General features: G+C 38.9%; 54 protein-coding genes, 3 tRNA genes and 1 pseudogene (1 of these 58 only partly in view). 18 read left to right on the plus strand and 40 right to left on the minus strand.

The annotated features are described in order from the left end of the window. The 5 genes and pseudogenes from CTER_RS11290 to CTER_RS11310 all read left to right on the plus strand — a co-directional run. Positions 1 to 1,661 carry the 3' portion of a cache domain-containing sensor histidine kinase gene (locus CTER_RS11290; protein WP_004625566.1) on the plus strand. Its footprint begins 109 nt before the window's first position, so 1,661 of the gene's 1,770 nt are visible here — the last part of the coding sequence; its start codon lies off the left edge, out of view; its stop codon occupies positions 1,659 to 1,661. Next, positions 1,654 to 3,258 (plus strand): response regulator, encoded by a 1,605-nt coding sequence (locus CTER_RS11295; RefSeq protein WP_004625486.1) that lies wholly within the window; start codon positions 1,654 to 1,656, stop codon positions 3,256 to 3,258. The genes CTER_RS11290 and CTER_RS11295 overlap by 8 nt, the downstream gene beginning before the upstream one ends. 172 nt (positions 3,259 to 3,430) lie before the next feature. Next, positions 3,431 to 3,727 carry a hypothetical protein gene (locus CTER_RS11300; protein WP_004625524.1) on the plus strand — a complete coding sequence of 99 codons (297 nt, stop codon included), beginning with the start codon at positions 3,431 to 3,433 and terminating at the stop codon, positions 3,725 to 3,727. A gap of 82 nt (positions 3,728 to 3,809) precedes the next feature. Next, on the plus strand, positions 3,810 to 5,333 hold the full coding sequence (locus CTER_RS26975) for a sensor histidine kinase (protein WP_004625661.1): 1,524 nt from the start codon (positions 3,810 to 3,812) through the stop codon (positions 5,331 to 5,333). Positions 5,334 to 5,438: 105 nt separating this feature from the next. After that, positions 5,439 to 5,633 (plus strand): annotated as a pseudogene (locus tag CTER_RS11310) (TetR/AcrR family transcriptional regulator); the annotation flags it as partial. A 108-nt stretch (positions 5,634 to 5,741) separates the two neighbouring features. Here CTER_RS11310 and CTER_RS11315 read toward each other — a convergent pair. The 6 genes from CTER_RS11315 to CTER_RS11340 form a co-directional block, all read right to left on the minus strand. Continuing rightward, the gene (locus CTER_RS11315; protein ID WP_004625563.1) at positions 5,742 to 6,047 is read right to left on the minus strand and encodes a type II toxin-antitoxin system RelE/ParE family toxin; all 306 of its coding nucleotides are present in this window, start codon (positions 6,045 to 6,047) and stop codon (positions 5,742 to 5,744) included. Next, entirely contained in the window at positions 6,037 to 6,303 is a 267-nt protein-coding gene (locus CTER_RS11320; protein WP_004625610.1) for a type II toxin-antitoxin system Phd/YefM family antitoxin, read from the minus strand. Before CTER_RS11320 ends, CTER_RS11315 begins: the two co-directional genes overlap by 11 nt. Positions 6,304 to 6,585: 282 nt before the next feature. After that, positions 6,586 to 7,131, minus strand: coding sequence for a putative immunity protein (locus CTER_RS11325; RefSeq protein WP_004625544.1), 546 nt, complete (start codon positions 7,129 to 7,131; stop codon positions 6,586 to 6,588). 95 nt (positions 7,132 to 7,226) lie between these two features. Further along, positions 7,227 to 7,886, minus strand: coding sequence for an ABC-2 transporter permease (locus tag CTER_RS11330; RefSeq protein ID WP_004625483.1), 660 nt, complete (start codon positions 7,884 to 7,886; stop codon positions 7,227 to 7,229). After that, a complete protein-coding gene (locus CTER_RS11335; protein ID WP_004625607.1) occupies positions 7,883 to 8,743 on the minus strand; it encodes an ABC transporter ATP-binding protein in 861 nt (286 codons plus the stop codon). Before CTER_RS11335 ends, CTER_RS11330 begins: the two co-directional genes overlap by 4 nt. Continuing rightward, positions 8,736 to 9,119, minus strand: a complete 384-nt coding sequence (locus tag CTER_RS11340) for a GntR family transcriptional regulator (RefSeq protein ID WP_004625492.1) — start codon at positions 9,117 to 9,119, stop codon at positions 8,736 to 8,738. The genes CTER_RS11335 and CTER_RS11340 overlap by 8 nt, the downstream gene beginning before the upstream one ends. A 194-nt stretch (positions 9,120 to 9,313) precedes the next feature. Here CTER_RS11340 and CTER_RS11345 point away from each other — a divergent pair, with 194 nt between their 5' ends. Then, on the plus strand, positions 9,314 to 9,790 hold the full coding sequence (locus CTER_RS11345; protein ID WP_004625612.1) for a hypothetical protein: 477 nt from the start codon (positions 9,314 to 9,316) through the stop codon (positions 9,788 to 9,790). A gap of 440 nt (positions 9,791 to 10,230) precedes the next feature. Here CTER_RS11345 and CTER_RS11350 read toward each other — a convergent pair. The 5 genes from CTER_RS11350 to CTER_RS11370 form a co-directional block, all read right to left on the minus strand. After that, a tRNA-Ser gene (locus CTER_RS11350) sits at positions 10,231 to 10,319 on the minus strand. A 123-nt stretch (positions 10,320 to 10,442) separates the two neighbouring features. After that, a complete protein-coding gene (locus tag CTER_RS11355; protein WP_004625651.1) occupies positions 10,443 to 11,099 on the minus strand; it encodes an ABC-2 transporter permease in 657 nt (218 codons plus the stop codon). Next, complete coding sequence (locus CTER_RS11360; RefSeq protein WP_004625581.1) at positions 11,092 to 11,952, minus strand: ABC transporter ATP-binding protein; 861 nt, start codon at positions 11,950 to 11,952, stop codon at positions 11,092 to 11,094. Before CTER_RS11360 ends, CTER_RS11355 begins: the two co-directional genes overlap by 8 nt. Continuing rightward, a complete protein-coding gene (locus tag CTER_RS11365) occupies positions 11,945 to 12,328 on the minus strand; it encodes a GntR family transcriptional regulator (protein ID WP_004625643.1) in 384 nt (127 codons plus the stop codon). Before CTER_RS11365 ends, CTER_RS11360 begins: the two co-directional genes overlap by 8 nt. 183 nt (positions 12,329 to 12,511) lie before the next feature. Continuing rightward, positions 12,512 to 13,444 carry a putative ABC transporter permease gene (locus CTER_RS11370; protein ID WP_242834974.1) on the minus strand — a complete coding sequence of 311 codons (933 nt, stop codon included), beginning with the start codon at positions 13,442 to 13,444 and terminating at the stop codon, positions 12,512 to 12,514. Between the two features lie 360 nt (positions 13,445 to 13,804). Here CTER_RS11370 and CTER_RS11375 point away from each other — a divergent pair, with 360 nt between their 5' ends. Together CTER_RS11375 and CTER_RS11385 are read left to right on the plus strand one after the other, a co-directional pair. Continuing rightward, a complete protein-coding gene (locus CTER_RS11375; protein ID WP_004625496.1) occupies positions 13,805 to 15,109 on the plus strand; it encodes an HD-GYP domain-containing protein in 1,305 nt (434 codons plus the stop codon). Between the two features lie 261 nt (positions 15,110 to 15,370). Next, positions 15,371 to 15,461: transfer RNA gene (locus tag CTER_RS11385), tRNA-Ser, on the plus strand. A gap of 154 nt (positions 15,462 to 15,615) precedes the next feature. Here the strand turns inward: CTER_RS11385 and CTER_RS11390 are convergent. The 7 genes from CTER_RS11390 to CTER_RS11420 form a co-directional block, all read right to left on the minus strand. Further along, positions 15,616 to 16,008: a type II toxin-antitoxin system HicB family antitoxin gene (locus CTER_RS11390; RefSeq protein ID WP_004625549.1), complete on the minus strand. Its 393-nt coding sequence runs from the start codon at positions 16,006 to 16,008 to the stop codon at positions 15,616 to 15,618. A 333-nt stretch (positions 16,009 to 16,341) separates the two neighbouring features. After that, on the minus strand, positions 16,342 to 18,924 hold the full coding sequence (locus tag CTER_RS11400) for an ABC transporter substrate-binding protein (RefSeq protein WP_004625638.1): 2,583 nt from the start codon (positions 18,922 to 18,924) through the stop codon (positions 16,342 to 16,344). A 217-nt stretch (positions 18,925 to 19,141) separates the two neighbouring features. Beyond that, entirely contained in the window at positions 19,142 to 19,330 is a 189-nt protein-coding gene (locus CTER_RS28815) for a hypothetical protein (RefSeq protein WP_004625583.1), read from the minus strand. 35 nt (positions 19,331 to 19,365) lie between these two features. After that, on the minus strand, positions 19,366 to 20,493 hold the full coding sequence (locus CTER_RS11410) for a TIGR04066 family peptide maturation system protein (RefSeq protein ID WP_004625650.1): 1,128 nt from the start codon (positions 20,491 to 20,493) through the stop codon (positions 19,366 to 19,368). An 18-nt stretch (positions 20,494 to 20,511) separates the two neighbouring features. Then, on the minus strand, positions 20,512 to 21,963 hold the full coding sequence (ccpM, locus tag CTER_RS11415; protein WP_004625528.1) for a Cys-rich peptide radical SAM maturase CcpM: 1,452 nt from the start codon (positions 21,961 to 21,963) through the stop codon (positions 20,512 to 20,514). 71 nt (positions 21,964 to 22,034) lie between these two features. Further along, positions 22,035 to 22,250 carry a CLI_3235 family bacteriocin precursor gene (locus tag CTER_RS27995; protein WP_004625656.1) on the minus strand — a complete coding sequence of 72 codons (216 nt, stop codon included), beginning with the start codon at positions 22,248 to 22,250 and terminating at the stop codon, positions 22,035 to 22,037. A gap of 130 nt (positions 22,251 to 22,380) precedes the next feature. Continuing rightward, positions 22,381 to 24,129 (minus strand): ABC transporter ATP-binding protein, encoded by a 1,749-nt coding sequence (locus tag CTER_RS11420; protein ID WP_004625555.1) that lies wholly within the window; start codon positions 24,127 to 24,129, stop codon positions 22,381 to 22,383. A gap of 337 nt (positions 24,130 to 24,466) precedes the next feature. Here CTER_RS11420 and CTER_RS11425 point away from each other — a divergent pair, with 337 nt between their 5' ends. Then, positions 24,467 to 25,030, plus strand: a complete 564-nt coding sequence (locus CTER_RS11425; RefSeq protein WP_004625665.1) for a methyltransferase family protein — start codon at positions 24,467 to 24,469, stop codon at positions 25,028 to 25,030. Positions 25,031 to 25,230: 200 nt separating this feature from the next. On the opposite strand, the gene CTER_RS11430 is transcribed toward CTER_RS11425, so the two are convergent. Further along, positions 25,231 to 25,599 (minus strand): pyridoxamine 5'-phosphate oxidase family protein, encoded by a 369-nt coding sequence (locus CTER_RS11430; protein WP_004625571.1) that lies wholly within the window; start codon positions 25,597 to 25,599, stop codon positions 25,231 to 25,233. 120 nt (positions 25,600 to 25,719) lie between these two features. Here CTER_RS11430 and pdxR point away from each other — a divergent pair, with 120 nt between their 5' ends. Together pdxR and CTER_RS11440 are read left to right on the plus strand one after the other, a co-directional pair. Next, positions 25,720 to 27,135 (plus strand): MocR-like pyridoxine biosynthesis transcription factor PdxR, encoded by a 1,416-nt coding sequence (gene pdxR / locus CTER_RS11435; RefSeq protein WP_004625554.1) that lies wholly within the window; start codon positions 25,720 to 25,722, stop codon positions 27,133 to 27,135. A 128-nt stretch (positions 27,136 to 27,263) separates the two neighbouring features. Beyond that, a tRNA-Lys gene (locus CTER_RS11440) sits at positions 27,264 to 27,339 on the plus strand. A gap of 231 nt (positions 27,340 to 27,570) precedes the next feature. Here CTER_RS11440 and CTER_RS11445 read toward each other — a convergent pair. Next, positions 27,571 to 28,152: a CDP-alcohol phosphatidyltransferase family protein gene (locus tag CTER_RS11445; RefSeq protein ID WP_004625519.1), complete on the minus strand. Its 582-nt coding sequence runs from the start codon at positions 28,150 to 28,152 to the stop codon at positions 27,571 to 27,573. Between the two features lie 80 nt (positions 28,153 to 28,232). Further along, positions 28,233 to 29,159 carry an Ig-like domain-containing domain gene (locus CTER_RS11450; RefSeq protein WP_004625623.1) on the minus strand — a complete coding sequence of 309 codons (927 nt, stop codon included), beginning with the start codon at positions 29,157 to 29,159 and terminating at the stop codon, positions 28,233 to 28,235. A gap of 173 nt (positions 29,160 to 29,332) precedes the next feature. Here CTER_RS11450 and CTER_RS11455 point away from each other — a divergent pair, with 173 nt between their 5' ends. The 6 genes from CTER_RS11455 (at position 29,333) to CTER_RS11480 (ending at position 36,246) form a co-directional block, all read left to right on the plus strand. Continuing rightward, the gene (locus CTER_RS11455) at positions 29,333 to 30,412 is read left to right on the plus strand and encodes a diguanylate cyclase (RefSeq protein WP_004625573.1); all 1,080 of its coding nucleotides are present in this window, start codon (positions 29,333 to 29,335) and stop codon (positions 30,410 to 30,412) included. A 95-nt stretch (positions 30,413 to 30,507) separates the two neighbouring features. Continuing rightward, positions 30,508 to 31,551, plus strand: a complete 1,044-nt coding sequence (locus tag CTER_RS11460) for a DUF4474 domain-containing protein (protein ID WP_004625489.1) — start codon at positions 30,508 to 30,510, stop codon at positions 31,549 to 31,551. Positions 31,552 to 31,562: 11 nt separating this feature from the next. Further along, positions 31,563 to 32,468 (plus strand): metallophosphoesterase, encoded by a 906-nt coding sequence (locus tag CTER_RS11465; RefSeq protein ID WP_004625616.1) that lies wholly within the window; start codon positions 31,563 to 31,565, stop codon positions 32,466 to 32,468. Positions 32,469 to 32,667: 199 nt separating this feature from the next. After that, the gene (locus CTER_RS11470; protein ID WP_004625632.1) at positions 32,668 to 34,593 is read left to right on the plus strand and encodes a carbohydrate-binding domain-containing protein; all 1,926 of its coding nucleotides are present in this window, start codon (positions 32,668 to 32,670) and stop codon (positions 34,591 to 34,593) included. A 179-nt stretch (positions 34,594 to 34,772) separates the two neighbouring features. Further along, positions 34,773 to 35,525 (plus strand): polyphosphate polymerase domain-containing protein, encoded by a 753-nt coding sequence (locus CTER_RS11475; RefSeq protein ID WP_004625526.1) that lies wholly within the window; start codon positions 34,773 to 34,775, stop codon positions 35,523 to 35,525. Positions 35,526 to 35,553: 28 nt separating this feature from the next. Beyond that, on the plus strand, positions 35,554 to 36,246 hold the full coding sequence (locus CTER_RS11480; RefSeq protein WP_004625599.1) for a DUF4956 domain-containing protein: 693 nt from the start codon (positions 35,554 to 35,556) through the stop codon (positions 36,244 to 36,246). Between the two features lie 36 nt (positions 36,247 to 36,282). Here CTER_RS11480 and CTER_RS11485 read toward each other — a convergent pair whose 3' ends face one another. Further along, on the minus strand, positions 36,283 to 37,881 hold the full coding sequence (locus CTER_RS11485; RefSeq protein WP_004625499.1) for a catalase: 1,599 nt from the start codon (positions 37,879 to 37,881) through the stop codon (positions 36,283 to 36,285). 291 nt (positions 37,882 to 38,172) lie between these two features. On the opposite strand from CTER_RS11485, the gene CTER_RS28305 reads away from it, so the two are divergent. Further along, positions 38,173 to 38,325: a hypothetical protein gene (locus CTER_RS28305; protein WP_004625577.1), complete on the plus strand. Its 153-nt coding sequence runs from the start codon at positions 38,173 to 38,175 to the stop codon at positions 38,323 to 38,325. 88 nt (positions 38,326 to 38,413) lie between these two features. Here the strand turns inward: CTER_RS28305 and CTER_RS11490 are convergent, their stop codons facing one another. From CTER_RS11490 to CTER_RS11570, 18 genes are all read right to left on the minus strand, one after another. Beyond that, positions 38,414 to 38,830 (minus strand): hemerythrin domain-containing protein, encoded by a 417-nt coding sequence (locus CTER_RS11490; RefSeq protein ID WP_004625493.1) that lies wholly within the window; start codon positions 38,828 to 38,830, stop codon positions 38,414 to 38,416. A 106-nt stretch (positions 38,831 to 38,936) separates the two neighbouring features. Then, positions 38,937 to 40,169, minus strand: coding sequence for a DUF438 domain-containing protein (locus tag CTER_RS11495; RefSeq protein WP_004625591.1), 1,233 nt, complete (start codon positions 40,167 to 40,169; stop codon positions 38,937 to 38,939). Positions 40,170 to 40,180: 11 nt separating this feature from the next. Continuing rightward, positions 40,181 to 40,408, minus strand: coding sequence for a DUF1858 domain-containing protein (locus CTER_RS11500; RefSeq protein WP_004625495.1), 228 nt, complete (start codon positions 40,406 to 40,408; stop codon positions 40,181 to 40,183). A 19-nt stretch (positions 40,409 to 40,427) separates the two neighbouring features. Then, complete coding sequence (ric, locus tag CTER_RS11505; RefSeq protein ID WP_004625611.1) at positions 40,428 to 41,126, minus strand: iron-sulfur cluster repair di-iron protein; 699 nt, start codon at positions 41,124 to 41,126, stop codon at positions 40,428 to 40,430. A gap of 45 nt (positions 41,127 to 41,171) precedes the next feature. Further along, a complete protein-coding gene (locus tag CTER_RS11510) occupies positions 41,172 to 42,401 on the minus strand; it encodes an FprA family A-type flavoprotein (RefSeq protein ID WP_004625575.1) in 1,230 nt (409 codons plus the stop codon). 207 nt (positions 42,402 to 42,608) lie between these two features. Next, the gene (locus tag CTER_RS11515) at positions 42,609 to 43,928 is read right to left on the minus strand and encodes an ABC transporter substrate-binding protein (RefSeq protein ID WP_004625648.1); all 1,320 of its coding nucleotides are present in this window, start codon (positions 43,926 to 43,928) and stop codon (positions 42,609 to 42,611) included. Between the two features lie 48 nt (positions 43,929 to 43,976). After that, complete coding sequence (locus CTER_RS11520; protein ID WP_004625530.1) at positions 43,977 to 44,810, minus strand: carbohydrate ABC transporter permease; 834 nt, start codon at positions 44,808 to 44,810, stop codon at positions 43,977 to 43,979. After that, positions 44,810 to 45,697: a carbohydrate ABC transporter permease gene (locus CTER_RS11525; RefSeq protein ID WP_004625649.1), complete on the minus strand. Its 888-nt coding sequence runs from the start codon at positions 45,695 to 45,697 to the stop codon at positions 44,810 to 44,812. The genes CTER_RS11520 and CTER_RS11525 overlap by 1 nt, the downstream gene beginning before the upstream one ends. 198 nt (positions 45,698 to 45,895) lie before the next feature. Next, positions 45,896 to 47,485 (minus strand): response regulator transcription factor, encoded by a 1,590-nt coding sequence (locus CTER_RS11530; protein WP_004625542.1) that lies wholly within the window; start codon positions 47,483 to 47,485, stop codon positions 45,896 to 45,898. Beyond that, positions 47,466 to 49,289: a cache domain-containing sensor histidine kinase gene (locus tag CTER_RS26980; protein WP_004625655.1), complete on the minus strand. Its 1,824-nt coding sequence runs from the start codon at positions 49,287 to 49,289 to the stop codon at positions 47,466 to 47,468. The genes CTER_RS11530 and CTER_RS26980 overlap by 20 nt, the downstream gene beginning before the upstream one ends. 34 nt (positions 49,290 to 49,323) lie before the next feature. After that, positions 49,324 to 50,028 carry a Crp/Fnr family transcriptional regulator gene (locus tag CTER_RS11540; RefSeq protein WP_004625538.1) on the minus strand — a complete coding sequence of 235 codons (705 nt, stop codon included), beginning with the start codon at positions 50,026 to 50,028 and terminating at the stop codon, positions 49,324 to 49,326. 228 nt (positions 50,029 to 50,256) lie between these two features. After that, positions 50,257 to 50,550: a hypothetical protein gene (locus CTER_RS11545; RefSeq protein WP_004625660.1), complete on the minus strand. Its 294-nt coding sequence runs from the start codon at positions 50,548 to 50,550 to the stop codon at positions 50,257 to 50,259. A gap of 137 nt (positions 50,551 to 50,687) precedes the next feature. Next, positions 50,688 to 50,900, minus strand: coding sequence for a DUF951 domain-containing protein (locus CTER_RS11550; RefSeq protein WP_004625598.1), 213 nt, complete (start codon positions 50,898 to 50,900; stop codon positions 50,688 to 50,690). Between the two features lie 21 nt (positions 50,901 to 50,921). Next, the gene (locus tag CTER_RS11555) at positions 50,922 to 51,773 is read right to left on the minus strand and encodes a mechanosensitive ion channel family protein (RefSeq protein ID WP_004625488.1); all 852 of its coding nucleotides are present in this window, start codon (positions 51,771 to 51,773) and stop codon (positions 50,922 to 50,924) included. 39 nt (positions 51,774 to 51,812) lie between these two features. Next, the gene (locus CTER_RS11560) at positions 51,813 to 52,529 is read right to left on the minus strand and encodes a gamma-glutamyl-gamma-aminobutyrate hydrolase family protein (RefSeq protein ID WP_004625634.1); all 717 of its coding nucleotides are present in this window, start codon (positions 52,527 to 52,529) and stop codon (positions 51,813 to 51,815) included. Positions 52,530 to 52,661: 132 nt separating this feature from the next. Then, the gene (gene rd, locus CTER_RS27605) at positions 52,662 to 52,820 is read right to left on the minus strand and encodes a rubredoxin (protein ID WP_004625534.1); all 159 of its coding nucleotides are present in this window, start codon (positions 52,818 to 52,820) and stop codon (positions 52,662 to 52,664) included. 101 nt (positions 52,821 to 52,921) lie between these two features. After that, entirely contained in the window at positions 52,922 to 53,128 is a 207-nt protein-coding gene (locus CTER_RS11565; protein WP_004625630.1) for a hypothetical protein, read from the minus strand. 96 nt (positions 53,129 to 53,224) lie between these two features. Next, on the minus strand, positions 53,225 to 53,740 hold the full coding sequence (locus CTER_RS11570; RefSeq protein WP_004625518.1) for a LiaF transmembrane domain-containing protein: 516 nt from the start codon (positions 53,738 to 53,740) through the stop codon (positions 53,225 to 53,227). Positions 53,741 to 54,240 lie beyond the last annotated feature (500 nt).

Genomic DNA, 54,240 nt, shown 5'->3' on the forward strand with positions numbered 1-54,240 from the left:
GAATCAGCATAATAATTTATATACAGATCATTAACAATGAAACCGTCAGCCAGGTAAAACAGCGCTCTCATGAAACCACCGAGCTTATCAGAAAAAATATTGACACATTGATAGGCAGTGCCAACAACGTATCAAAAATCCTTACAACAAATTCCCTTGTCAGGACTTATCTGCATACGCAGGACCCGGGGCTGGCTCTGACAAAAAGCGTTAATGAGTTTTTGACAAGTATTCATATCACCTCCCCGAATATCGATTCCATTTACGTTTATGATTTTCACGGCTCATCGCTGAAAACTACAAAATTTCTTACCGTTTCAACAGTGGAGGATGTACGGCTGGCGCCCTGGTTCAATGAGCTTAAGACTCTCAACGGAGGCTATAAAATAAGCATCAACGCCGATAATACACTCAAAACGACCTCCGGCAAGAACCTGGTATCTGTTATGAGGATATTGAATGATCTGGACAGTATAACTCCCATAGGTGTCCTGGTACTGAACATTTCAGAGGACAGCGTTTTCGACATTGTCAAGGAGACCACCAAAAGCGGCTCCTCCACTTTTATCCTCCTGGATAAAAACAACAGTCCGGTTATCAAGGATGATCCCGGTTATCCTGTTTACTTGAAGTATTCGCGTGACATGAAGGGCTCCGAAAGCATCGAGACGGTAAATAATCAAAAAAGCTATATCTACACGCTGGGTCTGGAGGACATAGGCTGGAGGATAATCAGTTTTTCCAGCCTGTCATTTACTTCACCCGAAATTAAAACCCTGAATGTCGTCTACATGGTTTTTATAGTTGTGACCCTCTTATTGTTTATTCTGGCGGCACTGTTTACTTCCGGGCTCATTACCGCGCCCATTCAAAAGCTGATCAAATCCATGCAGGGAGTTGCAAACGGCGTCTTCAAAAGGGTCAGCTATAACACGGGGAATGATGAGATAGGCGAATTGAAAAACAATTACAACCTGATGATAATGCACATTAACGATCTTATTATCAGGCTGGTGGATGAGGAAAAACAAAAGCGCCGTTTCGAACTGGATGTGCTCAACGAACAAATAAAACCGCATTTTCTGTATAATACTCTCGATAATATTGCCTTTCTGGCCCTGCAAAACAATAACAATACGCTGTACGAAGCCGTCAACGCTCTGGGAAGCTATTGCAGGATCAGTCTGAGCAAAGGTTCCGAGACCATCAGCCTGGCTGACGAAATAAGGCTTATCAGAAACTATCTGGCCCTCCAGAAGCTGCGGTACGGCGATATGATAAACGATGAATACAAGGTGGAGGATAACACTCTCAATATAAAAATTTTAAAAAACATTTTGCAGCCCCTGGTTGAGAATTCCATTTACCACGGCATCAGGCCCAGCGGTGAACCCGGCCTGATAACTGTATCCGCCAGCCTGGCTGCGGGTTACCTTTTCCTTTCAGTCCAAGATAACGGGCTTGGTATGGATGAGGACGAAATAAACTCCATATCCGATGAAAATCTGGCCAGAAATCAGTCAAGTTTTGGCCTCCGGGGAACGATACAGCGTCTTAAAATCCATTATGGAACAAATGATATATACAAGGTTGAGAGTAAAAAATATGAGGGTACAAAAATAATTTTGAAAATTCCTGTGGAGGTGGGCAGTCATGAATAACAGAGCTTTAAAAGTACTTATTGTGGACGATGAAAGCAACACCAGAAGTCTTGTACGTATGTCCATAGACTGGGAGGGGCTGGGCCTTCAGGCCATCGGCGATGCCACCAGCGGTCTTGAAGCACTGGATATTATAGACAGTGAATTACCCGACATAATAATTACAGACATCCAAATGCCGTACATGGACGGACTGGCCCTGAGCAAGGCTGTAAAGGAAATGCATCCGGATATGGCCATAGTCATACTAACTGCCCATGACGAGTTTTCATATGCACAAAGTGCTGTTTCAATAGGCGTTTCAGACTTCATACTAAAACCCATTGATAAGGCACTGCTCAATGAAACTCTTTCAAGGCTGGCCGGCAGGATTAATTCACACAGACTCAGGCTGGGTGAGCTGGAGCTGTCACACCAGTATTTCAAGAATAATATCGGTGTCTTTCAAAACAAAGTTTTAAATGATCTCATATCCCCCAACAGACCCGGCTTTACTTTTGAGCCGGGGGAATTCGAGATGGTTGAACTGGATTTTGATTCCGAATATAATACCTGCCAGATTGCACTTATTAATATTGCCATGGAAAAAAACAGATATTCCAACCTGGAAAGACAGGTTCTGCTCCAAAACTGCTGTTCCCACATTAAAAACAATTATTGTCCGTCGGGCAGGGCTTATGTTTTTACAGATGTAAACGGCAATATAGTCTTACTTGGCAATGACAGAAATATCTCTCTTAACGATATTTCCGAATATGCTGCGGCATATTTTAAGGAACAGCTTTCCACAGTTGTATACTGCGGAATAGGAAGAGCCGTAACAGGTATCGAAAATGTGCACATTTCTTACAATCAGGCTCTCAATGCCCTGAATACGTGTTATATCACCGGGGAGGAAATAACCTATGCCGACGTGCAGGTCACAGGGTATGAAAGCAAAATATTCAACAACAGTTCCTCCATCGAAAATATGAAGCTGGCCATCAAGTCCGGTATGACAGATCGGGCGGCACATTATACCAAAGAATTGCTTTATAACTATGCCAAGGAAAATATCAATGACCTGGACGGCGTAAAAATAACTGCCATAAACATCAGTACTTATATCAAGGAGCTGCTGAACGAGATGAAAATTTCATATATGGCCGACCTGTCGCTTTCAGGTGAGATGGTCCTGGGCATATTTAAATACGATAAATATTCAGACATAGAAAATGCCGTAACCGCCATGGTTCAAAAGGCCTGCGAGCTTATTAACGAAGCTCTGAGCAGTAAAAACAACTCCATGGTGTCCGAGATAAAAAATTATATTGATGAAAATTTCAGCAATTATGATCTGAATCTTAAGCTGGTTGCAGATAAATTTTATCTCAACTCAAGTTATTTAAGCAGAATTTTTAAAAAGGGTACAGGAGTGTCCTTCTCAGAATATCTTATAAAAATACGGATGGAAAAAGCCATTTCCCTGCTTAAAATTCAGGATTACAAGGCATATCAGCTGGCGCAGTTCGTGGGAATACCCGATCCGAACTATTTTGTAAAATGCTTTAAAAAAATTGTTGGAATTCCTTTTGCAGAATACAAATTGAAGAAATAGTCCCTTAAAGGTCAGGTCAGCAGGTATTTGAGCCTTTGAAAATTGAATAACTTTTTAATTTTTGGGCCATGTTAATACATATTGATTGCACATGTATCGATTACATATGTATTAATTGCATATGCATTGATTACCTAGACATTGATTACACAGGTTAAGAGGGATTTATAAAATGAATGATGAACAGCTTCTGGAATGCCCAAACTGTAAAGGCCATAATTTTCTAATAAAGTACGAAGCAACCTATGTCTACTCGTACAACATAGACTCTGATGCTCCCGGCTTTAAAAATACAGGGGAATTTCTTCCTTTTATGTTTGATAAAAGAGAGCAGAAAGACGCCCATCAGTACCTTGAGTGCAAAACGTGCGGTAACCAGTATCCCTGCTATCTCAACGAGTGGGACAACAAAACAGGAATCCTGAAACTTCAAAAAGCTGTCGGCCAGCCTACAAAAAATATTGGATAAATTACCAATTAGTAGAGGAATTTGTATTATAATGTAGAACTCATAATTAAGTGTTCAAATTTATTTTGAAGGAGACGCTATTATGGGTATATATAATCTTCTTTGTAATGTACTTGTATTAAAGAATCCTAAAGAGCTGTACAAAAAGTATTCCAAAGAAATAAATGAACAGATTCTCAGGCTTAACATTGTCAGGATTGTAAATATAATATGGGTTCTATTATTCGCAAACAGTATTCTGGTCCTGACCGATATTCTGATTTTCAGAGGCAAATTGGCTGAGTCTGCCTATAAGAACGTGTTCTACCTGCATTTAAGCCTGTATCCCATCCTATTATTCTATCTTGCTTTATATCATATAAAAATAAAAAACCTGAATAACTATAAATATATTAACCTGTCCATAAATATTGTCATGATCATTTGGTCTGAATTGATGTCCTTCAATGCCCAATTCATACACAGCCAGATTTCGGCCTATCTGTTAACCCTGTTCTGCATGTCCGCCCTGCTCATTATGCCTCCTGCCCAAAGCCTTGTTCTATTCCCGTCCGCTTTCATATCCCTGTTAATCGGCATGTTGATTACAGGTATCCCTGAAACGATACTTTACGGACATATAACCAATTCTTTCTTTATGGTTATAATTTCTTTATTTATTTCCATCATAAGTTATTGGACATTTTGCGGACATGTCATAAACCAGCAGATTATTGCAGATAAAAATAAGGAAATTGACGCTCTTAACGAAGAACTTATCAGGAAGGTTCAGTCGCAAACCGACGAACTTGTTAAAATGAACTCAACACTTGAGCTTGAAAAACTCAGGATATCTTTATTTGCAAATATTTCTCATGAATTCAAGACCCCTATTAACGTTATATTATCTGCCGAGCAGCTGCTGGAGTATAAACTCAAGGATGACCAGTCCCCCATTTCCGCTTCCTGCATGAAAAAATACATGTCCTCAATAAAGCAGAACTGCTACAGACTAATTCGTCTTGTAACAAACATCATAGATATAAATACCATTGACTGCGGAAATATGAATCTGCAGCTTGACAACCAGGATATTGTCAAAGCCACCGAAGATATTGTCCTGTCTGTCGCAGGCCTCATTAAAAATAAGAATATTTCTCTGATATTCGATACCGAGATGGAAGAAAAAGTGATTGCAATTGATTTGGATAAAATAGAAAGAGTTATTTTGAATCTGCTTTCAAATGCCATGAAATTTACTTCTCCCGGAGGGTACATCACCGTAAATATGTTCGAGCAGGATAATTATGTAGTAATATCGGTAAAAGATACGGGGATAGGGATACCTGAGGAGCTGCAATCTGCTATTTTTGACAGGCTGGTGCAGGTGGACAGATCCTTTACCAAGAGTTCAGAGGGAAGCGGTATAGGTTTGTCAATTTCTAAATCAATTATTGATATGCATAAGGGTATGATATACGTAAACAGCCGGGTTGGGGAGGGAAGTGAATTTATTGTGGAACTCCCCTCCTATACAATTGAGGGGGCAAAAGCAGAAGTAGCTGCCGTAGATGAACTGGGCAGAATTGAAAAAGTGAAAATCGAGTTCTCTGATATTTATTTATAAAAATCACAATTTTACGTTTATAGTCCTTAACCGGCTACCTTGACATAATAATACTGCAATATACAATCATACTAACAGTCTGTATTTTTGGTGAGGTGATAAAATTTGGCACGTAATAAGTATCCAGAGATAACTGTAAACCGTATCCTTGATACAGCAATGAAATTATTCATGACAAAAGGGTATGAACATACAACGGTTCAAGACATTATCAATGAATTGGGCAATTTAAGCAAAGGTGCAATTTATCATCATTTTAAATCCAAAGAAGATATAATGGGTGCTATAAATGCCCGCATGTTAAATGATTTCGAGTCGTTATCCGTGAGTTTTCACGGGTGTTATGAAGAAAATGCTAACAAAATAATATTTTCAGGATATTTGTTAGCATAGTTTTGCATCGCCCAATTAAAACCGGCTTTTTGAATATCGTACTGTAACAACGAGAACCCTCTTTTTCGTTTCTTCAACACGGAAAGCAACAGTAAAATTATCCACGAAAAGCTGGCGGTATCCCTTATTGGCATAAGCGCCTGTTTTTCTTAGCGCTCCGCGCTGTGGTATACTTTCCAGACTGAAAATAGATTCTCCCAATGACTCCACCAGCTTTACAGCGATGCCGGATTCCATTGGCGTTTCAGCAATATAGGTATATATACCATCCAAATCGCGATATGCACGAGGCAGTAACTTTACTGAATATTTATTTTCCAAATTGTTTCCTCTTTAAGCTCGATAGAGCTTCTCTTGCATCTATAAGCTGGTCATCGGAAGTATACTCGGCTTCAGCCTCCGCGATAGCCGTGTCGAGTTCACGGTCTTCCAGCATAGAATCAAAGGTTTCGATGCTCATAATAACTAAATCACCATAGCCGTTCTTCGTTATGAATATCGGCTCCTTCTTTGCGTGGCACAAATCGGAGATCTCATTGGTGTTTCTTAAATCAGTTATCGGTCTGATTTGGGGCATGATTTACGCCTCCTCTCATGTACATTATTATAGCATTATTATATACATTTTTACAAGAATTTAGTCAATTTAAGCTGTTTTACTCTTAAGGAGGATGAACCGTAACCTGTCCTATAAGAAAGACACTTTCCAATACGCTGGACCGGAAGGATCACTCCCTCGGAAAAGTAGTGTTGAAGATAAAGGAAGACAATCCTAATGGAAAAGCCCAAATCGTATAAATAGATTGAAATTTGCCAATCTTTCCTTTTTCTAAAATAATAACTACTCAAAATTGCAAAATCAATCCGCCATCATAAAATCTGCCCATTCATACGGATAGGCTTTATAATGCTCTCGCCAATAATATATTCGCTCAATATATTGTTGCTTACGCTCCTCGACAACCCTTTTGCATTCCGGTACACCATATTTCCTGATTATAGCTGTTAAATCATAGATTGGAAATCCGATAGCATGTCCATTCGCATGAACTACTCCGCAAGCTTGCCCAATGGCATGGCACAAAGCTATATCTTCAAGAGAGTCGATTTCCTTTGCCACTGCGTGAGCCTGCAAAATCGCGCGCTTGGCCACGGGCATTTTCACTTTACCAGCAGCCCAATCTTTTGATGTCAGCACAGCGGATTCAAGTCGCTTTTCGTTCGGATAACGCTCAAACAACTTTTGAACGGTTTCATCGGCAAATTCAAATGCCCACAAGACCATTGTCCGATGATTTTGTTCTTGAATCAATGCGGTTAAATCAGCTAAAAATTCGCTATTTTTAGCAAAAAGAACCTTATTTTTTCTGTTAACTCTATTTTGCACTTCGTTAATCCAATTCATATTTTCTCCTCTGACAGATAAATTCCCATTATATGATACTTCCAATTATATGATTGCACATTAACTATGAGAAAACTTTTTCAACCTATCCTCCACTATAATTCCTTTTTCCTGCTCAGCGAGTAGGATATCGAGAGAGAAATAGCCAGGAAAACAAGTCCCACGCCGACACAGCATAATATTAATAGATACTGATGAGCAGAGAAAAATTGTACTGCTTTGCTCATATCAGTTAAAAAGCCCGGCTGTTTGGAGAGAAGTATCAGCAGAAAGAATAGAATAAACATCGGAGCCATCGTAAAGATATAGACTTTGGAAAAAGAAAATCGTGTGAAAATCGGGTAGGATATGCCCACCGCAAAACAATAGTACGCAAATGAAAATCCCAAAACGGCAAGGAACGGTAATGTTTCCATTGTAATATTCAAAGCGCGGTATAGAATCATGGCGGCAATCGCCATAATAGCCGTACAGCAGATTCCCAAAATCAAAGCATATAGATAACGTGCCAGCACACGTTCTAATTTTTTAAGCGGCAGTACGCCATAGAGCTTGTCAAGGTTGTTTTTCTCGTTTATCTGAAATATTGTGCTGCCTAACGCTGTAGCAAACATCATCGCTATCACCGTAATAACTGACGGCTGCTTTGTCACCGCGCCAATAAAAATAACGGCGATTACAGCTATGGCAAATGTGGGTAAGGAACTTTTTGCGGTGTACAGGTCCAGTTTTACGGCATTGTATACTCTATTCATTTCGATCCCCCCCCTTTGCTGATACGCACAAGAATTTCATCAATCGTCGGCGTTTCCGTCACAAGCCGGTCTGACAACATTTCCGACTTTGACGACAAAAGCAGTCCGCTGAAGCCGGCAGCATTTGACGACAGTCCGATTAGCTGCGACTTCAGGGCATCCGTCAGGTCGTCGGCGCCGCCCTTCACAATGAGGAAATACGCCTCCAAGTCGTCTTTTGTGCCGGTAAAGAACACCTTACCGTTGTCAATCAACGTGATGTAATCTGCGACTTTCTCCAAATCTGATGTGATGTGCGTCGAGAAGAACACACTTTTTTCTCCATCGGATATATACTCGCGCAAGATGTCAAGTAACTCGTCGCGTGCCACCGGGTCAAGACCGCTTGTCGGCTCGTCTAATATGAGCAGTTTAGCGTTATGTGACATCGCCACCGCGAGCATCAGTTTCAATTTCATACCTCGCGACAAGTCCTTGACCTTTTTATCGGGAGACAGCTTGAACTTTTTCATATAAGCGGCAAACTGCCCGCTGTCCCATTTGCTGTAAAAGCCCTTTACAATTTTTTCAATTTCGCGGATACGCCACACGTCCACAAAGAAGATTTCGTCAAAAACAGCCGCCAATTCCTGTTTTGCTGTCAGCTCGTCCTCTATGTTGTCCGAGCCGTAAATTTTGACTTCGCCTCCCGTTCGGTTAGCCATATTCAGGATAAGCCGTATTGTCGTTGTTTTCCCAGCACCGTTCTGCCCGACAAACCCCATAATGTATCCGGCGGGCAGTGTGAACGAAATGGAATCCAGCGAGAAGTCATTATAAGTTTTACAGAGGTTCCTGACCTCCAAAGCATTATTCATATTGATTTCCCTCCATAGTAAATTCAAGCAGCTCATGCAGCTCCTCATGCGAGATTTTGGCGATTTTAGCCGCCTTAATCGCAATACTGAATCCACTCTCAATTTTACGGAGCATTTGCTCTCTTACAAGTTCGCTGTCTACCGAAGATACAAAACAGCCTTTGCCTTGCACATTGTAAATATAACCCTCCTGCTCCAACTCAGAGTACGCCCTTGTTGTAGTGACGACGCTCACTTTCAAGTCGGTGGCAAGCTGACGTATTGAAGGCAGCATATAATCGGCATGAAGCTCTCCGCTTAAAATCTCCTCTTTAATCTGCTCCTTGATTTGCTCGTAAATCGGAACACCTGATGAGTTCCTGATTATAACTCTCAATCGTAAAATCACCACCTCACTGCAACTGAATATGCCGTATTTACTGTACTTGTTTGATAATAACACTTAATGTTCTATACGTCAAGTTATATCTGCTATAATAGAAAAATGGTTAAAACCATAACCTGTGCAACAGAATGAAATATACTTTCTAAAAGATATGTGATAAAAATATAAATATAAAGGAGAGGTAAATGATGAATAAAATGCCGCCAATAGAAAAAATACACGAAGCCTATAGTGCCATTGCAGACAATCGTGTGATAATAAGCACTGATTCAGCCAAAGTGATATCTTCAAACCATGGGAAAGAATATACAGTTACCTGGAAAGATGGTATATATACTTCAAATGATAATGCATCCTATTGGGGCGGTTATGCTGGATACCCGATGATAGCCGTGTTGATGCTACAAGGCAAATTAAAACTAGACCGCTCTATAGCTGAATATTTTAAAGGGGTTAATTGGACAGAGCTTAATGCCAAGCATAAGGCAAAATATGCAAAAGCTGTGTCTGAAATTATGGATGAGTTAAAAGCCAGGGGAATTGATTGTGATGCAATTAATAAGAACGTAAATGAAGTATATACGCAGATAGAATTACTGGATATTTCTTGTAAGCGGAGTTCTGTAAAGCCACCAAGATCAGGCTCAGGAAAAGAGTATTAGATATTATAAAGCCTATATTTATAAATAACACCACTAATCATTAGATTTATAAAAATTAACAGCTAAAAGGGATAACCATTACGAGAAGAGCAATAATGTATTATCCCAATATTGAAATTCCGGATGTCGGACAATTCATAGGAACTAATGGCACATATCAAAGCGAGGTTCATCTCTGCTACGAAGAATAGGATATGAAACCATGAAGTGTTTGAAAACAACAAAGGATGTGCATGATTCGGTTTATCAATTTATGATTAGGAAAGAAACAGAAGGTAAGCCCAAGTAGGAACAAAGAAATTAATAGAAGCAATGCAGGGATAAAAAAGAGGAAACTCTTTTTTATTGAAAAATTATAATGAAAAAAGCCCGCAAACGCACTAAAATTTTATGTATAAAACGCTGAAAAGCCTGATAAATCAGGCTTTTCAGACAAATTGTGGCGGAGAGGGCGGGATTCGAACCCGCGTGACGTTTCCGTCAAACTGATTTCGAGTCAGCCCCGTTATGACCTCTTCGATACCTCTCCAAAATCAGCTAAAGCCGTTTACTTGTTTATATTGTATGTCAACTAACTTCAGCATATATATTCTACACGGAAAACCACGGTGTTTCAAGTTTTTTATTTTTCCATATTCTTTCAGTAGGAAAGTTATAGCTCCATTCCATCATACAATTTCTGAGTAAATCCCATTGAAATGCCGTAAATTACGATATCCAGCAAAATCGAGACTGCAAAAAAGGCTGAGACATTATTTAATACAGCAATATCAGGAATTTTTTGTAGATTTTCCGGACTGACACCTTTAGCTATAACCCCGACCAGAAACATTCCTATAAAAGGGATGAAAGTAATAAATCTGCCTTTAATGGCACCAAACTTGAAAAACCCCGGCAGTTGTATCGCCGTAAAAAGTGTATACAGCATCAATCCCACGCTTACTGCTATTACCATATCCTGATATGAAAATGATTTTTTTGTAAATGTCAGAATTACAACATTCATTACCACTCCGAATAAGACGGCAATAACTCCTGTAAGTGCTGAGAACATATATCTGCCTGTCACAATATCTCTCTTGGTCACGGGCAGTAATCCATAAAGCCTGTTGAGATCATTTTTCTCAGCTATGGAAAAGGTGTAGCTTGAAGTCATTGCCATAATACTCATACAAAATATAACTCCTGAAATTATATCCTGTGTTCCGAATATTACAATCAACGGAACCAGAAAAACTATCAGCAGTGATTTGGAATATGGTTTGATTAACGAAATATCAAGCTTTATCATTTTTATAACATTATTCATTATTACTGCCTCCCTTGCTGGTAAAAATAATAATATCGTCTATTGAAACAGGTTCACAGCTCATGTTACTAAAGCTCTTGATATCACTGGTCCTAATCAATCCTTCAAAGCCCGTTGAATACTTCCTTATACCCATAAGCATTCTTTCCTGTTCTCTGCCGAGGTCATTTTTGCCCCCTTTGACCATCCTGAAACCGTCTATAAAATCATCCTTTGACCCGGTGAAAAATAAATTACCATTATTTATAAATGTAATATAGTCGGCAATCTTATCCAAATCAGAGGTTATATGGGTAGAGAACAGAACACTTCTTTTACCGTCCTGTATAAATTCAGATAAAATATCAAGAAATTCATCTCTGGCCACAGGATCCAGCCCACTGGTAGGTTCATCAAGAATCAGCAATCTGGCATCGTGGGACAACGCGCAGGCCACCATTAATTTCATCTGCATTCCCCGGGAAAGTTCTTTAACCTTTTTATTTTTATCCAGACCAAAGTTTTTAATCATATTATGAAACTTTTTACTGTCCCAGGTTGAATAAAAAATACCAATGGATTTTTCCACCTGCTTAACAGTCCAGTCCTGTACAAAATAACTGGAATCGAATACGGCTCCTATGTTTTCCTTTATCCTGCCCTGGTCGTCAATACTGTCCATACCAAGGATTTTTATACTTCCGCCTGACTTTTTTATCATATTAAGCATAAGTTTTATGGTTGTAGTCTTGCCCGCCCCATTTGGCCCTATGAGCCCCATGATATACCCTTCAGGCAATGAAAGGCTTATATTGTTCAGGGTAAATTTATTATATTTTTTACAAAGGCCCTCTATTTCTATAACATTACTCATTTTCATCCTCCTCCATAAGTATTCCAAGCATTTTTACAAGTTCTTCCTCTGATACGCCCGCCCTTCTTGCTGATCTAATCGCCGAAACCAGATTATCCTCTATTTCTCTCAGCAGCTGTTCGCGGATCAGTTCAGAGCCCCTTCCCATAACGTAGCAGCCCTTTCCCTGAACATTTGTCACATATCCCTCCTGCTCCAACTCGGTATATGCTCTGGTCGTGGTAAGAACGCTTATTTTCAGATCTCTGGCCAGCTGGCGCAAGGAGGGCAGAAGCTCATTCTCTTCTATTTCCCCCGAAAGAATGGAACTTTTAATCTGCTCTTTTATCTGTTCATAAATGGGTATACCCGAGGTATTTGAAATAATAATTTTCACTTATATCCTCCGTTCGGATGTATATACTGTTATATATGTTACATATACAGTATATACATCAATGACAGCACTGTCAATAAAAAGCCGTAAAAAAGCCTGCATGCTTGCAGGCCCATAACAGCAGGTGTTTTGAATATTAATTTTTTTATTACTTCAGCAAATGCTTTAAATATCAGCCGCTCCTTACTTGGTCACCTTTTGTTTCAATTCTTTCAGAGCTTCCTTCAAATGGCCCAGCTGAGCGTTATACCTGACGCTGCGCATTCCAGGAAAAGCTTTGATTAACCTGTGTCCGCTGCCTCTTTTGGCAGTTAGGGCTTCAAACTTTTCCCTCAGCTTTTTATTAAATTCCAGTTTACTCTCCTCAAACTTGTGATTAAAGCCTGTTTTACTTTCTTCGATTATCTGATTTAAACTTGCCTTACTTTCCTCCAATTTATTATTAAGATTTGTTCTGCCTATTTCTATCTTTTGATTTATACCGGCCTTGCCTTCTTCTATGATGATTTTCAGCTTTTCAAAGCTTTTCAGGAATTCCCGCTCATTGAACCATTCCTGAATATCGGTATTTTTACGGAGTTCTTCTGTGAATTCATATAGCTTCCTGAGCCGCTCATTAAGATTTACCAGCGTATTAAGCGTAAAGATGCTGTCCACGATAAAAACTACAAATAATAAAATGTCTATAATCATCAAATAGAAATAGGGTATGTTCCCAACCAGCTTTTCGGTTATTGGATGAATGACCTCTATAAGCAGGACGCCCATCATTCCAAAACAAATGGAATTCTCCAGACATACCCGGCCTTGCAGGTTAAACCTCTTATTACTGTAATCCCACCATCTTGTTCCGAAAAAAGTCTCAAGCAGCCAGCCTGTTGTATACTCAATAATGCTTGTAATTGCCATACCGGTTATAAAAACGAACGGCAGACTAAAGGCCACAGGTTCCAGAAGCCATATAATAAAAAGAGCTCCGAATCCGTACACAGGACACACAGGCCCCGCCAGGAAACCTCTGTTTACAATTCTTTTTGATAAAAAGGAACAGAATACAACCTCACAAAACCATCCAATAAAGCTGTAAATGGTAAAATAAACAAACAATTTTTCCACTTCCTGCAATCGGATTCCCCCCTGTCAACATCCCTCAGCTATTTATATAAATTATACGAAATTTTTTGATTAAAGTTTATAGGTTAATGAAGAAAAATGTATTAATTTGTAATATTAAGGTCTGAAATAAGTCTGAAAAATGGTGACCGATGATATCATGAAGAACTCGTGGAATCTATACCCTTAAATGTATTGTATCGGAAAAAATGCATAAAACCTGTATATACAACTTTACCAGCTATAGCCCAGCATTTTTATGGATATTTCATCTGAAATTTCATTCCAAATGCAATAGGTTTATAGTAAAATAATTCTATATTATGTCATAATTTAATATATAAAATAATAAAAGGTGGTAAAATGGATCTTCAAATTCCAATTATAAATATGGTTTTATCCCTCTCAGGCGCAATTGATTTAATTGACCGCAGCTTGACCAATCACCACAAGAGAGTCACATATATTGCATTCAGTATAGCAAAGCAACTGAATTTTTCAGACCGGGAGCTGAAAGATATCGTTTTGGCAAGCCTGCTGCATGACTGCGGTGCTGTAAATGTGTCAGAAAGAAACTCCTTATTCGAATTTGATTACGGAAATTCGTCAATACAGAGACATTCCCATGGCTATAAGGGATGGTTTATTCTCAGTGATTCTGAAGAATTGAAGGCTGCTGCCGAAATAATCAAATTCCATCATGTTTTTTGGGAAGAACAGGACGAAGGATATCTTCATACTGATGAAATACCTATAGCCAGTCATGTCCTCCACCTGGCAGACAGAATTGATATACTTATCAATAGAAATAAGGAAATCCTTGATCAGAGAAAATTCATCCTCAATCAGGTTGAAAGATGTAAAGGTACAATGTTTATGCCGGAAGTTGTGGAGGCATTTGAAGCTCTTGCCCCCAAGCCATATTTTTGGTTTGATATTGTCAACCCCTATATTGATGAACTGATCAAGAATGAAATGTCCTCCTACCTGGTAACCCTGAACAACAAGAATTTGTTGGAGTTTGCCAATGTAGCACACAGGATAATCGACTTCAGAAGCAAATTTACTGCCACCCATTCAATCGGAGTTGCAACCAGTGCCAGCAGTCTGGCTTCAAAGCTGGGCTTCAGCAAAGAAGACTGTGAGCTTATGCATTGTGCAGGCCTGATGCATGATCTTGGAAAACTGGCCATATCTGAAAGGATTCTGGAGAAACCGGGGCCTCTTGACAAGCATGAGTATAATATTATTAAAACCCATACATACCATACATACAGAATTATAGATTCCATACCCGGCCTTGGCAAAGTCCGCAACTGGGCGGCCTTTCACCATGAAAAGCTGGATGGTTCCGGATATCCCTTCAGACTGAAAGCCGATGAGCTTGATTTGGGTTCAAGAATACTGGCCATAAGTGATATGTTTACAGCATTGACCGAAGAGAGACCCTATCGACGTGCACTATCCGTCAATGCCGCCATTGATATCATAATGAATACAAAAGGTCTGGATCCGGATGTAAAGGATTGCCTGTATAAAAATCTTGAGGAAATAAACGAGATACGAAGGGTTTCACAGGAAAATATCTTTCTTAGCTGCCATGAAGTATTGAATAGTCAATATGATTTTGCATATTCTCAATTAAAGTTATCCGGACAAATTAAGTAATTCTTTTTACATAACACACATTGCTTTAACAGCCAATCGGAAAAGGATAAAAAAACAGCCGGCCATCCAGCCGGCTAAATTTATTGTTAAGGGTATTTCATAACTATATTGTATACCTGATCAGGTTTAATTACACTGTCAATACATGCGTCAGGAGGAATGTTATACCTGTATATGATTATTGGCAGTTTATTGTTGACAAGTACCATGGTGTAATGTAAAATATAAAAGCGGCTTAAGGCCGAATTGAATATTTTATGTGGAGAGATGGCTGAGCTGGTCTAAGGCGCACGACTGGAAATCGTGTGAGGTTTAACCGCCTCCGAGAGTTCGAATCTCTCTCTCTCCGCCAAAATCAAGGGCTTTCAGGATTTGACTCTGGAAGCCACTTTTGCGTTTATAGGTCATTTTCTTACACTAGGTTTATACTTAAACCGTTTTTAATTAAAAAGCTTGATTTTGCCTAAAGTCCTTCTTTGTAATATCGTTAAAATTTGGACATTATCCTAAACCTTCAGCCGTTCCTTTAATGCATCTTGTAAGACCTGAGAGAAGTTGATGTGATTTTTTTCTGCCTCAGCATTTAACCAACTGGGCAGTGTAACATTTTTTCTGACAGTACGCATATCATATGCACGTCGATATGCTGCAAAATCAATATCAACAAGAGTTACAATATCATTTTCTTTATGTTCAATTTGCTCCAATGATATCGTTGCCGGTTCCGGTATGCTCCGGCCGCAGTCCTCTTCTGTAATTCCCCATAGACCAATAGCATCACGCGCCATGTCTATTGCATCTGCGATGTCACTCCCCTCCGTATTTATTTGTAAATCAGGTGAGTACGCTACATAACCACGTTCCGCCGGAGTTAATATAATTGGATATACTTTTTTCATACTATCAATCCTCCATTCCAGGCACTTAGATGTACTTATTATTTAAGTCCATGTCGCTTGATTATTGCTTTTGCAAGTAGTTAGTTTACTTCTGCATGTCTCGGAATTGGTTCACTTACTTTCCCATTCGTATATATGTCGTGATTAGCGCCGCCGCGGAGTTTCCACCATCCGTTATTCTCTAACTTTTTTATTAAGTCTCTCCGTTTCATGCTTTATCACCCCAACATGATGTTTATACCAATTATTATACGTATTAAATGCGTATAAATCAATAATGATTGAAATATTTTTTATAATGTCCATCTCCCTAAAAACGCTATTAGCAATTTATTATTCATTCAAATATAGTGTTACCTTTTGGTCTATTGTTTTTGCGGTTTGCTCAGCAGATGCTTTGCCTATTGAATAATCTTCCAATGTCTCTCCCACAATTTTCCTAACCTCAATATCCATATCTTTTTCTGGTTTTGCCTTTTCAACTAACGAATTCATCTTTTCAGCAAGTTTCTTTGGTAATTCCTTTGCCGGATATTCGCTGCCAAAGCCAGAACTATTGTTGGATAAATAGCTATTGATATCTTCATTATAAGCTTGTTTATTAATTGGCAGCAATAAATTTAAGTTATAACTACCATAGCTGTCGGATGTTTTTTGCAAATCCCTGGATAGAATTATCTTTATGAATTTAAATGCAGCATCTTTACTCTTGCAAAAAGAATTTATACCTATACAATCTCCAATTCTTGCATAACAGTCTCCATTATTTGTTAATGGGATTATATCCATATCATCTCCGATTACTCCATTATATATGGAATTATAAGTCCACAATTGCCATGGAGATTCATTTGAAAAATCATATGCCATAATCAGCTTATCCTCTTTAGTCATATCAATATATGAGTTATACTTGGCACAAGTATCATATGTGGCAATGGAAGGATATATCTCCTTATATATTTTAAGAAGATCGATAAATTTCTTTGTGTTAAAATAGGTTTTTCGATTTTTAATATCAATGAAATTGTCTCCGGAGATTTGCATCATAGTTAGAAATCCAAAGTTACACCAAAATAAACTCTTATTTTTATTATCGTTATTTTTTATAAAATCTTGAGCCAGCTTATGTAAGCTATCAAGTGTCAAACCAGATTGTTCAATAGCAATATTGTTCTTTTTTAATGTTAAATCAGTTGTCCTGAAATATGGTATGGAAAATTCCAGTGGTATGTAAAATCTTTTGTTATCATAAATACCACAATCAAAAATATCTTCATAGTAGTCACTTCTGTTAAATTCATTATCCTTACTTATTAGTTCATTTAAGTCGGTAAAAATACCACTCCCGGCAACCTTATACAGCGATTTAAATGTATTGGAACCAAAGATAATTATATCCGGTCCTGCACCGGCCATCAGCTCTGTGCTTAGCTTGGTATTCATTTCCGAATACTGTTCATTCCCGAATACAGTCTCGGTAAATTCAATTCCCGGATAAAGTTCCCTGCATTTTCTTAGTGCATTTTTTGTCCTGCTGTTATAATCCATGTAAATTATACTAAGCTGGGCTTTTATGCTATTGTTTGTGTCAATAGCTTCACTTTGATTCTTGGAAACAGCGGCCACTGTTTCCTTAAAATAGTTCTCTGCTATTTCTTGCAAAGACTTTGCTATATTATCATCATTATCATTTTTAGATACACGCTCACGTATTTCTGTATCAATCAAGTCAAAAAGTCTGACATCCTCAATTTTACAAAAATCAAGCCTCTCCAAATATCCATCCACTTGTGGTAAAAGTGTTTTAATTGAGTTATTGGCCTTTTCCTCTATGCATCTATCCTTTTCCTGTTCATATGCACTTTTACTTATTGGAAGCCCGTTTAAAAAATTATTCGCTTGATAATCCTTTGACAATAGTGTGCTGATAAATTCGTACGCTTCTTTTTTATGAGTACATTTCGAATTTATGGCACCGAATAAAGTAACTTTGGGAGAAATCTTGTTTTCTACAGTACATGCAGTATAAATTTTGGGCTGTATCCCGGTATTAAGTGAAGAATAATTATAACGCAAATTCCGGGGTGAAGTAATTGCACTATTCAGGAAGATTGCATCTTTATTTCTAAGAATTGCAGATATATCACCGTCTTTTATTTTTTCATAGAACACCTTATCTGGTATAACAGATTTATTTATTGTTTTATATAGCTTTATAGTCTCTTTAACTGCTGCCGTATCAAGCTTTGCCGCTTTGTTTTCTAAATCAATTATATTGTTGCCAAGCCCTCTTATTAACGAGCTGGGCTCAAGATTTGACAGTATATATTGGCTTTCTTTTTGATTCTTTTTCTGATATTCAGAGCATATTTGAGAAATATCCTCCCAGCTGACATCACTATCCAAGCCAGTTATTCCTTTTTCATCAAGAATACTCCTGGTTGTAAACAAAGCATCTATAGTATAGCTCAAGGGAATAAGATATCTTTTCCCCTTGTATATGCCGTAATTCATAATCTCATTATAAATATCGTCCTTGTTTATGTTTTTATCATTATTATATAAGTCATCCAACTCACCAAAAGAACTATTATCTATGTACTTTGACAGCATTGGAATCCTAACAGGAGATGTTACTACTATATCTGAACCACTATCCGATAATAGGCTGGCTTGGATATCCTCAGAGTATTTTTCATATTGATCACTATAATATACCTTTTCTTCTATGGTGATTTTTTTATGATCTGAATTAAACTTTCTTATTACATTCCTAAGAAAGGTATCATTTTCCATCACATAAATTGTTAATTTTACATTTCCATCTTTTGTATTTACATTTGAAAAACAAGCTGTGTTTACTGTCAATCCTATTACTATGATTAAAACCAAAAAAGTTTTTAAAGCTTTCAAACCAACCCCACCTTTTTCTTAGCTTTTATGATATGGATATTATATAGTAAATCCTCCCAACCATTTTGATATCAATAATTTATTTACTATTTATTTACACATTGTTCATGAAATTGAATTTCTTCATTATTATGTTTAATTATTAATTGATTAGCTATTATCTCAACTAAACCATTTAGTGTGGAAAACTTTCCTTTTGAAATATCTTCTTCTGGTATTATAATGTTAAATTCTTTTTTATATCAAAATAAAGATATAATAAATCTCTTGATGCCAGTTCAAAATCTTCACCCAAAAGATTTTTGCAAAAGTATTCCTTTCCCAATTCATTAAAATCAATATCAAACCTAGATTTAAAAATTCTAAATAGACCTGCTTCTACTTGATTTGTCAATAAATTATCCATATTTCTAATCCCCCCAATATATACCTGCATCTTATTTATACAATTTCTACATTGCTGTATTCATTTAGCTTCTCAATTGCGATATTTGCCATTTTCTCAGCATCATCTTCATTTAAAATATTTAATACAGTATTCTTGCACTGACTATAAGTTTTGTTTTTTTCACTAATAGACTTAGAATCTATTGAAATATGGGATGATATTTGTTCTTCAAATGCCCGAGTCCAATCAAACTGTGTATTAGCAATGTTGAATACGTCTACATAAAATCCCAGTTTATACTTAAGCGAATTGCTAAAAATTTCGAAAGCATCAACTTTATAGTCTTCATAAAGTAAACTAAATATCACAAAATCCGGTATAACTGCTTGAGAAATTTCATAGGCAAACATACCAAATTTATTAGTAAATTGTCTATTATAAGGCATTATACCTCCAGGTATACCGATAATTATAATATCCGGTGCTTCAACTTTTTCAATTTTCCTTACGAATCTATTAAACATCAATACTTTATTGACTTCTGAAATGTTACTATCATACATAAAGGAAGGAAAAGAATGAAATCCGAGCATCTCACAATAGGCCCTTGTTCCTACCTGGCTTATTTTATAGCCTAACCTTTGAATTTTTTCTCTTAATGCAAGTTGTATTTCAAACTTGTTTGTTCTTTCACCCATGCCAACTACGAAAATAACAGAAGTATTGATTTCTTCTATACTTTCATTTTCAATACTTATCATGCCGTCTAATAGATTTTGGCTTCCACCATGATAAGCGAAATTTACTCCTTCATAGTTGCAAATATACTCCAATTCCTTAATTATTTCGCTTTCTAATTCTAATAAACATACTATATTTTTTTTTGATCTTATTGCCATTTTGATTTTGCTAAACATAATATTTTTAAAGTCAATTGGAAAATACGAATCAATAAACATTACTGTATCACATAAATCCAATGACTTTTCAAAATCCGATGATATCGTTATTCCAATATCAGGACCACGATCAACAACACCTGCATCTTTCCCTGTAAACCCCCAGCCGTTAGGTGCTACCAGACAAGATATTTCATATTTTTTCTGTAAAGATTTGTGTCTCAAAATGGGACTAAATTGTAAATTATATGGATATATTAAAAGTTTCTCGTTCGCAACCATTATATGATCTCCTCCGTATTATATTTGCCAATCTGCTGAATCAATGTCTTTAAACAAATCCAATTCATCACCAAATTCCCTTAATGTACAAATATCTTTTAATAAATTCTCAACATAGTTTCTTACTGAAATACAATGCGATACCTTTTTTTCCATAGACAAATTACTATTTTCATCTGCTGCTGCCGCACAAAGACTGCAAAATCTAAGAGCCCAACAGTTTATACACTTTTTTTCACTTATTCTTCCAATGTTTAGTAAAGTTTTTATTTTATCAACATCAAATCCTGTATCGACATTTCCTATTTGCATTTGTGAGGATGTTTCACTAACCCTTTCACATGGATACAGATTACCATTAACATCCATAAATAATCTTTGTACTCCAGGTGTACATGGGCCCCCATGATGAACTCTATCGGGTATCTCCTTCGTTAATTCCAATCTATTATACCTATCTATCATTTGACCATAGTACCTCCAAACTAATTTAGAAGTATATTTTTTATTTAAACAACCAACCTTGGATAAAAATAATTTAAAATACTCATACCTGAGCTTACTAATATAGGTATCTGAATATTCTATATCCTCTTTTTTATAATAATCGGCTATTTGTGATGATATGAGATTAGACTGTTTAATTTCTTGAAAGTCAGCAAAAAAATCATTAACGCAGCTAAAATCATTTTCCGGATCTAATACTGCATTAAATGTAACTCTTTTATCTAAATAGTAAGGAAATTTTTCCTTTATCATATCTATGTTATCCATTACCTTCTCAAAGGTTCCTTTATCCTCGTTACAATATACTCTATTTTTATTATGAACTTCTGCCGGTCCATCAAGACTAATTAATAAATTTACGTTATGCTTACATAGATAAGCAATCATTTCTTCAGTTATAAGTGTCGCATTTGTAGTCAATGTTGTATGAATCTCTTTTCCTTCACCCTTTTCCTCATAGTACTTTATACATTCCTTTATAAAGTCAAATTCAATTAACGGCTCTCCACCATAAAATGCCAGAAAGATTCTTTCATTATCCTTTGAGTTTTCGATAAGAAAATCAATTCCTTTTTTAGCTGTTTCAAAGCTCATTTTAACATTCTCATGTCCTCTATTTTCATAGTTTCCAGAGTATACACAATATTTGCATCTAAGATTACATTGGCGAGTTATTTGAAGTGTAATCATTTTGACTTTATTATTAAGGTGATATATCAACGTATCACTTATGGGATTATACATTTCCTTTGGTCTCTTGGAAGATAAAAAACCAAGATCACGCAAGTAATTAACTGAATCGATAGTGTGATTACTATATCCCGAATTATCTTGATTTCCTGATAAATTATTTTTAATAACCTCAAATTGTTCTTTTTGTAAACTAAGAATTGTATTTTTATTTATATCATATAAATAATACCCTCCCGGGGTGGTAAATAAGTGTATAAATGAATCCTCCACTAACCGTTTCCTCCTCATCCGAATTAAGGATAACCGGAATATAATAAAAACTATATTCCGGTTATAGCTATTTAATTATATGCTACTGCGTAATTCCTGGTATTAATTGATCCTGTGCTTGTAGATCCAATAGTTGCTGAACCTGTGGTAGCAATAGCTGAAGTATTTCCTCCACAGGTTGTCGGGTTACAAGTACACGAACAAGAGCTGCATTCACATATCATAATGCAATTGTACGCCTCAATAGTCTCTTTCATTTCATGCATTTTTTTACCTAACTTTTTCATTTTTTCACCCCCTCACTCTTGCAGTTTAGGTATGAAACTCGCGACTTCCCTTACCTTTTATTACTACTTTTGCACCTAAATATGTATCCATGGAATATAGGAGCAAAACTTTTTTAACAATTATAAAAAATTATATGACTTTCTTCTCTTCCACAAGGAAATGCTTATAAAACTCACAATTACTCTTTAGATCATACAGGCTCTTATATTCTGTGATACTCCCGTAATCTACCATCCAAATCTTATCAACCTTTGACAGGATATCAGTCTTATGACTTATCACTATAACTGTGTTATCTTCAAAAGCAGTGGTCAGCATTTGGTTAACGTATGCCTCCGATTCCATATCATAATTTGCCGTAGCTTCATCAAGTATCAGTATTTTTGACTTCCTCGCAAACGCTCTGGCCATTGCTATCTTCTGTCTTTGCCCTCCAGACAGCTTCGCACCGTTTCTGCCCACCTCACTTTTATATTTTAAGGGCATGTCCTTTATAAAATCGTATGCACCGCTCTTAACTGCGGCATTATTTATTATTGAAGCATCTGCACTTGAACCAATTGATATATTTTCTTCAATTGTCGCATTAAAAAGGTATAAATCCTGACTCACTACAGAAAACAAATTTCTGTAGTCTTTGAGATTAATATCATCTATATCCATTCCATCAATCATTATTTTCCCTTCCTGTGGTTTATAAAATCTCAAAAGAAGATTTATGAGCGTACTTTTTCCAGATCCGTTTGCTCCAATAATTGCAACTTTTTCCCCACGACTTATACTAAAGCTAATATTATTTAAAACCTTTTCTCCATCCTTATATGAAAAGCTTACCTTCTCGAATTTGATGCATCCAGGTATCTCTCTACCAGTTAGTCTTACAAGACTTTTCTTATCTCCATCAGCCTCTGTTTCCATATCAAGAAATTCAAAAAAGCGTTTTGCGGAAGGAATTATGTTTGAAAAATTATAGCCTATATTCAATATTGAAGAAATCGGTCCTATAACATAAGTGCTATATGTCAAAAATGCAAATAGGCCTCCGATAGTCAGTCCATTTCTAAATGCAATGTATGCCCCAAGAATATACATAGCACAATTAATTCCCTGGAACACAATAATTTCTGAGTATTCATTAAATTTATCTAAAAAAGCCATCTTTATATTCATTTTTACTATATTTCTTTGCTTTTTGATAAATTCTCCTGTTTTTATCCTCTCAATTCCCCAAAGCTTGATTTCTTTTATCCCGCTTATTGCATCGCCATACCACGATGCATATTCACGGTTATATTCCATAAATTTATTAAACATCGTTTTCCTTTTTTTTGCTAAGAACTTCACTGTAAAATATCTTATTGGGACAACAAATAACACAATCAGTGTCAATCTCCAGTCGATTATTAGAAGCCCGATTAATCCACCAATAATTCTAAATATTTGCGATAATATAATAAATGTACCTTTATCACAAATCCTGGATATATTCCCAACGTCCATTCCAACATTGCTCATAATTTCAGAAAAATTTGTATTATTAAAATATTGAAGCTTGAGTTTTTGAAGATGCTTAAAAGCCATTTTTGTGAGAGAATATTGAAAGATAGAATTAACATATGAATAATATTTCGTTTCAAACAACCCGATAGCCTGTTCCAGCAAAACAATGGAAAAAGTAATTATTGAAAATTTAACTACTACAGCTAAATTTTTTACAAGTAGACCATTATCCATAATCTGTTTGCTAAGCAGCGGCAAAATCATATTGATTCCAGCCGAAGCAATTATACAAACAAATATTATACTGATTTTCTTGAAATAAGGTTTTAACAGCTTAAATATTCTTATGATTAAGTCTTTATTTTCTTTAGCTTTCATCACATTAGCACCAACTTATCATATGCTTTTTTACATATTATGTAATATTTGTTAAATCTTAACCAATTATATGACAAAGTTCTACTAATGTCAAACCATTTTTTGCTTTATTGTGTATTTAATTACAATTTACCTATATTCTACATCCAGAAAGCTTTTTCACCCTTAGCAATTATTTTTTATATATCAAATAAGCAACAACTTTATTGTTGGAGTATTCAGTAAGTGATACAATTATTAGCAAGTAAGTTTTTATATATGTGAAATTGTTAGAACTTTTGGGGTGTACCGGGATTTAAAAGTATCGAAATCCTTGTTAAGTTAAAGGAGAAATGATATGACGAGATATATCGCAGCAGCAGTATTAATTTTTCTTGTAATTCTTGTTTTATTCCGGGCTTTCCAGTTAAAAAAGCTGGGGATAAAGGTTATTCGTTTCGGGGAGATGGATAGGAAGGATTTCTTTATCCCTCCATTTGCCTTGCTGCTATTCTATATTGTGTTCTCAAGCACGTTTGGTCTGCCTGAAATCGGAGCTGAATTGTTCAATAATGAATTTGTCTGCTGGATAGGGGTGATTGCATGTGTAATGGGGTGTTTATTGTTTGTATATGCACTGATTTCGTTTGGAAAAAACTTTCGTGTCGGTTTAGATGAAGATCACCCCGGAGAACTTGTTACCACTGGTGCATTTGCGATCAGTCGTAATCCAATATATACGGCATTCGGATTGGTTCTGACAGGATTATTTTTGATTATTCCGAATTGGATAATATTGATTTATGCTATTGCAGGTATATGGCTATTCAATCGCCAAATCCTACTTGAAGAAGAATCGCTAAGAAAGATATATGGCGAAAAATATGCGGAATACTGCAATAGAGTTAGACGTTTTCTATAAGAATCATTTGCATTTGCAAGGAGGATTTAAATCTGAATAAAAAACAGAATCGAATGGAGTAAATCAAGAAGAAACGACTATTTCATTAGCTATAACTCAAACTATGGCAAACAAAAGAAAGCTGATCTGACTTTCCACAACAAAGAACTTTGGGTAAAATCCCAAAGTTCTTTGTTTACTGTTTGTATAAAATTATTGCTTTACAATGTTTGCTTAGAACTTTCGACTGTAATTTCCAGAACTCTGCTCAGGAAAGGAAACTTTTGTTTCATCATATCGAACTCAGAGCCGGAGTTCAGAAACTTAGCCTTTCCTTCAATAAGGAATCCGGTTCCCATGAACTTGTGGCCCATTACTTCCTTGCTTCCTAGAGTGACCTTAACATTATTGTTCTGTTCAATATTTTTTTGAGTTGTCCGCATACCGGCGGCAGGAATAAGAATCCTGTTTTCCTCTATGACAAGGTATGAATTCCACGTATTGACTACATGAGTTCCATTGTCACCACTGGTTACAATCGCTACTACACCTTCATGAGATATAACTTCAAAGAACTTTTCATTTAACATTTTACTCCTCCTCTATTAACAATCACATTGACAGGCTAACACAATTAGTATACTGTCAAATTGTATTTATTAAAATATCCAATTTTAATAATTTTATAGGATACAGTTAGGAGCAGCCGGATGATTATACTAAATAACAACTCAGGTACACCATTATATATACAAATCTATGGACAACTTAAGGAGGAAATTATTGCAGGCCGATTGCCCCAAAATTCAAAACTGCCTTCAACACGTTATCTTTCCGAAACACTGAACGTTGGCAGGAACACAGTTGAGAATGCATATTTGCAGCTTGCTTCGGAAGGGTATGTGCAAAGCAAAGCTGGCAGCGGCTTTATTGTACAAAACATCAATAGTATGATGGATTTTATAGAACATGAAAATTATAGTATGGATCAAACAGAACCAAAACATGGAAAGTCGGGCTCATCACTCATTTATACCTACAAATTTGAATACAGCCATTTAAGCTCTATTGATTTTCCCATGAATATATGGAAAAAGGTCTCCAATAAGGCCCTTGCATCTTTAACCCCGGAAGATATGACCAAATATTGCGAAAGAAACGGTGATCTGGAGTTAAGAAATGATTTAAGAGACTATTTGAGAAAATCCAGAGGGCTTTCCTGCGATGCAGAGCAAATTATCATCTGTTCCGGCTTTGATTATGCTCTTTCTCTGCTCAGTCAGCTCTTAAGGCCGGGCTTTAACCAAGTCGCTGTTGAAGAACCTGGATATTCAGGAGCGAGAGATATTTTCAGAAATAACGGATTTACTGTAGTTCCAATTACAGTTGAGAAAGATGGATTGGATATAACCGAATTAACAAATTCCTCAGCTAAAATTGTTTATGTGACACCATCCCATCAATTCCCTACCGGTGCTGTAATGCCTATACAAAAAAGGCTGCTTTTGCTTAATTGGGCATCCCGAAGCAACGGAATTATCATTGAAGATGATTATGATAGTGAACTGCGTTATAATTCCAGGCCTATCCCGTCAATAAACAGTATTACAAAAAGTGAAAATGTTGTGTATGTCGGAACACTTTCAAAAGCTTTGTCCCCCAGCTTAAGAGTGAGTTATATGGTGTTGCCCCTCAAATTGATGAAACTTTATAATAAAGACTTTAAGATGTATCAATGCCCAGTTGCTTTAGTACAGCAGCGAATAATTCATCAATTTATCCACTCCGGCCATTGGGAAAGACATTTACGCAGGTCATGCAATGCCAATAAGAAAAAACATGACCTTTTGATACAAACTATTGAGGAGTTATTAGGTGACAGTGTGATCATACATGGAAGAAATGCCGGGCTGCACATCTTACTCGAATCTACTCAGGGCTTAACCGAAAAAGAAATGGTAGATAAGTCCGGGGAATATGGAGTTTTAGTTTATCCGGTATCCACGTTCTGGATAGATGCAAACCGCTATCCCAACAATATGGTTTTGCTGGGATTTGGAAACACTTCTGAAGAGGTTATTATTAATGGGATTAAGCAACTGGCACGAGCGTGGAAAGTATTTTGAAAAGTTACCTTAAAATTAATTACAAAATTCATTGCTTCTTTTTTAATATGGTATTGACAAGTTATAAAATAGTTCATATAATGAATAAGCTGCCTGGAGATAACAGCGGCATGTAATTGCTTATAAATGCGCCATTAGCTCAGTTGGTAGAGCACCTGACTCTTAATCAGGGTGTCCCCGGTTCGAACCCGTGATGGCGCACCAAACAAAGAAAAACCATACATACGTATGGTTTTTCTTTGTTTGGTGCTTGCTTAGTACCTTGTTGGTTATTTATATATTTCTTTGTCTAGTTATTTTATCCAATGACCCGAATAGGTAGCCCACCGGCTGCCTATTTCAATTTGTCATCGCTGACCGTGGTCTGTAACATCTTGAAGATATATTGTACAGTAAAAACGTATATTGTCCGGCAGCTGGTACCCTGGAAGATAATCATAAAAATATGCTTTTCCTGTCGGGCTGCAATTCTTTCGAAGTCAGATGTATCATCAGCTCCTCAGCCGCCGACAGGTTTGCGATACCGCATATTACATACATCCACCAGTTCGAAGAATAGTTTAGAAGAAAAATGGGAATTAGAAATAAAAGCAGTCCTGTGACCTTATTGGAATACGTATGGAGAATTGCAAAAGATTTATATTTCAAAAATACTATTGCCATTGAGATAATTCTGATAACAAAAACCAGTAAAATCCAAATAACTATTTGAGCAGGAATACTTATAATTGGATATAATTTGAAAAACAAAACCGCCACCATTACCAGATCTGCTGCTGAATCCAGCCTTGCACCAATCGGACTGGAAGCTCCTGTTTTCCTTGCAATAAATCCGTCCAGCATATCACTTATTCCACAAAGAACATATATAATGTAAAAGGTAATACTGAGCGGCTTTATTGCAATAAGGCATAAGGCAAGAACTATCCTTGTTATGGACAGACAATTTGGTATTGCCCTTGCTATACGGCCTGGTGCTGCGGTTTTAGCTGCATTTTTTGCGGTGTTTTGGGACATATAAATACCTCTGTATATGAATTACCTATTTATACCATCTTATGATTTTACTCTGTATTTTACTATTCCATTTTCTTATTTCAGTTAAAAATTAAAACAAGCTTATTATACTCACCTTTATTAATTATACCGTCATGATTTAAATCCATTACAGCAACGATATAGATATTATCCATCGGAAATTCATCAAGGGAATATCCGGTATATTCATATATTTCAGGATCAAGCAGCTGAATATCATTAACTTTAAATTCTGTATCAATAATGCTGTTTTCATCTTCATTAATAACAGGTAACCTGCTGTGGGCGTCGTCACTATAAAATAGATAATGATGGGCCTCATTGTTCACGTATAGAGATTCATACGGTCCATCCGCTGCCATCCCCGTCCCGGGTATAAAATAAGGGATTTCTTCCAGACTCATTCCCTCTTTCGTCAGGTCATAACTGTCACTGTCATCCAGTGCTGCCATCTGTAATATGCCCTCAATGGGCATTTTAAATCTCAGTGAGAAATTGCTTCTGTCAAGATAGAAAGCGTTATCTTTAGCATCCGCCTTTATTTCATTGCCGTTCTGGAAGATCTCTACATTAAAGGCTGAAGAATCCGGCTCAGTCCTGAACTTCAAAATATATGCCTTTTTTAAGCCATTTCCTGATTTATCCTTGACCGCATTTGCAGGAATTATCAATTCATACACCATATCATTTTCAAGATTGCCCTTGGGTCTGATTATAAGTGAATTATTTCTGTCTACAGTAACGGCTATATTTACGGATACCGTCCAGGAATTTGCCAGTTTGATTCTGGAATAGGTATTACCTTTGAAGATCTGTTCACTGAATTTTATTGTAATAGTCTTATTTGTTTCCACAGTGGAAAGATTGCTGCCCGGATCAGTTTTGACTACAGTTGGTGCAACGTTGTCTTTTGCGGCGGAAAACGACGTTTGGCATGTAATTATCAAAATTGAAATTATACAAATGAACGATACGAATCTCTTCATACAAACACCCCTTAATACATTAATTAAATATTATTTTACCATTTGCAAGCATTAATTGAAAGATATGTTTAAGTCCTCTAAATTAAACATTTAACACTATTTTATTGTTTCATATTATTGCGGTGTGGTAGTATAATAATAAATTGTCGAAAATTGCTTTTAATGGGGGACTAATGTTTAGAGATTTCGTAATAAATTCAGGAATGTTAATAGCATTTTTAAGTATATGTTACCAGATCTTCCGGAACACCGGCTTGAACCCTCAGCTCCCTATAGGGTTAAAAATCAAAATGGGTTTGATTTTCGGGATCATGGGCATGGTATTAGTTGAGTTTTCAGTTAAGCTCACAAACCATCTTATAGTAGATCTGCGTATTTTGCCCATACTAATAGCCTGTCTCTATGGAGGTTTTATACCCGGAATAATTGCAAGTTTCGCCATTGCCGTGTTCCGCATAATAAGATTCGGATTTTCAGACACTGCGTTTGCAGCCTCAATCTCTACCTTTATACTTCCGCTTCTGACCTACCCTCTCTTCAGGAAACAAAAGCAGCTATGGAAAAAATGGGTCTATGGATCAATTATTTTCGAATTTATTATAAGTCTGAACTATGCGGTATTTATTGACGGCATGAAAAATAAAATTTTGATTATTACACTGTTTTGTTCTGTCTCAAGTCTTATTGCCTTTTTAATTTATTATTACATAAGATATCTGGAAGCATATACTTTTGCCTTCAGGCGTTATCAGCAGGAGTCCAAAAAGGATTTTCTGACAGGTCTCAATAATGCCCGGCAATTTGATGCCATATATAATAATATAATAGAAAAATCAAAAACAGATAAACGGCAAATTTCATTACTGTTTCTGGATATTGACTTTTTTAAGAAGGTTAATGATACTTACGGACATGAAGACGGTGATATTGTTTTAAAGACCCTGGGAGACCTTCTTATCCATAACTGCCGGGATATAGATATCGTTTCAAGGAATGGAGGAGAAGAGTTCTCTGTCATACTGCCCGATTGTACTTCGGATTTGGCACTGGAAATCGCCGAACGGCTGCGTAAAAAGGTTGAGAACACATCTTTCATATTATCAAATGGTGTCATTATTAAAATAACCATTTCTATCGGTATATCCTCCTACCCTGATAAAATTTCCAATATAGATATTTTAAAGGAAAAAGCCGACGAAGCTCTTTATTCTGCAAAACGTGCCGGGCGAAACAGGGTTGTACCGGCAAAATAATTTTTGTAAAACTTTTAAATCTTATCCCAACAACTTTAACATAACTCCTTAGATTTGAATATTATGTATCAACAACGAATTTGAGGTGATTTATAATGTTAAATATTCCGTTGCTAACCAGCGAAGTTGTAAGTTTTAACCTCTGGTTTTCAATTTTTCTTATTGCAATTTTTGCAGTAATATTGTCGGGTCCTATCTTATATGAATATATATCCTACCGGGTTTCTTACAGAAGGGCTGAAAAGAGATATTACTCAGCTGTTAAAAAGGTCTTTTCAGAACAAAGAGACGATGGAGGAGGCGGTTCTATTGATGAGCTGATAGGTACTGCCGGATATGCCTATAATCAAACAAATGACCTGTTCTTTTCAACGATGTATGCATGGCAGAGAAGCATGGGCTACTGCAGACTTTATGATGAAGCCGCCGCCCCCCTGGGGATGATTATTGACAGTGAGCCAATACGTTTTTCCTATGCCGGAAGGCGCTGGCTCATTGAGTTCTGGAAAGGTCAATACGGTATGACCACAGGCTGTGAACTCGGAGTCTACTCCAGCCAGTGGCCCGACCTGAATATTCCGGGTGTGTTTGACGGCACCTTCTATACCTGCGCCAGCAATGAAGACAGACTTTACATGGGCTTTGTGCTTTATAAGAACGGCGAAGAGCTGTTTAACAGAAAGGGCAGGCACTGGTGGCTGACAGCATTCAAACTGGGTGAATATTCAGAGCCGTCCGAACTGTCCATGGATGTCTATATAACCTTAAAGAGCCGCGGAATGAGAGATGCATTCCTGAAGGCTCTTCAGAGGGCGGGCTATAAAGAAGGTGATTATGAAGTCAGAAAAAACACCGTTGCGCTCTTTTACGACAAGCCGCATTCCAGACAACCCTACACAAGGTCGGCAGCTACAGATAAAATGATGCTTGCACAACTCAAAAGAAATTGCGACGTATATCAAACCCTTACAAAAGGTTACACCAGTATGAAAGATAAGGTAAAAGCAGTTAAAGAGGGTTCACCTGAATTATATACCGAGCTGTTCAAGATAGGTAAGACAGCCTCAATATTCAGCGTCTTCGACAAAATAAAGGACTATTTGAATATTGAAGTTGATGGCAATCAGCTCCCCAAGTGAGGTCGGGTAATATGAATAAATTAGACAGGGTCACCAATGTATATAACAAATCGGACATAATACCTTTTGATGATACCTCCAAGTTTGTATTAATGAGTGATTGTCATAGAGGTGACGGAAGCCGTTCCGATAATTTTTTAAGTAACAGAAATATTTATTATTCAGCATTATCTCAATACTATTATCACAACTTTACTTATATAGAGTTGGGTGATGGTGATGAGCTTTGGGAAAACAGGCGTCTGTCGGATATCATACAGATCCATAAGGAGGTTTTTGGACTGCTGTCCAAGTTCCATGATGATCAAAGACTCTATCTCATGTACGGTAATCATGATATGGAAAAGAGAAACTATAAATATGTCAACAGAAATATACAACGCTACTATGCTCAGCGCGAACAGGAGGATCCAAACATTTTTAATAATGTAAAAGTTCATGAAGGACTGGTTTTAAGGCACTCCGAGTCAGACGACAAAATTCTTCTCATTCATGGGCACCAGATGGATACCATGAGCAGTTCCTTCTGGAGGCTGAGTAAATTCCTGGTAAGATATGTCTGGAAGCCGCTTGAAAATTTCGGGGTTAATGACCCTACAAGTGCGGCAAAAAATTATAAGAAAAAAATATCAATTGCAAAAAAGCTTACAAAATGGGTCGCCAGGGAAAAACATATACTGATTGCAGGGCATAATCACAGACCATCCTTTCCCGATGTGGGGCAGGTTCCGTACTTCAATGATGGAAGCTGTATCCATCCCAATGCAATTACAGCTATAGAAATTTCCAACGGTACCATTTGCCTTGTTAAGTGGAGCGAAAAAGTAAAAAATGATGGTTCGCTGTATATTGCAAGAGATATCCTGGGCGGTCCAAACAATCTGCAGGAATATTTTGCTTGGCTGCATAAGCATTAATGCATACATTTAATGTTTAATCTGTAAAACATATATTTAAGGCAATACTCCGGGAAGGAACAGCTGCAACCCTGGCCAAATCGTCAGGGTTACAGCTGTTCCTTCCTTTTTATTTTTGAAATACTCAACTTCCTTTCATAAAACCATCACATTTGTTTTTTAAAATTAAAATGTCAAATACAAAAGGAGGATGCACATTATGCATAATAAAAGATCAAAATACAAGTTCACTCCTGTTTTAATGGCTGTACTGCTTGGCTTTTCACTGACAGCCTGCACAGCCGGGAATTCAGATACGGCCGCATCCATAAATTCCGGTCCGGCTTCCCGGGCAGCCGTGGGATCAATGGCTGCCAATACAGGTACAGCACAGGCAGGTACTGCAGCAAAAGCTGATGTATCAGTACAGTATGACTCCGATGACGAGAACGCCAGCTGGAGCACCGGGGATGCGACAAATATATTTTTAAAAACAAATGCCACAACCTGGGATGGAGCCGAAGTCGCAATAAAAGACAACAATGTAACAATTACTTCTGCAGGAACATATATTATAAGCGGAACCTTAAACGGCGGGCAAGTCCTCGTAGACACTGAAGACAAGGGAACAGTGAGACTTGTTCTGAACGGAGCAAATATTACAAGTTCCGACAGTTCGCCAGTCTATATAATCCGGGCTAAAAAGACAGTAATAGTGCTGGCGGAGGGCTCAAATAACAATTTAACCGACAGCAAAACATATGTTTTAACAAATAAGGAAGCCGATGAGCCCAATGCAACCATCTTCTCAAAATCCGATCTGACTGTCAACGGAACAGGCTCATTAACGGTAAATGCAAATTACAAAAACGCTATCACAAGTAAGGATGAATTAAAAATCATGAGCGGCAACATAACTGTAAATTCAACAGGGGATGGCATCAGAGGCAGGGATTTTGTTGCGATAAAAAATGGAATAGTGAATGTCAATGCCCGGCAGGACGGCATAAAATCAAACAATGATGAAGATTCCCAAAAAGGTTTTATCTTAATCGAAGACGGCACCGTAAGCATAACAGCCCAGGAGGATGGAATCCAAGCTGAAACAAACGTTGTAGTCAAAACAGGAGATATCAGGATATCTTCCGGCGGCGGCAGTGCCAATGGAGAGACAAAGCCGGACAATCAACCGGGTATTGCTGATACCGACAGTGACTCCGACAGCAAAAAAGGCATCAAAGCAGCAGCCGGTATCACTATATACGGCGGAACTATCGATATCGACTCGGCAGATGACTCTCTCCATTCCAACAACAGGATTTCAATAAATGGCGGATATGTCACTGCTGCTTCAGGAGATGATGGTATTCATGCCGATTCAAGTATTGAAATAAACAATGGCGAAATAAATATAACCAGGGCCTGTGAAGGTATCGAAAGCACCAGTATAACAATTAACGGCGGTAATATCCGTATAAACGCAAGCGATGACGGAATAAATGCCTCAGACGGCACAGGCAGTTCATCCCTTGGCCAACGCCCGGGACAAAATAATTCAAATTCTTCAGGAAGTGCTTCCTTAAATATAAACGGCGGTTACATTTACGTCAATTCCGCAGGAGACAGCCTTGATGCAAACGGCTCAATCCTCATGACAAACGGAACGGTAATAATCAGCGGCCCCACTGAAAACAATAACGGCGCCCTCGATTATGACGGAACCTTCAAAATGACGGGAGGCTTTCTGGCAGCTGCCGGAAGTTCAGGAATGGCGCAGGCACCCGGCACTGCCTCTACTCAAAATTCCGCAATGATATCCTTCGCCCAGACAATGCCGGCAGGTACGATGGTTCACATAAAGTCCAGTGACGGTATGGACCTGCTCACTTTTAAACCGGAAAAAGACTATCAGACAATAGTGATAAGTTCACCGGAGATTAAAACAGGTACAACCTATGACATTTATTATGGAGGCAGTTCGGGGGGAACGGAAAAGGACGGCCTCTTCACAGGCGGCACATACAGCGGAGGTACAAAATATGAAAGTTTTACAGTCTCGGAAGTCGTGACTACTGTTGGAACTACAGGACACAGCGGTCCCGGCGGCAAAGGCCTCATGGAAGGCGGTAGGCCCGGAAACCCCTGATCACATCTGCTTTTCACGTAAAAAAATATTTCTCAATTATATCTCATAACACTTTAAATTTAATATTTATCTTTCATCATATCAAATTTTTGTTAAATCAGTATTAATTTATTGTAAAAATATGGTAAAATATATCCAGGAATGACAATTTGATTATTACATCAGACAGGAGGTTTATTATGGCAATTTCAACTTTTAAACGGTATGAAATGAAATTTCTTTTGTCCAGTGAACAGTTCAACACGCTCTTGCCAAAAATAACGGAGTATATGAATCCGGACGAATATTGCAGAGGATATAGAAATTACAGTATCTACAATATTTATTATGACACACTTGACAGTAATTTGATCCGGACATCTCTCTCAAAACCCCAATATAAGGAAAAACTGCGATTAAGAAGCTATACTCCCTCTACTTCACCGGATTCAAAAGTATACCTGGAGCTCAAAAAGAAAACCGCAGGCGTAGTTTACAAAAGAAGGGCAGCTATGACCTTGCGGGAAGCCTGCCGGTTCGTGGAGGAAGGCAGCAAACCTGCGGCTAAAAACTATATAGGTGCACAGGTTATCAATGAATTGGAGTTCTTCCTGAGCAAAAATAAAGTGTATCCTGCAACCTATATCAGTTATAACAGAATGGCCTTTTTCGGCAAAGACGACAGGGAGTTCAGAATCACCTTTGACAGTAATATCATTACCAGGAGAAATGAACTGAACCTGGAAAAAGGCTGTTTCGGAGAACAGCTGCTGGACGACGGACAATACCTCATGGAAGTTAAAATATCCAGAGCTGTTCCCATCTGGCTGGCCCGGCTTCTATCGGAACTTAAAGTATATAAAACCAGCTTTTCAAAATATGGGACTGAGTACCAGCGATACTACAAGCAGGCGGTATTAGACAGCCTGCAAATGTTAACGGCCATCAAATAAATTTTAATAGTATAAAGGAGAGAATTAAATGTTGGATTCAATTTTTCCTGTTTCGGCTTCGGGTGATACCCTTACACTTTCGGGTGTGCTTGCGGCTTTAGGAGCAGCACTTATACTGGGGCTGATCGTCAGCCTTGCATATATAGGAACTCACAAGAGGGAAGGTTACTCCGCAGGATTTACCATCACCTTGATCATGCTTCCTGCAATAATATCAATAATAATAATGCTCATAGGCAACAATGTTGCCAGAGCCTTCAGTCTGGCCGGTGCCTTCAGTTTGATCAGGTTCAGAAGCGCTCCCGGAGATCCCAAGGATATAGCCTATGTATTTTTTTCCCTGGCAGTGGGCCTGGCCTGTGGAATGGGTTATCTTGCCTACGGAACAATATTTGTAATTGTGCTCTGTCTGGTGATGGCTCTGCTTCATAATTTTAAATTCGGCAATCCGGGAAATGCCTGTATGCTGCTCAAAATCACAATACCGGAGGATCTGAATTTTCAAGGGCTGTTTGATGACATTCTGGAGCGCTACACCACTTCCTGGAATATGAAACGTGTTAAAACCACAGATTTCGGTACGATCTTTGAAATTGTATATATAATCAATTTGAAATCGGTAAATGAACAGAAGCAATTCATAGATGAATTGAGATGCAGAAACGGTAACCTGAATATATCCCTTACCCTGAAGGAATATGAAGACAGGGTTGCAGTATAAAAAACTCACTTTTTCTCAAACGGATAAAAATGGAGTCTATCTTTCTCCTGTATCGGCATATAATAGCATTTGATTTCTGACCATCTCTGCAAGTACAGGAGAAACCTGTTCCAAATGCCGTAAGACTATGCGCTGTGTATTAGGCTGGGCTTCCACAAGTCCTGACGCAATATTATCCACAAAGCTCTTCTTCTCTGCTGATGAAAAGGATTCATACTTCTGAGTAGCTTGTGTAAAATCATCCGAATCCGGGATTTCGGCACGCATAATTTCACCATCGATATATCTGCCGTTTCCACTGGATACCATAGATGCAGGAGACCAGTTGGGCTGTTTGTTGACGGGGATATTACGATAATCGGGACCCAGCCGGTGACGCTGTGCATCCGAATAAATAAATGTGCGTCCCTGCAATATCTTGTCATCTGAGAATTCCAGCCCGGGAAGGAGATTTGCCGGATTAAGGGCCAATTTTTCAACCTGCTCGGCATAATTGTCCGGATTGCGGTTTAAAACCATCCGCCCTACGGGTAAAGAGGGAAATTGGGCTTCGTCCCACAACTTGGTATCGTCCAAAGGATCAAACGGAAGTGTCTTTGCATCTTCGGGATCCATCAGTTGTACGCGCAGCTCGTATTCGACAGCCTTGCCTTGTGCAATGCTGTCATATAGGTCGCTCCCTGCAATGTTCGGGTCTTTGCATGCCAGTTGCTGGGCCTCCTGCCGATCAATGAACTCTTGTCCAGCCATGGGAATCCAGATGTATTTTACATAGCGCCGAACTCCTTGCGCGTTCCGCCAGACATAGGTGCTCACACTATACCCCCGGATATGTCGCAAGCTTTTGACTGTTCCCAAATCCGAAAAAAACCATATAAGCATATTGGTTGTCTCGGGATATTTGGCAAACAGACTCCAAAACCTATCCGGATCAGCCAGATTATTCACCGGAGAGGGAGAAAGATGGCTGATGACATCCGGCACACGAATGGCATCGCGTACAAAAAAAACAGGGAGATGGTTACAGAGCAGATCGAAGAATCCCCCATCGGTATAAAATCTGGTGCTGAACCCTCGAACATTTCTTAAGGTGTCCGGTGTTCCCTGATTGCTTGACGCCAGGGAGAAGCGCACCGCCACCGGCACCTGTTGACCTGGCGTTTGCAAAAACCCGGCTTTGGTATATTCCTGCATCGAGTGAGTTGTGTAAAAATACCCGAAAGCACCATATCCTTTTGTATGTAAGCGCCGCGCCAGCGTGGTGGAGAATACAAAGGTCTCCAGAGTTTCATGCAGAGCGGTGTCCTGCACAAGGACAGGACCCCGCACACCCACTGTCTGCGAATGGGCTACATCCGAGTCCACTGTTTCTGCCGGCGTTACGTTTTGACTGTATGTCCCGGCAGCCATCGGCTTACTGATCATATAAGCATTCGAAGGGGCTACATCCGAGCTCCCTGTTTTTGCGGGCATTGCGCTTGGGTGGGATTCCTCAGCAGTCATCGGCTGCCCGTTCTTATGAGCGCCCGGATAAGGCGATTGAGATTGATTGCGCTTAATCTGCTCGTTTTGTCTGCTGGACGAGCGTCTGGCATTCTCTTTCTCTAATTGAAACCATCCGTTATTGTTATCCATTTATGAGCCCTCCAAATCATACCAAAAGCATGATAATAATATAAATACTAAATACAATATATTCATAATCCTTAAAAATAATACCATCACACCTGCATTCTTCAATTTTCTACAAACCGGCATGGCTTCACCATGCCACAGATACTGTCAAGCTGACGATAAATTCTCTTTTCAGGATTAAAAAATCATAAATTTTCTAAAGAATATATTTCTTGCAAATTGAAAAAAATAACTGTGAGGTGTTTTAATATCACCTTCCGATACTTACAAAGCATTCAAGGAGAGAAAAACATGGCTAAAAAAGGAATGAGGAGGCCTGACCCTTCAGAACCTCATGGAACAGAAAGCAACCATTCACAACATTTTCAAAAGAATGATGTCAGACCGGTTCCTGAGATACAGGGAAAGGCTAAGACAGGAAATAAAAAAGCAGGTCTCATATAGTCAAATAGGCAATAAGCAAAGAGAAAAGACATTTCCTCCCGGGTTATGTCTTTTCTTTATTTAAAATAGAAATCCCCCTTAACGGAAATTATTTATCCCGGTAAAATTTTATGTAGTGGGACTCTTCCCTGTCTATTCTCTTTTCTATAACGCTGAACACCCTGTCAGATTCACTTGCAAAGGAGTCAGGGCTGGCACTGATCTTTGATCTTGTGTTGAACCTTTCCTTATATGCCATAAAAGTTTCACTGATAGTGCCCATTTCATCAATATAGGCTCTTGCGGTATTCCTGACTTCTTCCGATTGACTGTTCAACAGTTCGGGATACATGAATTTATCTTCAGTGCTGAGGTGGATCTTGAGCTTTCCGGCAAGGGTGTTAATCATTATTGCCAGCTCATTTGCTTTGGCCTCCAGCCGGCCTTCTGCAACAAGATTCCTTATATTGTTTATAATTTCGCCTATTTCTTCATGCTGTCTTTTTAAAGATTCAATATTAACCATAACCATATCACTCCTGTTAATTAATTTATGATAATTTTACCTTGGAAGTAAAAAATAAACTGTGAGTAAAGTCACAGTTTATTTTTTATCTCAGTAATTTTCATTATCAGCCCTCGGATACAAGGCGCTTTTCTCCGGTTATTTCCTGTATCGGCTTGATATCCTGTGTAAATTCCAGAGTTCCAAGGAATTCACCCTTTTCATTCCTCACTGCGAAATACCTGATATATACATATCTGCTTCCCATCTTGATCCAGAAGTCCTCATTGTCCTTCTTTCCGGATTTCAGATCTTCAACGATACCTTCCACTATATGAACGCTTGCAGGTGGATGACAGTTTTTTACCTCTCTTCCGATAATGGTCTTGGGCCTTGCAAATATCCTATCTTTTCCCTGGGTAAAATATTTTACATAGCCATCCTTATCCACAAAGGTTATATCCACAGGCAGGGTGTTGAGCATGGCATTGATTTCTTCCGGCATTAATATTCCTGCATCAAACTTTACATACCCGTCATGTGCAGGCTGTTCGCCTTCACTTTTTGCTTTCTGCTCCACATTTACCTTGACGGGCTGCCATTTTGAGTTGGGTTCTACCATGCAGTAGCCTATTTCGGAACTGGCTTCCTGGATTTTCAGCCATTCGTCCTCGGCCAGTGTGTCAAGCACCATCGGGAAAAGAATATTCTCCTCTTTAAAAATCATTTCCGTGATCCTGTTACAAGCCTCTCCTGCTTTCTGAACAATCTCATCCCTGTTGTTTCCGTCCTGTGTCAAAGCCTTAAGTATATCTTTTACCGAAGCTCTTATTTCATCATCCACTCCCCACATAACCTTTGGAGGAGCAGTTATTCCATACTTCTCCATGAAGGGGAACAGAAGATTTTCCTTTCTGGAATAATGTTTATCGATCTCCCACAGCTTCTTAAAGTCCCCGGTCAGAAGCTTTATGCTTTCGTCACTGCCAGCGCTGCCATATTCCTCAATGTGTTTCTTGATCCTGTCATTTACCAGGGTTTCAATCTTTCTGTTCTCCAGCTTGAATATGTGCACCGGATGGCCCGGAATCTCCTCCGGCTTCTGAGGCCGGTGTATCTCTTCGATAGAACCTTTAAAAACCGCCGCATGCACGTCGCACAGGTTTTGGATCTCCTGAACGGGCATTCCCTCCATTATGAGCGCCTGTTCCATTTCGGATATCTCTGTTGGAGAAATCCCCTTTATAAGTTCTTCAAATCTGGCCTTGACCTCATCAACAGATTTGCCGTGGTGAAGCTCCATAATTATTTCCTTTAAAACCTTTTGCCTGTATTCACGATTATTTATGAACTCACTCATAAAAAAACCTCCTACTCCTTAATACTGAATCCTTTGTTTTCCAATTCCCTCTTAATTCTTCCCAAATCTATGCCTTTCATAACAGCACCTTTGGGAATTGTCATAAATCTTCCTGCCGTGTTCAGCATGGCAGGGTTGGTTATCTGGTCAAAACCAAGCTCCCTGAGAACCTCTATCACTTCCGGATTTTCCTTGCACAGGTCATGTACAGACTTATTCAGGTCTATAACTTTTTCCATATTTCAAGTAACCTCCCTTTCATAATTCATATCTCTTGAACAAAATATTGTTTTCAAGGTGAATGTGCTGGAACAGGTCGCCTTCCAGCTCCTGGAGCATTGAATAGGCCTTTTCAAAGGTTCTGCAGCCGTCTTCCGGAACTGAGTAATCCGCAGTTATTTTTCTCAGTTCCTTTAGAATATCTCCCGCACCCTCATGCTCCCCCTCGGTTTCCTTCATAACCCTGTTTATTTCCCCGGCAAGTTTGTCGGAAGGACCTGCTTCGTACTTATTTATGAGAGGAAACAACAGTTCCTCCTCTTTGATAAGGTGCTGCTCCAGTTCAGTCCTGAGTCCGTTAAACAGCTTATGAACCCTGAACAGCTCCCGGTGATTGGACCCGTGCGCTCTCAGTATCTTTGCGGTCAGTTCTCCGGTTTCAGGCAATGCCTTCTGCAAGTAAGCATGATGGGTAGCCACAATATATCCGATAAGCTCATCAGATTTCATTTCACGGAAATTTACCCTTTTGGTCAGTTCCCTTGTTTCAAAACTGGCCTCTTCAAGCTTTTGCAGCACTTCGGCTTCGTCCAGCTGCTGCTCCTGTATTGCTGCGGCCAGAGGCCTGTTTCCTCCGCAGCAGAAATCAATATTATACTTTCTGAAAATTTCACTTGCTTTGGGAAGTACTGCAACAATTTCACCTATGCTTTGAGATGTATTAATACTTGTCAGCATTTGTCTCCTCCTTTTCAATCACATTTTATTTTTCGCCGGATTTACTTAATTTGAATTTACCAGTTCCGCAAAAACGCTTCCGGCCTTTTCTGCGGTTTCCATGCCCTCTTCCCTGTCAAACTTCACTCTTAAGGGGAATAACTGTTCATCAACTCCGATTGTCCCTACAAGGTAATTCTGATTTACAACCTTGAAGCCTGCCTCTGCAAGATAATTCTCAATATGCATAATGGCTTCGCCGCTCCAGCCGTACGATCCGAATGCGGCAGCGAATTTACCCCCGGCAGAAGGGATTCCCTTTAATTCCTTCAACAGCTCCTCAATACATCCCACCATATCGGCATACTTTGTGGAACTGCCTGCCAGAAGCCCGTCGGATTCTTTAATTACCTCGGTTACTTCCTTTATATCAGCGCTTTTCAGATTGAAAACCGAGGTTGCTATTCCGTTATCTTCAAGCCCCTTTACCAATCTTTGGGCTACCTTTGCGGTGTTTCCGGTCATTGTGGAATATACAACGGCCACTTTCTTTGTCTTATTATTCCCGGAGTCCTTGCTCATATCATCATAAAGCTTAATAAATGAAGCAGCATTTTCACGGAGGATATACCCATGGGAAGGGGCAATCATCTCTATCTCAAGAGTACTTATCTTATCCAGCATATCTCTTACATATGGTCTGTGGGGTGCCATAATCAGTTTGTAATAAACCTTGAAGTCCTCCAGATACTCACCCTGGGCCAGGTCATTGAATAATTCTCCGGCAGCGATATGGGTGCTGAAAATGTCACAGGGAAACAGTGTCTTATCTTCCTCAGAATAGGTGATCATTGTCTCCTCAGTATGAAGGTAAGGTGTTTCAAAGAATTTCAGGGTCCTGCCTCCTATGTCAAGGCTGTCTCCATCCCTGACAATTACAAACTCCCTATGGTGCAGTCTGAACATATCGTTGAGCAGCTGGCTGCCAAGATCCGTAGTCACGATTTTTGCCTTTTTCGCTTTTGCTGCAAGTGCCGGCAATGCACCTGCATGATCAGGCTCTACATGATTTATCACTATATACTCTATGGCCTCTGGATTTATCAGTTTTATCAGGTTATCCACATATTCCCTGCCGAAGGCTATGTCCACCGTATCGATTACCGTGGGCTTATCTGTCATGAGCAGATAGCTGTTATAGGTCGTTCCACTTTCAAGTATGAGCCTGTGAAAAGGGACTTTTCTGTCGTCAACCTTTCCGACCCAGTATACTTTATCATTTATTTGTACACTCATAATTTCAATACCTCCTGCATTTATATTTATTATATTGTTTATTTGATCTGGTTTTCCTTTGATGTGTTAAGGATACAACAGGATTGGAAATAAAACTGTGACTGGAATCATAATTCCAAAAAATTTTAAAAGAAGTAATAAGGGAGTACAGTAAAATGAATTCCCTTCATTTTACTGTACTCCCTGTATAAAAACCTTTTATATCTGTTATTTTGCAGCCCCAAGCTGCGGCCATACGGTTTCAATTTCCTGGATAGCCTTATCCTTCGTGTATGTTTTAGCTATGTATCCCTGCATAATCTCACCAAACTTCTGATGGAAACTGTCAAGTGAATAGTTTATGTACAGATCTCCTGCCTTGTTTGAAGCCAGATACGTCTTTAATTCATTTGTAATCTGCATATCAGGCATTGGTGCCTCCTTTATGGGAGGAATAACCTTTGCCACCTCTGAGAACCACTTTTTGCCGTAATCCGAAGTAAACAGCCAGTTATAAAGATCAAGCACATCCTGAAGCACCTTGGAATCCTTGTAAATTCTTGTTGCCTGGTCGGCTCCTGCTGTCAGAAAGGCATCCTTTGGATCCTCGGAGGTCGGATATCCTGTAAAGCCTATTTTGATATCGGGATTGATTTTCACTATGTCAGCTTCTACCCAGGGTCCCTGTCCGACTATCATAGCTGCCTTTCCTGTGGCAAATGCGGCTATTTCGGCACTGAGATCGGTTTCCAGCGGCTTTGCATCGCCGTATTGCACAGATATATCAACAAATTTGAAGAAATTATCGTTAATAGCCGGGTAATCTTTAAATTTAGCTTCGCCTGCTATAAATTTGTTGACCAGCCCGCCCACATCGTTCGGCTGCGCGGCATCAAAGAAGTGCATAAAGGCATGCTTGAATACCCACCATTCCTTGTAGCCGGTTGTGAAAGGCTGAACACCTGCCGCTTTAAGCTTTTCACATGCTGCTGAAAGTTCCGTTAAAGTCCTGGGTACTGTGATCCCGTTCTTTTCAAATATCTCCTTGTTATAAATCATGCCGAAAGTATTTGCTTTGATGGGGAAGCCGTATACCCTGCCATCATAGGACATATTGGCGCGTACTTCATCAGTCATGGCTTTTGCCAGAGGCTGATCGGTCAGGTCGGCCGAATATTCCGCATATGCCTTGATCTCACCGCCGGCCGTCGAGGCAAATACGTCGGGCATATCGCCTGAATTTATTTTTGCTTTAAGCATTGTGGGGTAATCCGATTGAATTGTTTCTAGATTTATTGTGACGTTGGGCTTGACGCTTTTGTACTCTGCAATATATGCATTCATGGCATCTGCATATTCCGGACTGTTGACAAACAGCTTTATTGTGACAGGCTCAGCGTTATTATCCTGTGCTGAGGATTGTACTGCTGTCCCGGACGCTTTCGATCCTCCGGAAGCCTGTGCCTGTTCCCCGGCTTTACCGCAGCCGGCAAATATGCTGACAGTCATTAAAAGAGACATGGCTAAACATAAAATTCGCTTTTTCATTACTCTTCTCTCCTCCAAAAATTTTTTATTTAGACCTGAATACAGGTTCTAGCCTTTAACTGCACCGCTGACAACACCTTTGATGATGTATTTCTGCATGAATATGAAGAACAATATGGACGGAAAAACAGCCAGGACCATCGCCGTCATGGTATAATGCCACTGAGTGTTATACTGTCCCACAAAGGTGTAGGCTGCAAGCGTCAGTGTCTTGGTTTTGACTGATCCGTTGACCATGAGCAGGGGCAAAAGAAAGTCGTTCCAAATCCACATTACATCAAGGGCAATAACTGTTGCTGTTATTGATCTCAATAACGGGAATATGATTTTAAAAAATGTACCGACTGTAGAGGCTCCGTCAATAAGCGCACTTTCGTCAATCTCCCGTGGAATTGTGCCCACAAAACCGGAATAGATAAAGACAGCCATGGGAATTCCAAATCCCCAGTACTGAATTCCCAGACCCGGTATGCTCTCCGACAGACCAAGTGTCTTTGAGACCTTTAAAAGTGTAATCATAATGGTCTGAAACGGTATAAGCATGGGGACAATGCAGAACAGATATGCGAACTTTGTAAATCCGTTTTTATGCCTTGAAAGCATGTAACCCGCCATTGATGAAAAAAGTACTATGCCTCCTATGCCCAGTGCTGTGATTAAAAAATTGTTCAAAAACAGCCTGGGGTAGTTTATATATTTTATAACATATAAATAGTTCTGGTACTCGATTTTCCCCGGCAATGCTATCACATCCATGACAACTTCCCTGAAAGGCTTTATTGAATTTATAACCATCAAAATGACGGGATACATAAACAGCAGGCCAAAGGCTGACAGCAATATTTCGGGAACGATCCGTCCCGGCAGTGTATTTTTCTTCATTACAGCTCAACCTCCCTGCTTCTGAAGCCCTTCATGATGATAACCGTAATCCCCGCAACTATAATGAACAATACCAGAGATTTCGCCGCACCGTACCCGTAATTGTTGTTCTGGAAAGCTTCACGGTATATGTCATAGGTTACGCTGTAGGTCGATCCGCCCGGACCGCCTGCAGTTAAAGCAAGTATTATATCGAAAACCTTGATTGAATTTGTAAGGGACAAAAAAAGACATGTAGTAATTGACGGCCCCAGAAGCGGCAGAGTAATACTGAAGAATTTCCTTGGAGCGCTGGCACCGTCCACAACTGCCGCCTCAAGGACATCTTCGGGCAATGCCTGCAGTCCGGCAATATAAATAACCATATAAAAACCCAAAGACTGCCATACTGCCACCATGACTACCGATACAAATGCCAGTCCGGGATCCCCCAGCCAGCTCATATCAAATATTCCCCAGCCTGTGATTGCCGACAGTGAATTAAAGCCCTGGGAAAATATAAATCTCCATATAAACCCTACAATTATCATGCTCATGATGTATGGTACAAAAAATACCGCTCTGAGGATGTTTGCGGTTAAAAGCTTCTTGACCAGCAGTACGGCGAGGGCCAGGGCAATCACATTGCTGGATATGATATAGAAAAAAGCATATTTTGAGGTAAAAATTATTGAGCTGACAAAACCGGAATCCCCGGTAAATAACCTGATAAAATTCCTCAACCCTATGAAAACGGGTTCCTTGGCTATACCGTTCCACTGTGTCAGTGAGTAGAACATGCTCAGGATAAAGGGAGTATAAAATATAACTCCCACGAGTATAAGGCAGGGCAATATAAACAGAACAATTTCCAATTTGTTTGTTTTCCTTTGTCCGATTGATTTCATACCGGCCTCCATAACGCAAGCAAAAAGTAATATAAAACTGTTTTAATTATATATACAAACATCAATGTAAAGAATGGACTAATCAGTTTAGTTTTTATGGAAAAATGTGAACAAAAAACCAGCGTTAACATAAGCGGCAATTGTGTAATATGTACAATTTTATGCTTGTATCAATGCTGGACAGGACTATGTGGGCTATCAGTTTCTGCTCCGGTATTCCTTGGGTGAAACACCGTAAAAGGTTTTAAAGGCCCGGCTGAAATAATTGTTATCGGCATATCCTACCCGTTGAGCTACCTCCTGTACTTTGATATTTAAATCCTCAAGATATTTTGCCGCAATTGTCATCCTGAGCTTCAATACATATTCATAAATGCCCAGGCCAAACTGTTCCTTGAATTGCTTTGACAGATACTCTCTTGTCATGTGATATCTGGAGGAAAAGGTAGTCAGACTTATTTCCTCGGAGTAATTGTTGTCTATATATTCCTTTATTTCAATAATAATATTATGTATCGAACAGGTCTGCGGGTTTGAAGTACTTTCGACCAAAGCCTTGAATACACTATGGATAAAACCTCCGAAGTCCTCTGTCTTAAAACACCCGGAGAATATATTTCTGTCACCTGCCTGCGGTATTATCCGCTTTACTTCCATCACGCCTTTTTCTACCGCAATCTCACGGAAAACAGTCATAAATTCAAGAGTAATTCTTATCAAATCCTCCCTGCTCACATAGCCGTGCTTTTTTATACTGCTGAAATACTGCTCCACAATATCCCGGGCAGATTTCAGATTTTTCTGGTCGAAAGCACGGGTAAAAAGTTCTTTTTTTCCCAGTACCGAAAGCCATTTAGGCATATCATTGGTGTGTGCGGCAGTAAAAACACTCCTGCTGTTATCCAGCAGGTTAATATTATTCAGAAGCTCCATGGCTGCCCTATAAGATTCAAAAACAGCTTCTATTTTTGGATGGAAGCTTCCGACAGAAGCTATTGTATATACACCATAGTCAGTTCTCAGAGCTTCCACCAGCTTTTCCACCTGTTGGGCCGCATCTGCTCTGAGCTTATCCTCTGAAGGCACCCTGTCCCCGGCTGCAGCCGGAACCTTCACTGCCAGCAGAAGCTGCCTGTCATTTTCAGCTGTGGGCAAACAGCTGCTCCTGTCATCCCAGCATTTTAAAACCAGCCGGGATATTTCAGAGGCCTTATGAGAAAAATCGAACTTCTTTTCCTTCTCCTCCCGGAATTGGTTCACCAGATAGATCGCTGCAATACCGTAGTATATACTACCGCAGCGGGAGGATTCAGGATCGGCTGAAAGCATCCTTGCTATATGAGCCACAGGATTGTACTGCAGCGAAAGGCGTTCGCTGTCCAGACCCTGTACAACCTGTCTCAGGACATTATCCAGTTCCTCTTCAATTACAGGCTTGAGCAAATAGTCTGCCACGTTATACTTTATAGCCGTTCTGGCATATTCAAAATCACTGTAGCCGCTGATTATGACATATTTGGAATTGGGAAATTCCGCCGAGGCAGCTTTAATAAACTCCAGACCTCCCATCACCGGCATTCTCATATCCACCAGTACGATATCCGGTTTATGGCTCTTCATGATTTCCAGGCCGGTTTTGCCCTCTGCTGCCTCAAGCGGGAAGTCTATGCCCAGCTCGGCCCATTTGCCGAGGGCAGAAACAGCCTGTCTTGCAGGACGTTCATCGTCAATTATCAGAGCCTTGTACAAGTGTGTGCTGCTTTTTGTTTCATCCAAACTGGGGTTCATCCGGTTCCTCCTCTTCCTGCTTCAAAGGTAAATACATTGTTGCCGTAGTACCTGCATCCTGTATACTGTCTATGGTAAGACAGGCTTTTTCTCCATACAACAGCTTGATTCTTCCGTTTAAATTGCGGAGGCCGATGTTCCCGTTATCCTCAAAAGCCATTTGCCTGTTTGCAAACCAGCCTCTTATTTCCTCAAGTCTTTCAGGTGTGATTCCCTGCCCGTTATCCCATACTGCTGCAACAAGAAAATTTTCTGAAATATGTACATTTATTTTTATTACCACCTGATTGATTGTGTTTTCCAAACCGTGTTCAGCGGAATTTTCCACAAGAGTATAAATGGATATCTTGGGAATGGTTATATTATAAGCCTCTTCCGAAATATTGATGTCAACCTTCAAGCGGTCTTCAAATCTCGCTTCCTGAAGCAGCAGATAGTTCTTTATATGCTTCATTTCCATCCCGACAGTTACCATTCCCTCCTGTTTGAAGGCATACCGCATATTAAAGGCAAGAGCCTCTGTCATTCTGCATATGTCCTTCTGTTCGCCGGCTATGGCCCTGGCTGATATTGCCTGAAGTGAATTATACAGGAAATGAGGATTTATTTGACTTTCCAGCGCCTTTAACTGAGCATTTTTTTCTTTTATTTCAGCCAAATAATTTTCTTCAATCAGCTCATTTATTTCACCGATCATAGAGTTATATTTGTCGGCAAGCGCCACCACTTCATAGCTTCCCTTAATTTCAACCCTTGTTTTAAAGTCTCCCCTTCCCGCCCGGGTCATCTGCTTCATAAGTTTTTTAAGTGATGCGGTCAAGGGTTTTGTGATAAAGAAAATGAACATGACCGAAATAAAGGATGCTATACAAATCACCAGTATGAACAGGTTTCTGGTTTGCCCGAGTTTTTTGTCCATGGTCTCCAGGGATATCAGCTTGACCATTTTCCAATTATCCTTTTTACTTTCTACCAAGAGCCGGTTGCCCAAAACAGTTCGGTTGTCATTTTTTTCTCCGGTGTTTCCGTTATAATCCGATATTATTTCAAGGACCTCGGACTTGATCAGATAATCGCTGCTGACAAAGAATATTCTGCCGGTATTGTCATATACACTGAGCATCTCACTGTCTTCTATGGAAAAGTCACTTATGATCTTTTTCATTCCGGAAGTGTTGCAGGTAATTGCTATAACCGCCAGCGGTTCCTTATTATAGACATTTATTATAGTCCTGTAAATGGTAAAAAGCTTATCGTTGGGATACACAGCCCTGCCGTTTAAAAATACTACTTCCGGTTTTATATACAGGTAGCTTTTATTATTGACAGTGGCTTTGAACCAATCGGTTTCAGTCACGTTTTCAAGATCCTGGGTTAAAATATTATTGTTCGGAACATCCCTGTCTTCCCATATTGTTCTTCTGGATATGGAATAGGACTTCTTTATGCCGGGTACCAGCAGTTCTACACTGTAAATATCATTTCTGGAATAATACATGGTTCTTATAAAAGCATTGATATAGACATCATCCCCATATTCAACCCTGTTGGTGTTTAAAATATCCATGATCCTGTTATCAAATCTTATACTCAGGGTAAAGTCCTTTATAGTTCCCATATAGTCATCAAAATTCTTATTTACGGTTTCCAGAACCTTTTCGTTCGAATTTATGATTTCTGTACGGATTATTTTGGCAGTGCTTATGTAAAATAATAGAATTGCGGCTATCACTATCAATATGGTGGTTGTGGAAAAAACAAGAATGATCTGATTGGAAAATTTTCCGAAAGGATTCTTAAACACTGTTTACTCTCCTTTTGTAGAATTTGGCTTAATTTCAAAGAGACAGTCGTTCCATATCCAGAATAATCACTTTCTTATTACCTACCATCTCAATGATGCCTTCCTCCTGCAGCAGGCTCATTTTCCGGCTTACCGTCTCACGGGTGAGACCGATATAGTTTGCTATACCCTCACGGCTCATGGGCAGCTCAACCAGTATTCCCCTTGGATGCTGACTGCCATATTTCTCACTGAACTCCACAAGCACGGAATTTACCCGGAGCTCTACATTCTTTGTGCCCATACTTTCAATTGTATTTTCAAGCCTGGCCAGGCGGCTGCAAAGCTCTTCCATGACCTTGAAGCTCAGCTCGGGATACTCTCTCATCAGCTCCTGAAAGGCTTTTTTGTTAATGGTGCAAATACCTGTATCTTCAAGAGCTTCGGCATTATAAGTCGCTTCGTGGTCCAGCAGCAGATTTTTTTCTCCGAAGAAATCCCCTTCCGAAAAAATGTATAGTATGTGCTCTCTGCCTTCAATTGTATTTCTGTATGCTTTGACACGTCCGGAGTTTATAATGATCAGGCTCTCGGGACACGCCCCCTCAAGTATTATGAGTTCACCTTTTTTATACTGTCTTCGTATTATCAAACCGGATACCCTGCTTAGCTCGTCCTCATTAAAGGCTGAGAATATAGGCACCCTTTTGGAACACATTTTGTTATGGCAATTTTCACAGGAACAACCGGTAAAACCCATGCGACCCCTCCTTTATACACCTTTTTGAAATACCAGGAACAGAATTGATCAGAGTTGATATAGCCCAATTATACCACCAATAAAATTACTTAACACAAAAAATATATTAACTTTCATATGCAAAAAATAAAATAAACTGTTATCAGGAGCCGGACTCCGTACAACAGTTCATTTTTAATAAATTTTATCAAGCTTATTTATTTGACTTATATTTTCTAGCTTATATTTTTACAGACAGACCTTTTGCTTTGTATCTCCTTCTATTTTCCCGATGCCATAACCATAACAGAAGGATTGGTACATGCTTGTGATTATAAGGGAACTGAGACAATTTCTTTCCTCTTCGCTTAAGCCCAAATCCATAGTCCTCATGAAGTTTTTGGTTTTGTCCCTGGCTATTAGCTTTATTGCCTCCCTTGTACCTGCCAGATCATTTTCAAGCTTTTCTTTTCCCTGATGAAGATATTCTTTTATTACAGCTTCAAATTTTTCCGATGGTGTGGTATTTTGCACTTCTCCCATTTTAGCCTCCTGGTAATATTTTCACCGGCATTCCCATAAGAATCATTGGTCTTATCTTCCTCGCCCGATGTACTATTACTAAGTGTTACCACATTTGTATTTCCTATACATCACCATCTGTACATATACTAAACTGTTTATGAATTCTCAGGTTCCTGGGAATCATTTGATTTAATGATCTTTTTGACTCCCTTTTCAAACTTTGTTCTGGCAAGCATCACCTGATGTGAACAGCCCGTACATTTTATCCTGAAATCGGCACCTGTTCTGATCACTTCCCACTGCTTGCTTCCGCAGGGATGCGGCTTTTTCATCTCAACAATATCTCCAACTGCAAATTTATCCGCCATATTAACCTCCATGAGCCATATTTAATCCTCTTTTGTAACCACAGTCCTGTCATAAAACTCCAGACCTGTTTTTTCAAAAGCCTCTTTGATTTTCCATCTGATCCTCCGCTCCACCGCCCATTGTTCATTGGGGTATGTGCGGGCTATGATCCTCAGATTGATGCTCTGCTTTCCCAGCTCGGTTATACCCATAACTGAAGGGGGCTCGGTGAATACCGCAAATTCCGCCTTTACCTCTTCACATACGCCGTGTGCTATTTCATACACCTTTTCCATGCTGGAGGAATAGGCAACAGGGATATCAACTATAACCATCTTGTTATCTCTGGTATGGTTGGTGACCCTCTTGATTTCACCGTTAGGAATAATATAGGTATCGCCGTCAAAGCTCTTAAGCCTTGTGACACGCAATTCCATATTTTCAACCGTTCCCGTCATGGTATCCACAGTTATGAGATCCCCCACTGCAAACTGGTCTTCCAGCAATATAAAAAATCCGGATATTGTATCCTTTATAAGGCTTTGGGCTCCGAGACCAATGGCTACGCCGCCAACGCCGGCAGCCGCCAGCACCGATTTCAGATTCAGGACATCGGACAAAATCATCAATATGGCCCATATATACACAACATATTTAAAGACACTGGCAATCAAAGTAGACATGGTGTCCAGCTTTTTGTCGCTCATTTTGAACTTAAGGTTTTTCTGTTTTTCAAAAAACTTCCGGATTATGATCTTCCCTGCTTTGGCAATTAAAATGGAAAAAACAATTATCAATATAATTTTTCCAACCTTGAAAACAGGGTCGTGAAACCCTCCGAGAAAATCCTTCAAATAATTGTCTATCTTTGTCAGTATCGAAAATTCGTTCATATTGTCTTATCTCGTCCGTCCATTAGTTTTTAATTTATTTTAGCACACTGCAACAAGCCTTTCAAACAGCTTTAAGTGTTTTTTATCCTTACGCCACATATTTTCGGGATGCCATTGAACCCCCAGAACAAATTTTTTATTTTCATTACTGATGGCCTCTATTATTCCGTCCTCCGAATAAGCATTTATGGTAAAACCCGGAGCTGTCTCATTTACAGCCTGGTGATGGAAGGAATTTACCCTAAGCATCTCTTTTCCATATATGCTAAAGAGACAGGTATTTTCCATAATATTCACACTGTGTATCTGAAACCATCTGGGAGCCGGCTGGCTGTGCTGTATAAGCTTGTTCTCAGGATTATTCTCCGCATAAATGTCCTGAAAAATACTTCCGCCTGCGGCGATATTCAGCACCTGTATTCCCCTGCATATGCCCAGTATGGGTTTATCCACAGCCATAGCCTGTTTTGCAAGAAAAATCTCCATTTCGTCCCTGACTGGGGATATTTCTCCGGCATAAGGCATATTGTTCTGTCCGAAATACACTGCATCAATATCAGGCCCTCCTGATAATACTATTCCATCACATATGTCAAGGTATTCCACCCAGACACTTTTTACCTCAGTTACAGGAATTAAGACAGGAACGGCACCGCATTGAATTATTGCCTCATAATAGTCATCCCTTAAATTACTTGTGCTTTTCTCAAAATCGAAAGCGGCTGTAATTCCGATAACAGGCTTTCCTCTATACATCCAGAAATCACCCCTTTAAATAAATTTAACAATGTCTTGTTTTATAGACATCTTTTTCAAAAATATTTAAAAAACGGCTCTCCTATGCGCATGCGCTCTGGAAAACCGTCTTCAGTAACTTGGTGTTCAGTTTTATTGCTTTTCAAACATACTCTTATCTACTCCGCACAAAGGACATGCCCAATCATCCGGAATATCTTCAAAAGCAGTGCCCGGTGCTATTCCGCTGTCAGGATCCCCCTCTTCAGGATCATAAACATAACCACAAACTGTACATACGTATTTATCCATCGTTTATCCACTCCTTGTAATTAGTATATTACAAAATAATTAACTACGGAATCCCCATTATTCACAAGGCTTCCATAGTTAATAATATATATTCCCAACTTTTATCTCGTATAACATCTTTTTTTAAAATTTCTATCTATCTTATATGCTTTTTGATGTTTTGACGGTTTGTACCTGATAAGACCGCTATTCTCCGCCTCGGTCCCGCCATTGCTTTTAAAATTTTCATAGATCAGCTGCTCAATTTCATTGTAAACATAGCTTTCCAGTTTTTCCAACCTGGTTATGATATCATCATATCTACTCATATAATACACCTTTATTTACTCCATCCCCATGGAATTCGAGTTAATGACTAATATTATTATATGCACCAGGCGGTAAAGGGGCACTTATCTGAAATTTTAATTTCTGCGGTTTCTTACTACTATCAGCAAACCGCCCAGGATCAATATGGCAGGAATGAGATACAATCTTAATATGGTTATCCTTCCCAGAGATATTGCAAAGAATATGAGTGACAAGCCTCCAAGAATGAATACAGGTATCAGAAGACCCTTTTCCTTGGTCCCGAATATATACAGTTCAAACAAACCAACTGCCACTGCCAGTATGAAGCCCGGCCACATGTAAGCCCATGCATTGAATATCATCGATATCTGACAGGTCAGACCCATTACCAGCAAAATTCCTCCCGGAACCAGTAAACCCGCATCAGAAGTTTTCGCGGTAAAAAAGGAATAATGAAATATCAATCCCGGTATTATTAAAAACATTGGCCAGAAGGTTGAGAACAGGAAACCAACATCAAAAATATCAAAGTAAATCTCAAAAATTCCAAAGTTGTTCAACAAATAAGCAATACCGATCAGTATTAATATCAACCCGACTATCATGGTGCCATTTCGCCTATTATTCATAAAATCCTCCTCTTATTATTAACACTACAGTAATCCAAATACGCTCCGGGATACCCTATCGGCCTTTGCGAAATGTATGACCCGCCGGAGGCTCTATTATAATTTAAAGTGCAACTGTTTTATACTATATTATAAGATTAATAAAAAGAAAAGTCTGAAAGTTCACCATAAATTCATAAAACAATTGATCAAATAATACAATTAATACATTTTATTTTTAAGGTACTCCCGCACGAATAAAATCAATGGATGCTCACAAAGTGCTTGCTGGAAATAGTATGGCTCACATAAGTATTTCAGGCGTCGCACAACACTCGACATCCTGTCTCGGTTGATGCTCAAAGTGACGTCCTGTCACTTTGCCGCCTGATATACTTATGTTTCGCCCACAATTTCCGCAAGCACTTTTAACCGAGTCATCCATTGATTTAATTGTGCTCGCGTACCTTTATTTAATTGATCGTATTGGTTTATTTAACATGTTTTATGAATTTATTTTG

The sequence above is a fragment of the Ruminiclostridium cellobioparum subsp. termitidis CT1112 genome, from assembly GCF_000350485.1.
GTDB lineage: Bacteria > Bacillota > Clostridia > Acetivibrionales > DSM-1351 > Ruminiclostridium > Ruminiclostridium termitidis.

Coding starts and splice junctions, on each gene's coding strand:
- CTER_RS11360 (WP_004625581.1), bottom strand. CDS start 11,952: ATGAGTAATGTTATAGAAATAGAGGGCCTTTGTAAAAAATATAATAAA.
- CTER_RS11525 (WP_004625649.1), bottom strand. CDS start 45,697: ATGAAATCAATCGGACAAAGGAAAACAAACAAATTGGAAATTGTTCTG.
- CTER_RS27995 (WP_004625656.1), bottom strand. CDS start 22,250: ATGAAAAAGTTAGGTAAAAAAATGCATGAAATGAAAGAGACTATTGAG.
- ric (WP_004625611.1), bottom strand. CDS start 41,126: ATGCTGACAAGTATTAATACATCTCAAAGCATAGGTGAAATTGTTGCA.
- CTER_RS11425 (WP_004625665.1), top strand. CDS start 24,467: ATGACGAGATATATCGCAGCAGCAGTATTAATTTTTCTTGTAATTCTT.
- CTER_RS11355 (WP_004625651.1), bottom strand. CDS start 11,099: ATGAATAATGTTATAAAAATGATAAAGCTTGATATTTCGTTAATCAAA.
- CTER_RS11390 (WP_004625549.1), bottom strand. CDS start 16,008: ATGAAAAAAGTATATCCAATTATATTAACTCCGGCGGAACGTGGTTAT.
- CTER_RS11485 (WP_004625499.1), bottom strand. CDS start 37,881: ATGGATAACAATAACGGATGGTTTCAATTAGAGAAAGAGAATGCCAGA.
- CTER_RS11500 (WP_004625495.1), bottom strand. CDS start 40,408: ATGGAAAAAGTTATAGACCTGAATAAGTCTGTACATGACCTGTGCAAG.
- CTER_RS11510 (WP_004625575.1), bottom strand. CDS start 42,401: ATGAGTGTACAAATAAATGATAAAGTATACTGGGTCGGAAAGGTTGAC.
- CTER_RS11450 (WP_004625623.1), bottom strand. CDS start 29,159: ATGAAGAGATTCGTATCGTTCATTTGTATAATTTCAATTTTGATAATT.
- CTER_RS11455 (WP_004625573.1), top strand. CDS start 29,333: ATGTTTAGAGATTTCGTAATAAATTCAGGAATGTTAATAGCATTTTTA.
- CTER_RS11515 (WP_004625648.1), bottom strand. CDS start 43,928: ATGAAAAAGCGAATTTTATGTTTAGCCATGTCTCTTTTAATGACTGTC.
- CTER_RS11465 (WP_004625616.1), top strand. CDS start 31,563: ATGAATAAATTAGACAGGGTCACCAATGTATATAACAAATCGGACATA.
- CTER_RS11460 (WP_004625489.1), top strand. CDS start 30,508: ATGTTAAATATTCCGTTGCTAACCAGCGAAGTTGTAAGTTTTAACCTC.
- CTER_RS11490 (WP_004625493.1), bottom strand. CDS start 38,830: ATGGTTAATATTGAATCTTTAAAAAGACAGCATGAAGAAATAGGCGAA.
- CTER_RS11410 (WP_004625650.1), bottom strand. CDS start 20,493: ATGGTTGCGAACGAGAAACTTTTAATATATCCATATAATTTACAATTT.
- CTER_RS11540 (WP_004625538.1), bottom strand. CDS start 50,028: ATGGGTTTTACCGGTTGTTCCTGTGAAAATTGCCATAACAAAATGTGT.
- CTER_RS11550 (WP_004625598.1), bottom strand. CDS start 50,900: ATGGCGGATAAATTTGCAGTTGGAGATATTGTTGAGATGAAAAAGCCG.
- pdxR (WP_004625554.1), top strand. CDS start 25,720: ATGATTATACTAAATAACAACTCAGGTACACCATTATATATACAAATC.
- CTER_RS11565 (WP_004625630.1), bottom strand. CDS start 53,128: ATGAGTAGATATGATGATATCATAACCAGGTTGGAAAAACTGGAAAGC.
- rd (WP_004625534.1), bottom strand. CDS start 52,820: ATGGATAAATACGTATGTACAGTTTGTGGTTATGTTTATGATCCTGAA.
- CTER_RS11325 (WP_004625544.1), bottom strand. CDS start 7,131: ATGAATTGGATTAACGAAGTGCAAAATAGAGTTAACAGAAAAAATAAG.
- CTER_RS11430 (WP_004625571.1), bottom strand. CDS start 25,599: ATGTTAAATGAAAAGTTCTTTGAAGTTATATCTCATGAAGGTGTAGTA.
- CTER_RS11335 (WP_004625607.1), bottom strand. CDS start 8,743: ATGAATAATGCTTTGGAGGTCAGGAACCTCTGTAAAACTTATAATGAC.
- CTER_RS11530 (WP_004625542.1), bottom strand. CDS start 47,485: ATGAACCCCAGTTTGGATGAAACAAAAAGCAGCACACACTTGTACAAG.
- CTER_RS11445 (WP_004625519.1), bottom strand. CDS start 28,152: ATGTCCCAAAACACCGCAAAAAATGCAGCTAAAACCGCAGCACCAGGC.
- CTER_RS11520 (WP_004625530.1), bottom strand. CDS start 44,810: ATGAAGAAAAATACACTGCCGGGACGGATCGTTCCCGAAATATTGCTG.
- CTER_RS11295 (WP_004625486.1), top strand. CDS start 1,654: ATGAATAACAGAGCTTTAAAAGTACTTATTGTGGACGATGAAAGCAAC.
- CTER_RS11420 (WP_004625555.1), bottom strand. CDS start 24,129: ATGAAAGCTAAAGAAAATAAAGACTTAATCATAAGAATATTTAAGCTG.
- CTER_RS28305 (WP_004625577.1), top strand. CDS start 38,173: ATGGCTAAAAAAGGAATGAGGAGGCCTGACCCTTCAGAACCTCATGGA.
- CTER_RS28815 (WP_004625583.1), bottom strand. CDS start 19,330: ATGGATAATTTATTGACAAATCAAGTAGAAGCAGGTCTATTTAGAATT.
- CTER_RS11555 (WP_004625488.1), bottom strand. CDS start 51,773: ATGAACGAATTTTCGATACTGACAAAGATAGACAATTATTTGAAGGAT.
- CTER_RS26975 (WP_004625661.1), top strand. CDS start 3,810: ATGGGTATATATAATCTTCTTTGTAATGTACTTGTATTAAAGAATCCT.
- CTER_RS11560 (WP_004625634.1), bottom strand. CDS start 52,529: ATGTATAGAGGAAAGCCTGTTATCGGAATTACAGCCGCTTTCGATTTT.
- CTER_RS11480 (WP_004625599.1), top strand. CDS start 35,554: ATGTTGGATTCAATTTTTCCTGTTTCGGCTTCGGGTGATACCCTTACA.
- CTER_RS11300 (WP_004625524.1), top strand. CDS start 3,431: ATGAATGATGAACAGCTTCTGGAATGCCCAAACTGTAAAGGCCATAAT.
- CTER_RS11320 (WP_004625610.1), bottom strand. CDS start 6,303: ATGCCCCAAATCAGACCGATAACTGATTTAAGAAACACCAATGAGATC.
- CTER_RS11330 (WP_004625483.1), bottom strand. CDS start 7,886: ATGAATAGAGTATACAATGCCGTAAAACTGGACCTGTACACCGCAAAA.
- CTER_RS11495 (WP_004625591.1), bottom strand. CDS start 40,169: ATGAGTGAGTTCATAAATAATCGTGAATACAGGCAAAAGGTTTTAAAG.
- CTER_RS11545 (WP_004625660.1), bottom strand. CDS start 50,550: ATGGGAGAAGTGCAAAATACCACACCATCGGAAAAATTTGAAGCTGTA.
- CTER_RS11375 (WP_004625496.1), top strand. CDS start 13,805: ATGGATCTTCAAATTCCAATTATAAATATGGTTTTATCCCTCTCAGGC.
- CTER_RS11570 (WP_004625518.1), bottom strand. CDS start 53,740: ATGAATAATAGGCGAAATGGCACCATGATAGTCGGGTTGATATTAATA.
- CTER_RS11470 (WP_004625632.1), top strand. CDS start 32,668: ATGCATAATAAAAGATCAAAATACAAGTTCACTCCTGTTTTAATGGCT.
- CTER_RS11345 (WP_004625612.1), top strand. CDS start 9,314: ATGATGAATAAAATGCCGCCAATAGAAAAAATACACGAAGCCTATAGT.
- CTER_RS11475 (WP_004625526.1), top strand. CDS start 34,773: ATGGCAATTTCAACTTTTAAACGGTATGAAATGAAATTTCTTTTGTCC.